This window comes from Streptosporangium sp. NPDC000396 (assembly GCF_042898655.1).
GTDB lineage: Bacteria > Actinomycetota > Actinomycetes > Streptosporangiales > Streptosporangiaceae > Streptosporangium.
In genome coordinates this window covers 180,571-233,612 of the sequence record NZ_JBIAZA010000017.1, presented here as the reverse complement: position 1 = coordinate 233,612, position 53,042 = coordinate 180,571, and the positions used below count along the sequence as shown (strand labels likewise).

The 53,042-nt window shown below is 68.7% G+C and carries 35 protein-coding genes and 1 pseudogene (1 of these 36 running past the window's edge); 15 read left to right on the top strand and 21 right to left on the bottom strand.

What is annotated here, in order from left to right:
* The 3 genes from ACFY2X_RS27225 to leuA all read right to left on the bottom strand — a co-directional run.
* The coding region (locus tag ACFY2X_RS27225) for a biotin carboxylase N-terminal domain-containing protein (RefSeq protein ID WP_389942971.1) at nucleotides 1-113 on the bottom strand (113 nt) is incomplete at its 3' end.
* Nucleotides 114-322: 209 nt separating this feature from the next.
* The gene (locus ACFY2X_RS27220; RefSeq protein WP_389942946.1) at nucleotides 323-3,103 is read right to left on the bottom strand and encodes an AAA family ATPase; all 2,781 of its coding nucleotides are present in this window, start codon (nucleotides 3,101-3,103) and stop codon (nucleotides 323-325) included.
* A gap of 230 nt (nucleotides 3,104-3,333) precedes the next feature.
* Nucleotides 3,334-5,067 (bottom strand): 2-isopropylmalate synthase, encoded by a 1,734-nt coding sequence (leuA, locus tag ACFY2X_RS27215; RefSeq protein ID WP_389942943.1) that lies wholly within the window; start codon nucleotides 5,065-5,067, stop codon nucleotides 3,334-3,336.
* A gap of 383 nt (nucleotides 5,068-5,450) precedes the next feature.
* Here leuA and ACFY2X_RS27210 point away from each other — a divergent pair, with 383 nt between their 5' ends.
* The 6 genes from ACFY2X_RS27210 to ACFY2X_RS27185 all read left to right on the top strand — a co-directional run bounded on the left by ACFY2X_RS27210 (nucleotide 5,451) and on the right by ACFY2X_RS27185 (nucleotide 12,594).
* Nucleotides 5,451-5,651 carry a hypothetical protein gene (locus ACFY2X_RS27210; RefSeq protein ID WP_389942940.1) on the top strand — a complete coding sequence of 67 codons (201 nt, stop codon included), beginning with the start codon at nucleotides 5,451-5,453 and terminating at the stop codon, nucleotides 5,649-5,651.
* A gap of 367 nt (nucleotides 5,652-6,018) precedes the next feature.
* A complete protein-coding gene (locus ACFY2X_RS27205; protein ID WP_389942937.1) occupies nucleotides 6,019-9,087 on the top strand; it encodes a BTAD domain-containing putative transcriptional regulator in 3,069 nt (1,022 codons plus the stop codon).
* 256 nt (nucleotides 9,088-9,343) lie between these two features.
* Entirely contained in the window at nucleotides 9,344-10,786 is a 1,443-nt protein-coding gene (locus ACFY2X_RS27200; protein ID WP_389942934.1) for an NDP-hexose 2,3-dehydratase family protein, read from the top strand.
* 116 nt (nucleotides 10,787-10,902) lie between these two features.
* Nucleotides 10,903-11,589, top strand: coding sequence for a class I SAM-dependent methyltransferase (locus ACFY2X_RS27195; RefSeq protein ID WP_389942931.1), 687 nt, complete (start codon nucleotides 10,903-10,905; stop codon nucleotides 11,587-11,589).
* 271 nt (nucleotides 11,590-11,860) lie between these two features.
* Nucleotides 11,861-12,055 (top strand): DUF5999 family protein, encoded by a 195-nt coding sequence (locus ACFY2X_RS27190; protein ID WP_389942928.1) that lies wholly within the window; start codon nucleotides 11,861-11,863, stop codon nucleotides 12,053-12,055.
* A complete protein-coding gene (locus ACFY2X_RS27185) occupies nucleotides 12,052-12,594 on the top strand; it encodes an ATP-binding protein (RefSeq protein WP_389942925.1) in 543 nt (180 codons plus the stop codon). The genes ACFY2X_RS27190 and ACFY2X_RS27185 overlap by 4 nt, the downstream gene beginning before the upstream one ends.
* Nucleotides 12,595-12,683: 89 nt before the next feature.
* Here the strand turns inward: ACFY2X_RS27185 and ACFY2X_RS27180 are convergent, their stop codons facing one another.
* Nucleotides 12,684-14,999 (bottom strand): ATP-binding protein, encoded by a 2,316-nt coding sequence (locus ACFY2X_RS27180; protein WP_389942922.1) that lies wholly within the window; start codon nucleotides 14,997-14,999, stop codon nucleotides 12,684-12,686.
* 313 nt (nucleotides 15,000-15,312) lie between these two features.
* Between ACFY2X_RS27180 and ACFY2X_RS27175 the strand changes: the two are divergent.
* Nucleotides 15,313-16,275 (top strand): annotated as a pseudogene (locus ACFY2X_RS27175) (RNA polymerase sigma factor); the annotation flags it as partial.
* A gap of 128 nt (nucleotides 16,276-16,403) precedes the next feature.
* On the top strand, nucleotides 16,404-17,363 hold the full coding sequence (locus ACFY2X_RS27170; protein WP_389942919.1) for an endonuclease/exonuclease/phosphatase family protein: 960 nt from the start codon (nucleotides 16,404-16,406) through the stop codon (nucleotides 17,361-17,363).
* A 47-nt stretch (nucleotides 17,364-17,410) separates the two neighbouring features.
* Here ACFY2X_RS27170 and ACFY2X_RS27165 read toward each other — a convergent pair whose 3' ends face one another.
* Nucleotides 17,411-19,285, bottom strand: coding sequence for an ABC transporter ATP-binding protein (locus ACFY2X_RS27165; RefSeq protein WP_389942917.1), 1,875 nt, complete (start codon nucleotides 19,283-19,285; stop codon nucleotides 17,411-17,413).
* Between the two features lie 226 nt (nucleotides 19,286-19,511).
* On the opposite strand from ACFY2X_RS27165, the gene ACFY2X_RS27160 reads away from it, so the two are divergent.
* The gene (locus tag ACFY2X_RS27160; RefSeq protein ID WP_389942915.1) at nucleotides 19,512-20,324 is read left to right on the top strand and encodes a GntR family transcriptional regulator; all 813 of its coding nucleotides are present in this window, start codon (nucleotides 19,512-19,514) and stop codon (nucleotides 20,322-20,324) included.
* 7 nt (nucleotides 20,325-20,331) lie between these two features.
* Here the strand turns inward: ACFY2X_RS27160 and ACFY2X_RS27155 are convergent, their stop codons facing one another.
* The 3 genes from ACFY2X_RS27155 to ACFY2X_RS27145 form a co-directional block, all read right to left on the bottom strand.
* Nucleotides 20,332-21,354: an RNA-guided endonuclease InsQ/TnpB family protein gene (locus ACFY2X_RS27155; RefSeq protein ID WP_389942913.1), complete on the bottom strand. Its 1,023-nt coding sequence runs from the start codon at nucleotides 21,352-21,354 to the stop codon at nucleotides 20,332-20,334.
* A gap of 512 nt (nucleotides 21,355-21,866) precedes the next feature.
* Nucleotides 21,867-22,556: a DUF2306 domain-containing protein gene (locus ACFY2X_RS27150; protein ID WP_389942910.1), complete on the bottom strand. Its 690-nt coding sequence runs from the start codon at nucleotides 22,554-22,556 to the stop codon at nucleotides 21,867-21,869.
* A 96-nt stretch (nucleotides 22,557-22,652) separates the two neighbouring features.
* A complete protein-coding gene (locus ACFY2X_RS27145; RefSeq protein WP_389942907.1) occupies nucleotides 22,653-23,540 on the bottom strand; it encodes an alpha/beta hydrolase in 888 nt (295 codons plus the stop codon).
* Between the two features lie 743 nt (nucleotides 23,541-24,283).
* On the opposite strand from ACFY2X_RS27145, the gene ACFY2X_RS27140 reads away from it, so the two are divergent.
* Nucleotides 24,284-25,834 carry a glycosyl hydrolase family 18 protein gene (locus ACFY2X_RS27140; protein WP_389942904.1) on the top strand — a complete coding sequence of 517 codons (1,551 nt, stop codon included), beginning with the start codon at nucleotides 24,284-24,286 and terminating at the stop codon, nucleotides 25,832-25,834.
* 5 nt (nucleotides 25,835-25,839) lie between these two features.
* Here the strand turns inward: ACFY2X_RS27140 and ACFY2X_RS27135 are convergent, their stop codons facing one another.
* Nucleotides 25,840-26,592 carry an HAD family hydrolase gene (locus ACFY2X_RS27135; protein ID WP_389942968.1) on the bottom strand — a complete coding sequence of 251 codons (753 nt, stop codon included), beginning with the start codon at nucleotides 26,590-26,592 and terminating at the stop codon, nucleotides 25,840-25,842.
* 369 nt (nucleotides 26,593-26,961) lie between these two features.
* Between ACFY2X_RS27135 and ACFY2X_RS27130 the strand changes: the two genes are divergently transcribed.
* Nucleotides 26,962-27,894, top strand: coding sequence for a phosphotransferase (locus ACFY2X_RS27130; protein WP_389942901.1), 933 nt, complete (start codon nucleotides 26,962-26,964; stop codon nucleotides 27,892-27,894).
* A 31-nt stretch (nucleotides 27,895-27,925) separates the two neighbouring features.
* Nucleotides 27,926-30,382, top strand: a complete 2,457-nt coding sequence (locus ACFY2X_RS27125; protein WP_389942898.1) for an FAD-dependent oxidoreductase — start codon at nucleotides 27,926-27,928, stop codon at nucleotides 30,380-30,382.
* A gap of 180 nt (nucleotides 30,383-30,562) precedes the next feature.
* Here ACFY2X_RS27125 and ACFY2X_RS27120 read toward each other — a convergent pair whose 3' ends face one another.
* Nucleotides 30,563-31,114, bottom strand: a complete 552-nt coding sequence (locus tag ACFY2X_RS27120) for a hypothetical protein (protein WP_389942895.1) — start codon at nucleotides 31,112-31,114, stop codon at nucleotides 30,563-30,565.
* Nucleotides 31,115-31,556: 442 nt separating this feature from the next.
* Here ACFY2X_RS27120 and ACFY2X_RS27115 point away from each other — a divergent pair, with 442 nt between their 5' ends.
* Nucleotides 31,557-32,198, top strand: coding sequence for a hypothetical protein (locus tag ACFY2X_RS27115; RefSeq protein ID WP_389942892.1), 642 nt, complete (start codon nucleotides 31,557-31,559; stop codon nucleotides 32,196-32,198).
* A 253-nt stretch (nucleotides 32,199-32,451) separates the two neighbouring features.
* Here ACFY2X_RS27115 and ACFY2X_RS27110 read toward each other — a convergent pair whose 3' ends face one another.
* From ACFY2X_RS27110 to ACFY2X_RS27085, 6 genes are all read right to left on the bottom strand, one after another.
* A complete protein-coding gene (locus ACFY2X_RS27110) occupies nucleotides 32,452-34,563 on the bottom strand; it encodes a phosphocholine-specific phospholipase C (protein WP_389942889.1) in 2,112 nt (703 codons plus the stop codon).
* 12 nt (nucleotides 34,564-34,575) lie between these two features.
* The gene (locus ACFY2X_RS27105; protein WP_389942886.1) at nucleotides 34,576-36,447 is read right to left on the bottom strand and encodes a glycoside hydrolase family 5 protein; all 1,872 of its coding nucleotides are present in this window, start codon (nucleotides 36,445-36,447) and stop codon (nucleotides 34,576-34,578) included.
* A gap of 120 nt (nucleotides 36,448-36,567) precedes the next feature.
* Nucleotides 36,568-37,395 carry a carbohydrate ABC transporter permease gene (locus ACFY2X_RS27100; protein WP_389942883.1) on the bottom strand — a complete coding sequence of 276 codons (828 nt, stop codon included), beginning with the start codon at nucleotides 37,393-37,395 and terminating at the stop codon, nucleotides 36,568-36,570.
* A gap of 2 nt (nucleotides 37,396-37,397) precedes the next feature.
* Nucleotides 37,398-38,369: a carbohydrate ABC transporter permease gene (locus ACFY2X_RS27095; protein WP_389942880.1), complete on the bottom strand. Its 972-nt coding sequence runs from the start codon at nucleotides 38,367-38,369 to the stop codon at nucleotides 37,398-37,400.
* A 1-nt stretch (nucleotide 38,370) separates the two neighbouring features.
* On the bottom strand, nucleotides 38,371-39,639 hold the full coding sequence (locus ACFY2X_RS27090) for an ABC transporter substrate-binding protein (RefSeq protein WP_389942877.1): 1,269 nt from the start codon (nucleotides 39,637-39,639) through the stop codon (nucleotides 38,371-38,373).
* A 73-nt stretch (nucleotides 39,640-39,712) separates the two neighbouring features.
* Nucleotides 39,713-40,918: an ROK family protein gene (locus ACFY2X_RS27085; RefSeq protein WP_389942874.1), complete on the bottom strand. Its 1,206-nt coding sequence runs from the start codon at nucleotides 40,916-40,918 to the stop codon at nucleotides 39,713-39,715.
* Between the two features lie 104 nt (nucleotides 40,919-41,022).
* Between ACFY2X_RS27085 and ACFY2X_RS27080 the strand changes: the two genes are divergently transcribed.
* Both ACFY2X_RS27080 and ACFY2X_RS27075 read left to right on the top strand, forming a co-directional pair.
* Nucleotides 41,023-43,101 carry an alpha-galactosidase gene (locus ACFY2X_RS27080; RefSeq protein ID WP_389942871.1) on the top strand — a complete coding sequence of 693 codons (2,079 nt, stop codon included), beginning with the start codon at nucleotides 41,023-41,025 and terminating at the stop codon, nucleotides 43,099-43,101.
* A 130-nt stretch (nucleotides 43,102-43,231) separates the two neighbouring features.
* On the top strand, nucleotides 43,232-44,455 hold the full coding sequence (locus tag ACFY2X_RS27075) for a cytochrome P450 (RefSeq protein WP_389942868.1): 1,224 nt from the start codon (nucleotides 43,232-43,234) through the stop codon (nucleotides 44,453-44,455).
* An 86-nt stretch (nucleotides 44,456-44,541) separates the two neighbouring features.
* Here ACFY2X_RS27075 and ACFY2X_RS27070 read toward each other — a convergent pair whose 3' ends face one another.
* The 5 genes from ACFY2X_RS27070 to ACFY2X_RS27050 all read right to left on the bottom strand — a co-directional run.
* The gene (locus tag ACFY2X_RS27070; RefSeq protein WP_389942865.1) at nucleotides 44,542-46,554 is read right to left on the bottom strand and encodes a protein kinase; all 2,013 of its coding nucleotides are present in this window, start codon (nucleotides 46,552-46,554) and stop codon (nucleotides 44,542-44,544) included.
* 7 nt (nucleotides 46,555-46,561) lie between these two features.
* A complete protein-coding gene (locus ACFY2X_RS27065) occupies nucleotides 46,562-48,589 on the bottom strand; it encodes a protein kinase (protein WP_389942862.1) in 2,028 nt (675 codons plus the stop codon).
* Between the two features lie 118 nt (nucleotides 48,590-48,707).
* Entirely contained in the window at nucleotides 48,708-49,319 is a 612-nt protein-coding gene (locus ACFY2X_RS27060; protein WP_389942859.1) for a DUF4142 domain-containing protein, read from the bottom strand.
* Between the two features lie 210 nt (nucleotides 49,320-49,529).
* Nucleotides 49,530-51,314 carry a CBM35 domain-containing protein gene (locus tag ACFY2X_RS27055; protein ID WP_389942856.1) on the bottom strand — a complete coding sequence of 595 codons (1,785 nt, stop codon included), beginning with the start codon at nucleotides 51,312-51,314 and terminating at the stop codon, nucleotides 49,530-49,532.
* Nucleotides 51,315-51,577: 263 nt separating this feature from the next.
* Nucleotides 51,578-53,042, bottom strand: partial view of a xanthine dehydrogenase family protein molybdopterin-binding subunit gene (locus tag ACFY2X_RS27050; RefSeq protein WP_389942853.1) — the 3' portion only. The gene runs 623 nt beyond the window's last position; the window shows 1,465 of its 2,088 coding nt (coding positions 624-2,088); its start codon lies beyond the right edge, outside the window; the stop codon is at nucleotides 51,578-51,580.

Sequence of the window (53,042 nt, the reverse complement as noted above, 5' to 3'; positions counted from 1 at the left end):
TGGTCGGCGTAGACGGCGACGCTGGCCAGTCCGGCGTCTCTGCAGGCGCGGGCGATCCGCACGGCGATCTCACCACGATTGGCGATCAGGACCTTGTTGAAATGACGGCTCATCACGGCCTTCACAGCGTGGACGGTGTTGACAGGGAGCACGGGGACCGGTGGCCGTGCGGCCTTCGGCGCCTTTCCGGCGGGCCTCCGCGGCGCGGCGCGAAAGCGGGGTCCTGTCCCGGTCGTGGCAGGTCGTCGATCACCGGGTCGGCTGGATCAGCGAGCATGAGCACTCCTGCGAGTCGATACTTCGGATACGGCCCGGGCATGGTTCAGGCGGTGGCGGAACCGCCGAGTTCGAGGCTTGACGGCAGGTCGGCGCGCCGGGTGATGTTCAGCTTGCGATAGGTCCGCGTCAGGTGCTGTTCCACCGTACTGATCGTGATGTAGAGCTTCCCCGCGATCTCGCGGTTGGTGTAGCCGGCGGCTGCCAGAACGGCGACCCGGCGCTCGGCGTCGCTCAGGACCCTGGTCGGCGCGGTCACCGTGGAGATGCCGGAGCCACCGCTGTCCCCGTCCCGGGAGAGCGCCCTGGCCAGGGGCTCGGCGTGGCATTCCTGAGCCGCGGCGTGCGCCCGCCCCGCGATCGTCCCGGCCCGCCTGTACTCGCCGAGCGCGTAGTAGGCCTCGACGAGGTCGAAGAGCGCCCTGGCCAGCTCATACCGGTCCCCGCTCGCCTGTAGCAGCTCGGCCGCCTGGCGGAGCAGCGCGGGCCGGTGACCCACCTCACCGGTGGCCGCCAGCAGGCGCACGGCGATGCCGTGAACCCTGGGCATCGCAGGGCCGCAGCGCCTGATCTGCTCATCGAGCAGGTGGCGTGCCTGTTCCGGCCGTCCCAGGCGCAGGCAGGCCTCCGCGGCGTCGGTCCGCCAGGCGACGAGTCCGGGCACGTCGAGGTCCCATCTGCCCATCAGCTCGCCGCAGAGCTGGAAGTCGCGCAGCGCCAGCGCCGGGTGGTCGGTCGCCAGGCTGTAGCGGCCTCTGGCGTGCAGGTAGTGCAGGCCGTACCGGGTCTGGAACATGGCGTCGGGCACGGGGTGGTCGAGCTGCCCGTGGACGGCGTCGTACTTGCCCATGGCCGTCGAGGACAGGACCAGGCTGCTCAGCGGCCCGCCGACGGCGACACCCCAGCTGCTCGGGGGGACGATGTCCAGGGCGAGAAGCGCGTGGTGTTCGGCGCCCGGCATGTCCCCCTGGCGAATCGCGATCTCGGCCCGGATGGCGGCGAGCCTGGCCTGCCGGCTCGGGGCGTGCCGCGAGGTGGCCTCCATGGTGAAGAGGTCGCACCACGGGGCGGCCTTGTCAGGCCGTCCGGCGTAGGTGAGTGCCAGGAGCGCGCTCTCCACGGTGTCCATTGACATCTCGTCGAGGCGGCAGCCGCGCAGGATCCGCTCGACCGCGTTCACGACCTCCTCACGCGGGCCTCTGGCGAGCACGTCGGCGAGTGCGAGGGCGGCGTCCAGCCGGCGGTTCGCCGCCACCGACACGATGGCCGCACGGCCCTCACCGGTCGTCTGACGCAGGTGGGTGAGGAAGGGGGGATGGGTGGAACGCAGCCACGGGCGGGCGATGACGAGTTCTGTCATCGTCTCGGGGTCCATGTCGTCGCCCGCGCCGTTCAGGTGCTCAAGCACGTCCCGCGCGTCTTCGAACCGGCCGTGCCACAGCAGCGCCCGCGCCAGGACCACCGCGTCACTCCCCCGGAGATGACCACGCTGCATCGCGTCGGCCAGCTCTGCGAGGTGACCCGCGGGGGCACCCGGATTGATCCGCCACTCGGCGCGCACGAGCATGGTGATGATCTTCATGCGCTGCTGCTCGTCGGCGCATTCGCGCCACGCCAGCCGGAGGTAGGCCACGGCCGACTCCACGCACCCCTCGCGCAGGGCGTTCCTGGCCGCGTCCTCCAGCACGGAGACGACCCAGGGGGCGTCGACCCGGCTCGCCTGGAGGAGGTGGTCGGCGACCGTCGTCGTGGAGGCGCCGGCGTCGTAGGCCAGTTCCGCCGCCCGGTGATGCAGTTCCATCCACTCCTGGGCGTCCACCTCGGCCAGTACGGCGGTGCGGGCCGCCTCGTGCCGGAAGCGCCCCTGAACGAGCAGGCCCGCGACGGTGAGGGAGTGCAGCGCCTGCGTGACGATCATCGGACCGACCCCGAGCAGCCGGGCGAGGAGGTCGGGCTCGCCGAGAACCGCGAGTCCCCGTGCCACCTGAAGCATCTGCGGTTCACCGCGGTGCAGGCACGACAGTACGGCCTGGCCGTACCGGTCGCCGACGACGAACTCCCGCGGCGGCTCTTCGCCGGCGGACCGCAGGGCGTCCTGGTAGTCGTCCACCAGCGCCCCGGCCAGCAGCGGGTTGCCGCCGCTGAGCGCGTACCAGTCTTCGGAGAACCGCTCGGCCTCCTCCCGCCCCACCCGCTCGGCCACCAGCGACATGACCCCCGCCCGGGAGAGCGGGGCGAGCTGGATGCGGCGGCAGTGGGGCTGGCGGAGCAGCTCGGTCTGGAAGAAGGTCTCGGTGGACCGCCCATGGTCGGAGTGGCTGAAAACCGCCACGATCCTGGCGAATCTCACACGCCGCGACAGGTAGGCGAGACAGAGCAGGGACGCGCGGTCGGCGTGGTGCACGTCGTCGACGACGATCATCAGCGGATACCGTTCCGACAGCTCCAGCAGTATGGTGCACAGAGCGTGGACGATCTGGGCGTCGACCTGTTCGAGGGTCTCCGCCCGGGGGTCGGACGACATCACGGTGCGGGTGCCCTCGTCCAGCAGGGCCATGGCCCGCTCGCGCTCCTGTGCCACCAGCGGCGCGTCCTGGATCAGCTGGCCGATCACGCCCAGCGGCAGGTCGCGCTCCGCGTACGACCCCGTCGCCGTGATGGCCAGGGTGCCGAGCTCGATGGCCTGTTCCGCGAAGTCGTGCAGCAGTTCGCTCTTACCCGTCGCGACGGCGCCGCCGACCAGCGCGACCCTCCCCTTGCCCATCACCGCGTTGGCGAGCAGCCCCTCAAGGGAGGCCATCGCCTCGTCTCTTTCAAACAGGCTCATGATCAGCCCTCGTTCCATGAGGAATGCTTGCGTGGTTCAGAACCGCAGCGTTCGGCCGGACGGGGTGCGCAGGTCCAGCGAGTCGCGCGCCGGCCTCTGCCGCTTTCCGGGCTTCCGCTTCCCGAGCTGAGCTCGCCGCATGGTCTTCGTACCTTTCGATCTCCGCCGCCGCCCGGTCGGGCGACACTAGGGACGCTAGGCCTGAGCGGTTTTCATCCGCCATCGGACGGCTATCGCCGGCTCGTGGCGGCCAGTGGCGCGGCGGTCTCCCCGCCCCTGGCGGGCATGCGCTTGAGGCGTGCCCTGATGACGGCGGAACGCACCGCCGCGAGGGAGGCCGTCTCGACGTCCCGATCGATGCCCACACCCCAGGAGGTCCGCCCGTCCGCCCGGCACTCCGCGTAGACGGCCACGTTCGCGCCCGCGCCGCGGCCCTGGCCGGCGGATCCGGTGTGGTGCACGGCCCGCACGTCGAAGCCCCAGCGGGTGAGCGTGGCCCGCACGGACTGGACGGTGTCCGCCCTGCCCGGGCCGACGTCGAAGCTCCCGCCGTCGATGTGGAGGCGGGTCGTCACCAGCTCGGCACCGGAGGCGAGAGGGACGGGCAGATCGGAGGTCGAGAGGTATTCGCGCTCGAAAAGCCGCCCGACCCGGTCCGGCGTGATCTCCCCGCCTTCGGCGTCGGCCTGCGACTGGACCACGTGCGCGAAGTCGATCTGCAGGTCCCGGGGAAGGTTCAGCCCGTGCCAGGCACTCATGACGTAGGCCACCCCGCCCTTGCCGGACTGGCTGTTGATGCGCACGACGGCCTCGTAGGTGCGGCCCACGTCTTCGGGATCGAGTGGCAGGTACGGCATCTCCCATGGGAGATCTCCGATGCCGGAGCCCGTCCGGGCGGCTTCGCGCTCCAGGGCGTCGAAGCCTTTCTTGATCGCGTCTTGGTGCGAGCCCGAGAACGAGGTGTAGACGAGATCGCCGCCGTAGGGGTGGCGGGGGTGGACGGGCAGGCCGTTGCAGTGCTCCACGACGCGGCGGATCTCGTTGATGTCGGAGAAGTCGATGCCGGGGTCGACCCCGTGAGTGAACATGTTGAGCCCCAGGGTGACCAGGCAGACGTTGCCCGCCCTCTCCCCGTTGCCGAACAGGCAGCCCTCGATCCGCTCCGCTCCCGCCAGGAGAGCCATCTCGGCTGACGCGACGCCCGTGCCCCGGTCGTTGTGCGGGTGGACCGAGAGGCAGACGTGTTCCCTTCTGGAGAGGTTCCGGCTCAGCCATTCGATCTGGTCCGCGAAGACGTTGGGCAGTGAGCGCTCGACGGTCGTGGGGAAGTTGAGGATGATCTCGCGGCCCGGCTCGGGCTGCCAGACGTCCATGACGGCCTCGCAGACCTCGAGGGAGAAGTCCGGCTCGGTGTCGTTGAACAGCTCGGGAGAGTACTGGAAGCCGAGGTCGCAGTCGTCCAGCGTCCTTTCGGCGTACTTCATCATCAGCCGGGTTCCCCGTACGGCGAGGTCCTTGCACTCGTCCCGGCTCATGCCGAACACCACACGCCTGAACAGCGGCGACGTCGCGTTGTACAGATGGATCGTGGCGCGCGGCGCCCCCTTGAGGCTCTCCACGGTGCGCCTGATCAGCTCGTCCCGGGCCTGCACGAGCACCGAGATCCGCACGTCGCCGGGGATGCGGTCCTGCTCGATCAGCATGCGCAGGAAGTCGTGGTCGTCCTGGCTGGCGACCGGGAACCCCACTTCGATCTCCTTGTAGCCCATGCCCACCAGGAGCTCGAACATCGCCAGCTTGCGATCGGGGGACATGGGGTTGGCCAGCGACTGGTTTCCGTCGCGCAGGTCGGTCGAGAGCCAGCGCGGCGCGGAGACGATGGTGTTGTTCGGCCAGGTTCGCCCATGAAGAGTGATCGGCCTGAACGCGCTGTAGCGCCCGGCCGGCGACCTCGTGGTCTTCACTGACGGTTTCCCTTCTCTCACGTGCGCGTAGGTCAATCGCCCAAACCGAAATACGTTCGGCCCGCCTCGGCCAGACTTCCGGAGCGCACTATCGGCGCGCCTTCGCCCGGCTATTCGCCCACCGCCGCAACGGACGACCGATATTCCGTGACTATCGGCGCAATATTGCAGTCAGAGACACGGCGTCACGGCGATAGGGGCAAATACTTGACGAAATATCTAACTATTTGTCAGGAAAATCCATCAACACTGACCTGAACTGCGCTAATGGCAGGCCGGAAGCGATCCGATAATGACCGGATGGCGGTGGCTGTGACGTTGAGAACGCAGCAGCGAATCGGCTGGCATCTCAGGCCACCGCGACGAGACAGAGGACCGTAGAAATGAGCGACTCCAACAACAGCCGCATCTTCCGCCTCGCCCTCTCCGCCATTATCGTCATCGCGGGCATGGCGGCCACGAGGGCCGTCGCCACCGGAACTGCAATCGCCGGAGCCGCGGGGGTCCACACCCTCGCCTTCACCTCGATCCCCGTCCCCGCCTCTTTCGCCAAGGTGAACGGCGAGCCGTGGGGCGGCTCGTGAAGTGAGCGTCGCGGGCGGCATCGGCCACCCACACGGCCGGAGACCCAGTTGTCTCCGGCCGTTTTCTCTTCCTCGCAACCATGAGGTTACGGGGACAAAACGGCGAGCGAACTCATTGCGAGTGCACGGGTTCCCCCTGGCACGCAATCACCTGAAGTAGTACCATCCACACGAAAACGACACATCACACACAGGTGACTCAGATATCGGTAGGATCATTGGTCGCGAAGTCGCGAGGACACCGGTGACAATAGCTGTCACGAGACGGATCTTCCTGGAGTTGAACAACTGATGCTTCTCCCGTCTCGGGAAGTATGAAGACTTTCGCACGAGGTTGGGGTTACGGGTTCTCTTCGAGGAGATGCGGGTGGACTTTCGCATTCTGGGACCTCTTGAGATCGCCGTAGGGGGCCAGCGGCTGGATCTCGGGGGCATCAGGCAACAGACCGTGCTGGCCGTCCTCCTCCTCGACACCAACCGGGCGGTCACCATCGGCCGGCTCATGGAGGCCATCTACGGAGACGATCCGCCGACCACCTCGCGAGCCCAGGTGCAGATCTGCATATCCGCGCTCCGGCGGCTGTTCGCCTCCCACGGCAGCCCCGACATCATCTCCACCCAGTCCCAGGGCTACGCGATCCAGGTCGACGGCGATCAGATCGACTCCCACCGCTTCGAGACGCTCATCCTCCAGGCCCGGCGCGCCCGCGAGGCGCGAAGCCTCGACGAGGCGGTGAAGCGCTATCGGGAGGCGCTGTCGCTCTGGCGCGGGCCGGTCCTGGACGGCATCGAGAGCAGGCTGGTGCAGTCGGCGGCGAGCAGGCTCGCCGAGCACCGGATCACGGCGAACGAGGATTGCATCCAGCTCGAACTGGATCTCGGCAAACACCATGAGCTGGTCGGCGAGCTCACCGAGCTCGTGGAGGAGCATCCGTTGCGAGAACGGCTCCGCGGCCAGCTGATGACGGCCCTGTACCGTTCCGGACGCCAGGCGGAGGCCCTGCAGGTTTACCGGCTCGCCCGGCAGACCATGGTCGAAGAGCTGGGGATCGAACCCAACGAGCGGCTCCAGCAACTCGAATACGCGATCCTCACCTCCGACGAGAGCCTCGACCTTCCGGCGCAGCCCGTCCAGACCATCGACGAGCCGCCCATCCACGTTCCGAGCGCTCCCAGCATGTTGCCCGCCGACATCGCCGACTTCACCGGCCGCACCAAGCAGATCGACGACATCCGCGAGCGGCTGACGCTCGCCTCCGACGATCGATCCCGCTTCGCCGTACCGATCATCGCGATCGTCGGGAAACCGGGGATCGGGAAGACCACCATCGCGGTGCACGCCGCGCACAGCGTCGCCGAGCACTTCCCCGACGGCCAGCTCTTCGCCGACCTGCACGGCGGCGTCTCCCGCCCCACCAGCCCGATGCAGGTGCTCGAACGCTTCCTCCGCGTGCTGGGCGTACCGGGCACCGCGCTCCCCGACGGCCTGGAGGAGCGGGCGGAGATGTATCGGGCCCTGCTCGCCGACCGCAGGATGCTCATCGTGCTGGATGACGCAGGCAACGAGAGCCAGGTCCTGCCGCTGTTTCCCGGCAATCCCGCCTCCGCCGTGATCATCACCAGCCGGAGCCGGCTCGCCGGGCTGGCCGGTGCGGCCCACATCGATGTGGAGGTCTTCGACTCGAACCAGTCGATGGATCTCCTCTCCCGCATCGCCGGAGCCGATCGGGTGCAGTCCGAGGCGGAGTCCGCCGCGGCGCTCGCCGAGCTCTGCGGCCAGCTTCCCCTGGCGCTCCGCATCGCCGGCGCGCGGCTCTCCGCGCGTCCTCACTGGAGCATCGAGCAGCTGGTCGGACGGCTCGAAGACGAGACCCGCCGGCTCGACGAGCTCAAGCACGGCGACATGGGGATCAGGGCCAGCATCTCGCTGACCTATGAGAGCGTCAGCGACGACGCCCGGCGGCTTTTCCGCCGGTTGGCGATCCTGGACTCCCAGATCTTCTCCGCCTGGATCAGCTCGGCCCTCCTCGACCAGCCGCTGCCCGACGCGCAGGATCTGCTGGACGATCTGGCCGACGCGCAGCTGGTCGAGACCACCGGGGTCGGGCGCGGAGTGCACACCCAATATCGGTTCCACGACCTCATCCGGGTGTTCGCCCGGGAGCGCCTGGCCGCGGAGGAGTCCGCCACCGAGCGCAGCGCGGCGCTGGGCCGGGTGCTGGGAGGCCTGCTCTTCCTCGCCGAGGCGGCCCGCCGCCGGGAGTACGGCGCGGACATCCTGCTCCACAGCAAGGCTCCCGTCTGGTCGCTGCCCCCGAAACTGGTCGACCGGCTGGTCGCGGAGCCGCTCTCCTGGTTCGAGCGCGAACGCATGATCCTGATCTCCGGGATACGCCAGGCGGCACAGGCGGGTTTCGTCGAGCTCTGCTGGGGTCTGGCGGCCAACGCGGCGACGTTCTTCGAGTCCCGGGTCTACCTCCACGACTGGCGGGAGACCCACGAGATCGCGCTGGCCGCCACCCTGCAGGCGCAGGACAGGCGCGGCCAGGCCGCGGTCCTCTACTCGATGGGCTCGCTCTCCATCACCGAGCAACGGTTCGACGACGCGCAGCGCGACTTCGAAGCGGCGGTCGAGCTGTTCCAGGAAGTCGGCGACGACCGGGGAATGGCCCTGGCCATCCGCAACATCGGGTTCCTCGACCGGATGAACGGCCGGTTCGAGGACGCGACGGCGCACTACGAACGGGCGCTGGAGATATTCCGCGAGACCGGCGACCAGGTCGCCGCGGCCTACGCCCTTCACAACCTGGCCCAGCTCAAGCTGGATTCCGACGACCTCGGCGGTGCCAAACGCCTGCTCTCCGAGGCCTTGCGGCTCAGCGGGAACGGCGGAAGCAGAAGGGTGAGGGCCCAGGTCCTGCACCGGATGGGCGACACCCATCTCCAGGCGGGCGAACCCGCTCTCGCGGCCCAGATGTTCGACGAGGCGCTGACCGTCGTCAGAGACATCAGCGACCCCACAGGAGAGGCGTACGCCCTGCACGGGCTGGGCGTCGCGCGGCTGCGGCAGGGCAAGCTCGCCGACGCGGAGGCGGCGCTGCGCCATGCCCAGATGCTGGCCAGCACGTCCAACCAGCGGCTCGCGGAGGCCCGGGTGCTGGTCGGGCTGGGTGAGCTGGCTCTCGCGAACAGCGATCCGGCACAGGCGGTGGCCCACTTCCAGCAGGCCCTGTCCCTGTTCCACGGGATACGGGTTCCGTTCCACGAGGCCCGCGCCCTCATCATGCTCGGCGACGCCCACATGGCCGCCGGAGACAGCACCGCGGCACGTGACGCGCTGGCTGAGGCGCTGGCTCTGACCGACAGGCTGGATCCGCCGGAGGCGGAGCGGATACGGGAGCAGCTCTCCGAGGGGCTGCTGGGCCTGCAGGAGTGACACGCACGGATCCTCCTGGTGGCGTGGGACGGTGATGGCCGCCGATATCAAGCTATGAGCGGGTCGATGGCGGGAGAACCCCTGTTCACCCCTTCAGGGGAGGGGTAGGGGTTGAACCCGGTGTCCGCCGCTGGGATTTTCGGCTGTGTGGGCATCGGATGTCCCCCGCCGGGCAGTTGCTCGCATGGCGCCCGCACCAACCTGCCGGAATCCATCCAGCACATGTGGAACTCATCGTGCAGCCAAGGAGCCCGTCGTGCCCACGCTCTCCCTCCAGCCCACACAGGTGAAAGTCGCGGAGTCCGCCCTCTCGGCCGGGGCCCAGTTCGTTCACACCGCGGAATTTCATCGATGGTTCGCCGGAGTCGCCGGGCGCATGTCCATGAATGTGGACCGGATCGCGCTCGACCGGTTGACCGGCTGGAACCGCGACGTCCTGACCGGAAACATCGGCCACCGGAGTGGGCGGTTCTTCACCGTCGAGGGCCTTGGCGTCCACTTTCCGGGGGCTCCGGTCGCTGATTGGACCCAGCCGATCGTCAACCAGCCCGAGGCGGGAGTCCTCGGCATCCTCCTCAAGGAGTTCGACGGGGTCCTGCACTGCCTGATGCGGGTGGAGAACGAGCCCGGCAACCGCAACGGCCCGCAGCTGTCACCCACGGTGCGGGTCAGGTGGAGCGACTACACGCGCGTGCGCCAGGGTGAGGCGGTGCCCTATCTTGAGCACTTCAGGCAGGCGTCCCCGCACGACGTGATAGCCGACGTGCGCCATTTCGAACAGGGCTCCTGCTTCTGGAGGCGCAGCCGGAAAATGATCGTGGAGGTCACCGACGACGTCGGGCTCCTGGACGGTTTCTGCTGGCTGACCCTGGGACAGGTGCACGAACTGCTCACCGTTCCGGATCTGGTGAGCATGGACGCTCGCACGGTGCTGTCCTGTGTGCCCTTCTCCGGCGCCGACCTGACCGGGACGTTCGCCTCCGGGGTGGGCGACGGGTTCCGGACCTCGCTCATCAGATCCTGCAACCCGGCCGAGGGCGCCCTGTACGGCACCGGCGACATCCTGAGATGGATCACCAGGGCACGCGGCCAGGCCGGCGTCCGCGCGCAGCGGATCCCCCTCAACGAGGTACGGCGATGGCACCAGGTCGACGGGAGGATCTCCCATGAGACCGGCAGGTTCTTCGACGTCGTCGGCGTGAGCGTCGACGACGGCGACCGCGGGATCAGCGGCTGGACGCAACCCATGATCGAGCCCGTCGGCACGGGGATCGTCGCGTTCCTGGTCAAGCAGATCGACGGGGTGCTCCACGCGCTGGTGCACGCGCGCGTCGAGCCGGGTCACGCGGACGTGGTCGAGCTGGCGCCGACCGTGCAGTGCATCCCGGAGAACTACGATCACCTTCCTGCCCGGGCACGCCCGCTTTTCCTCGACGAGGTGCTGGGGGCCAGGCTCAGCCAGATCAGGTTCGACACGATCCTGCCGGAGGAGGGCGGGTGCTTCTACGGCGCCCGCAACCGCTATCTCATCGTCGAGACGGACGGCGATCCCGGTTTCGGCCACCCCGGCTTCCGCTGGATGACCGCACATCAGCTCGGGGAGCTGCTCCACCACAGCCATTACCTGAACGCGCAGGCACGCAGCCTGAGCACCTGCCTGCACAGCCTGTCCACAACCTGGACGGCACTTCACGTGTAGGTGGACTGGACGGCACTTCACGTGTAGGTGGAAAGGCCATGAAGGTCATACTCCACCCATAAAACGTCACGTCCGCAGGAGCGCAGGCGCCGTTTCCGTCGCACACGATAGAGATCATGACTACGAAACGGCTGTATCAGGGCACAGGCCCCGGGCCGATCACAACGGACGGTTGCGCGGTCGACTACTACGCCATGCTCACCCCCAACGGGGAGCCGGAGCTCATCCACGCCGCGATCCCGGAGGGCGCGGCCATCCTGGAGCTCGGCGCGGGCACGGGGCGGATCACCCACAGCCTCCTGGCACTCGGACACGAGGTGGTCGCGGTCGACGAGTCACCGGAGATGCTTGAGCACATCAAGGGCGCCGAGACGGTCCGTTCCCCCATCGAGACCCTGGCCCTGCCGAGAAAGTTCGACGTCGTGCTGCTCATGTCGTTCGTGATCGAGACGGCCGACGACGGACTCCGCGCCGCGTTCCTGCGCACCTGCCGCGAGCACGTCGCCGACGACGGCTGCGTGATCCTGCAACGCAAAGCTCCCGAGTGGTATGACACGATCCAGCCCTTCGAGCAGGTCACCGATGATGGCCGTATCGTCCGCATGACGAACCTCAGCCACCCGGAACCCGGCCTCCTCTCCGCCACCATGGAGTACACCGTGGGCGAGCGGCGCTGGACCCACTTCTTCGTCAGCAGGCGCCTTGAGGACGACTTCCTCGAGCAGGCGCTCAACGAGGCGGGCCTGACGATGTCCGGATTCCTCGAGGGGGACCGGGGGTGGGTGCGCGCCGTACCCCGCTGACCGCCCCTGCCGGGCCCGGACCGCGAGGATGGAGTTCGCCGGGGAGCGGGATGGCGCCGAGGCCGGCGTACGGATGGCCGGGTGACGCGGGGCCGGGCCGACGAACCGGTTGTCAGGGCCACGTCGAACTACCTACGTAGGTAGTCCCGGGACTACCTACGTAGGTATGAATACGGGTATTTATCCCGTTTCGCCCTCACCTTGCCGAGAGGGATGTTGATCAGACCAGATAAGAGTTCCTCCCCAGCAGCAAAGGATCAAGGTAGGAACCATGTGTCAGCATCAGCCCCAATGTCCTCCTGCGAATGCTCCTGATCATGAGGCCGCGATACTCGTGGCCTTCCACCCAGAGCAAGGCTGGGGATTGCTCTGCAACGGTGTGGTGCTCTTCGACGACACCGGCGAACTGATGCCTGACGGACGCAGCGTCCCCGCCCACCGCAGTTCCTGGGGGCAGGCGGCATGAACCTGCTCCCCGCTCGCGCCGATCAGCGGACGAGCACACCGCACCCGCGAACGAGCCCGTCGATCATCCAGGAGAAGCCGCACACACGCGCCTGGCGCCGGTGCAAGGCCGTCCTTCACCGGCTCGGCGTCGGAAGCACCCCGGGTAACCGGAGAGCCTCCTGGCTGTTGGCGCCCGAACCGTACTCCGTGCGGAGGGCACGCCGCCTGACCTCCGCCCGGCTGACCGAGTGGGGACTCGACGAGCAGAGCCCGATCGCCGAGCTGCTCGTCAGCGAGCTGGTCACCAACGCCATGTACCACGCGCGGGGAAGGATCACGCTCACCCTCTCCCTCCAGGAGGGTTTGCTGCGCTGCGAAGTCGAGGACGCCGACCCCGTGCTGCCCCGCCCCCACCTGGCCCACCACGACGAGGAGGGAGGGCGCGGGCTTCACCTGATCGAGCTGCTGTCCTGCTGCTGGGGCAGCGCCCGCACGCCCACGGGCAAAGCCGTCTGGTTCGAGCTTCCCGCACAGGCCCCCGCGGAGATCGAATCCTGAACCATCCTGTGGCTCCCCCCTCTCCCCCGATGAGACGCCGGGGCCGGCGAGGTCACCACAGAGCGCGGCTCCGGCGTCTCGTCACGACCTCAGGTTCCGGGTGGATGATCGTTATCCGCGTTCCGGTGACTCTCGCTGACCCAGGCGGCGATCTGGGTGCGCGAGTTGAAGCCGAGCTTGTTCAGGATGTGCTCGACATGCCCCTCGGCGGTGCGCTGGGAGATCACCAGCGCGGCCGCGATCTCCTTGTTGCTCATCCCCTGCGCCACGAGCTGGGCGATCTCCGTCTCCCTGCGGGTCAGCGGAGCCGATCTCGCCTTCCCCGCCGTCGGCCCTTCCCCGGGCGCGCCTTCTTCTAGGGCGAGGGAGAGCGCCTCGTCGTAGGACAGCCTGGTACCTTGCCTGACAGCCATGGTGAAGGACGTTTCGCCGAGGGCCTGGCGAGTACAGGCCTCGCACTCGTCGTGGTAGTGCGCCAGATGCCCGAATCCGGACAGGGAAGCCCCGGTCGCCTGCCAGACCGTCTCCAGGGCTCCCAGCAGCCGGGCCGCCCTCTGGTACTGCTTCTCCGTCGCCGCGATCCAGGCCAGCACCTCCAGATTGACCCCCCCGCCCAGGGGGTCGTCGAGCGAGCGGTTGAACCTCAGGCTCTCCTTCTCAAGCTCGGCCGCCCGCCGGGTATCGCCCTGACGCCACACCTCGACACCGAGCGCCATCATCGTGTACGCCCTGTGCCAGCCCTCCCCGTGGGCGTCGCACACCGCGAGGCACTCCTCTCCGGCGGAGATCGCCCTGGCCGAATCGCCCCGGAAAGAGTGGGCCAGGGAGAGCCTGATGAGCGACAGTGCCAGGCCCACCGGGTCTCCGGTGCCGCGGTGGCGCGCCACGGCCTCCTCGTAGAACACGATCGCCGGCTCGACCTCCCCCCGGTGCATCGCGGCCATCCCCGAATACAGCGCGACATAGGCCAGCACCGACTCCTGTCCCAGCCGCTCCCCCAGCACCCGGGCCTCCTCCAGCATCACCTCGGCCGAAGCGATGTCAGCCTGGATGATCGCCAGCCAGCTGTCGGCCCACAACGCCCGCGCCCGGACCTCATCCGGCTCGGCCACCACGCCAAGCCCCTGATCCAGCCAGCGGCGTCCCTCACCGAGGTAGTAACTCGTGATCCAGTGGTAGAGCAGGTCCGTGGCCATACCCAGACCGGCCGCCACCTCCCCCGGATCGGCAAAGCAGTGTTCCAGGGCGGCGCGCAGGTTGGCGTGCTCAAGCTGCAACCTGCCGAACCAGGCCACCTGGGACGAGCCGAACCGTTGCGCGTGCGCCTGCGCCGCCAGTTTCCGGTAGTAGGTGCGATGCCGCTGTAGCAGCGCGGCTTCCTGTCCCAGCTCACGCAACCGCTCCCGGCCGTACTGGCGGATCGTCTCCAGCAGCCGGTACCGCACCGACGACGGGCTGGACGGGCTGTCCTCCCGGATCAGAACGGACTTGTCGATCAAGCCGATCACCAGGTCGACGACCTCTTCGCGGGGGACACCGTCCCCGGAGCAGACCGCCTCGGCCGCGTCCAGGTCCAGGCCGTCGGCGAACACCGAGACGCGCGCCCACATCAACCGCTCCTGCTCGGTGCACAACCCGTAACTCCAGTCGATCAACGCGCGCAACGTCTGCTGGCGCGGCAACGCGGCCGGTGACCCCGCGGTGAGCAGGCGGAACCGGTCGTCCAGCCGGGCCAGCAGCTGCTCGACGGAGAGGGCCCGCAGCCGCACGGCCGCCAGCTCGATCCCGAGCGGGATGCCGTCAAGGCGACGGCAGATCCGCTCCACCGCGTCCCGGTTGGCCTCGGTGAGCGCGAACCCCGGCAGAACGGCTCCCGCCCGCTCGACGAACAGCTGCACGGCGTCGGAGTGCGCGACCGATCCGGAGGAGGGTCTCGAGGCGTCGGAGTTCGGCACCGGCAGCGTCGGCACGGCCAGCGTCTGCTCGCTGGCGACGCCTAACGCCTGCCGGCTGGTGGCGAGGATCCTCAGGTCAGTCGTCGACCGCACCAGCATCTCGCTTACCAGGGCGCAGTCATGTAACAGATGCTCGCAGTTGTCCAGGATCACCAATGCCTGCTTGTGCCGCAGGTGATCGGTGAGCACCTCCATGGGCGGGCGAGAGGAGTGGTCCCGTATCTCCAGGGCCTCACTCATCAGCTGGACGAGCAGCTCCGGATTCTCCAGCGCGGCGAGCTCGACCAGCCACACACCGTCCGGGAAGGCCCGGCGTACCTCGGCGGCGACCCGCAGTGCCAGCCGGGTCTTGCCGACCCCGCCGACCCCGGTGAGGGTCACCAGGCGCGCCCCGGAGAGGAGGTGCTTGATCTCGATGACCTCGCGCCGGCGTCCCACGAAGCTGGTCACCTCGGCTGGCAACCTGCTTGTCTTCTGCCGTCTGGAGGTATTCGTCGCCGCATTCATCAATGCCTCACACCGGCTTCGGCCAGCGGGTCACCATTGCGCTAGGGCCGAATCCGTCAAAAACCAGATTATGTGCATGCCGTATTCCGTGCACGTGTCCCTACCAGGGACAATCCTGGGCTCGGGATGAGGCATGGCGGGGTATGGCCATAGCACACCGTTACAGGACATACGTTGAAGTGCACAGGTATTTGCCCTGCTTGGCTCCATGAAGGGTGTGATCCCCGTGACGACCCCTGTTGAGGACGGCACACTGGTCCTGGTCGACGACGATGACGCCCCAGGTGCCCTGGACGCGGCCGCCGGTGCGACCTCCGACCCGGTCAAGGACTACCTCAGGCAGATCGGCAAGGTCCCCCTGCTCAACGCCGAGCAGGAGGTCGAGCTGGCCAAGCGGATCGAGGCCGGCCTGTTCGCCGAGGAGCAGCTCGGCTCCGACGGCGACAGGCTTCCGGTGGACGTGCGCGCGGAGCTGGAGTGGATCGCCGAGGACGGCCGCCGGGCCAAGGACCACCTGCTGGAGGCCAACCTCCGTCTGGTGGTCTCGCTGGCCAAGCGCTACACCGGCCGCGGCATGCTGTTCCTGGACCTGATCCAGGAGGGCAACCTGGGTCTGATCCGCGCGGTCGAGAAGTTCGACTACACCAAGGGTTTCAAGTTCTCCACCTACGCCACCTGGTGGATCAAGCAGGCGGTCACCCGTGCCATGGCCGACCAGGCGCGGACCATCCGCATCCCGGTCCACATGGTCGAAGTGATCAACAAGCTGGCCCGCGTGCACCGGCAGATGCTCACCGACTTCGGCCGCGAGCCCACTCCGGAGGAGCTGGCCCGCGAGCTCGACATGACCCCCGAGAAGGTCGTCGAGGTCCAGAAGTACGGCCGCGAGCCGATCTCCCTGCACACCCCCCTGGGCGAGGAGGGCGACAGCGAGTTCGGTGACCTCATCGAGGACTCCGAGGCGATCACCCCGGACGAAACGGTGGTCTTCAGCCTTCTGCAGGAACAGCTGCACACGATCCTGGACACGCTGTCCGAGCGCGAGGCGGGCGTGGTCTCGCTGCGGTTCGGCCTCACCGACGGCCAGCCGAAGACCCTGGACGAGATCGGCAAGATCTACGGGGTGACGCGTGAGCGCATCCGGCAGATCGAGGCCAAGACCATGACCAAGCTGCGCCACCCGTCCCGGTCCCAGGCGCTGCGCGACTACCTGAGCTGACAGCGCCCCCTCGGCCTCCGAAAGGACCGATCCTCACGCCGGGGCCTCGGGATTCGCCCTCACATCTCCCCGGATAACGGCATGAATCTCCATGGAATCTGCACAGGAGATCGTTACGCTGCCGTTTCATGATCCGGTCGAAGTGGATAAGCGCACTGGCCTGGCTGATACTGCTGCCCTTCACGGCGTGGGCGGTGCTCAGGGTGATCGGCTGGACGCCCATGTGGCAGTGGATTCCCCTGGTGGCGTTCACCCCCTATGTGTCGGCCGCCTCGGTGATCCCCCTGCTCCTCGCGCTGGGGCTGCGCCGCTGGACGGCGGCGATCGTCGCCGTCGCCACGAGCGCGACGCTGGCCACGGCCGTGCTTCCCCGGTATTTCGCCGACGGCGGCCCGCCCGCCGGAGATCAGCGGCTGCGGGTGCTCGCCGCGAACCTGGCGGTGGGCGCGGGCGACACCGCGTCCCTGATGAACCTGGTACGCACCCTTCACCCCGACGTGCTCACCCTGCAGGAACTCACCCCGGACGCGGCCGCTCGCCTGAAGGAGGCCGGGCTGCGCCGGCTTCTGCCGTACGGCGTCGACCGCTCGGGGAACGGGCCGTGGGGTTCGGGCATCTACTCCAGATACCCCCTCTCCGAAAGGCCCCTGATCGAGCTGGGCAGGTTCCGGCAGGCGCGGGCCGTGCTCAAGCACCCGGGCGGCCAGGAGATCGAGGTCGTCTCCGTGCACCCGTGCGCGCCCCGGTACGACTACAAGGTGCCCTGCTGGGACAGCGGGCTCAGAGCGCTGCCGCGGGCAGGCGGGGAGCTGCGGGTGCTGGCCGGTGACTTCAACGCCACCCTCGATCATCGGCTGGTGCGCGACCTGCTGGACAGCGGCTACCGCGACGCGGCCGACGTCACCGGGCAGGGCCTGACGCCCACCTGGCCGCAGCAGGGCTGGGAGCCCGCCCCTGGAGTGACGATCGACCATGTGCTCGCCGACTCGCGGATGGCGGTGAGCGCCTACAGCGTGCACCCGCTTCCCGGCACCGACCATCGTCCCATCTTCGCCGAGCTCGGCCTGCCCCGGTCCGCGAACCGCTAGGACGCGCCTCGCGGATCCGGCGCAGGCGAGGATCCGCGAGGCGCGTCCTAGACGGAGGCGGGAGACTCGTCGAACTGGGTCCGGTACAGCTCCTCGTAACGGCCCCCGGCGGCGAGCAGGTCGGTGTGCGTGCCGCGCTCCACGACCTTCCCGTTCTCGATCACGAGGATGAGATCCGCCTCACGGACGGTGGAGAGCCGGTGCGCGATCACCACTGCGGTCCGTCCTTCGAGCGCCTCGCCCAGCGCGGCCTGCACCGCCGCCTCCGAGGTGGAGTCCAGGTGCGCGGTGGCCTCGTCGAGGATCACCACCCGGGGGCGGGCCAGCAGCAGCCGGGCGATCGTCAGCCGCTGTCGTTCGCCGCCGGAGAGCCGGTAACCGCGCTCGCCGACGACGGTGTCCAGCCCGTCGGGCAGCGCCTCGACGAGATCGACCAGACGGGCGCGGCGCAGCACCTCCCACAGCTCTTCCTCCGTCGCCTGCGGCCGCGCCAGCAGAAGGTTCGCCCGGATCGACTCGTGGAACAGGTGCCCGTCCTGCGTCACCATCCCGAGCGTTTCGCGCATCGACTCGGCGGACAGGTCCCGGACGTCCACGCCGGACAGCCGCACGGCACCGCCCTCGACGTCATAGAGCCTCGGGATGAGCTGCGCGATCGTCGACTTCCCGGCGCCCGACGATCCGACCAGCGCCACCATCTGTCCCGGCTCCGCGCGGAACGAGACCTCGTGCAGCACTTCGGCGCCGCCTCGCGTGTCGAGGTTCGCGACCGCCTCCAGCGACGCGAGCGACACCTTGTCCGCCGAGGGATAGCCGAAGCTCACCCCGTCGAACTCCACCGACACCGGCCCTTCGGGCACCCGCCGGGCGTCCGGCTTCTCAGTGATCAGGGGCTTCAGGTCCAGCACCTCGAACACCCGCTCGAAGCTCACCAGCGCGCTCATCACCTCCACCCGCGCGTTGGCCAAAGCCGTCAGCGGCGCGTAGAGACGGGCCAGAAGCAGCGCGAGGGCGACGACCGCGCCCGGCTCCAGCTGTCCCCGCAGCGAGTAGAACCCGCCGAGCCCGTAGACGACGGCCAGCGCCAGCGCCGAGACCAGTGTGAGCGCGGTGACGAACACCGACTGCGCCATCGCCGTACGGACTCCGATGTCGCGCACTCGCCGGGCCCTCGCGATGAACTCGGCCGACTCGTCGGCGGGCTGGCTGAAGAGCTTCACCAGTGTCGCGCCGGGAGCGGAGAACCGCTCCGTCATCTGCGTGCTCATCATCGCGTTGTGGTTCGCCGCCTCGCGCTGAAGCCTCGCCAGCCGGGTGCCCATCCGCCGTGCCGGCAGGACGAACACCGGGAGCATCAGCAGCGCCAGCAGGGTGATCTGCCAGGAGACGCCGATCATCACGGCGAGCGTGAGCACGAGCGTCACCAGGTTGCCGACCACGCTTGAGAGGGTGCCCGTGAACGCCCGCTGCGCGCCGATGACGTCGCTGTTCAACCGGCTGACCAGCGCGCCGGTGCGGGTGCGGGTGAAGAAGGCGATCGGCATGCGCTGCACGTGGTCGAACACCGCGGTGCGCAGGTCGAGGATCAGTCCCTCACCGATGTTCGCCGACAACCACCGCGTCACCAGCCCGAGCCCGGCCTCCGCCACCGCGATGACGGCGATGAGCACCGCGAGCCTGACGACGACCTCCAGGGGCGCGCGCCCGACGATCGCGTCGACCACCTGGCCCGCGAACACCGGTGTCGCGACCGCCAGCACCGCCGTCACGACGCTGAGCAGCAAGAACCATGTCATCACCCGGCCGTGAGGCCGGGCGAACCGGCCGATGCGCCGCAACGTGGCCATGGAGAACGGCCGCCGGTCCTCCTGCGCGTGCATCGTGCTGTACATCGAATGCCATGCGACCGTTTCCATGCTCATCACGCGTCACCGGATTCTCGTGAGTAATCGTCAAAGTCTGTTGGTCAAGGTATTCGGTCGGCGCCGGCCGAGTCTGCCGGTATGAGGCGTCAGGCAGACTCTAAAACCTTGACCTAGGTTGAGGTCAAGCTCGCACGCGTCTCGGCCGGGGAGTTCGGCCGGTCGCGGGGAAGGGGTCATTCTCGGCACGAGGGCCGAACGAGTAGGTCGGCTAAACTGAACGGCCGTGAACCCTGCAGCATCGGTGCCCAAGTGGCTGATGGATCCGCCGGATCTGGGCGCTGGATCATCACTGCCCGCGCACACGCGGATCGAGCAGTGGCTCAGGCAGGTGATCGACAGGGGCGACCTGGTTCCCGGCGACCGGCTGCCGGGCGAGGAGAATCTGGCGGGCAGCCTCGGCGTGAGCCGCATGACGCTCCGGCAGGCCCTGGCCAGCCTGGAGAGCCTCGGAATCGTGGTGCGCAAGCCGGGTCGCGTCGGGGGCACCTTCGTGTCCGAGCCGAAGATCGAATGTGACCTCACCGGGCTGGCCGGCTTCACCGAGCAGATGCGCCAGGCGAACGTCCGCCCGGGCGCGCGCCTGATCAGCGCGACAACGCTGCCGGCCACGCGTCAGGTCGCGGACGCGCTCTCCGTGGAACGCGGCAGCCCGATACACGAGATCGTCCGGGTGCGCACGGCGAACCGGCAACCGGTGGCGCTCGAACGCGCCTGCTTCCCAGCCGAGCCGTTCCCCGATCTGCTGTCGTACGGCCTGACCGGTTCGATCTACAGGTTGCTGGCCCGGCACTACGGCAAGAGACCGCACATGGCCACCGAGAACCTCGAGCCGGTGATCCCGAACCCGGACGAAGCCGCGTGGCTCGGCGTCGACATCACCACTCCGCTGCTGCTGATCGAGCGCACGGCCTTCACGTCCGCCGGGCTGGCGGTGGAGTACGCCCGCGACCTGTGGCGCTCCGATCGGGTCCGGATCTCGTTGCGCACCGGGTTGACTTCCTCCCCGCGGCTGAAGCCGGGGGACTCCCGTCGCTGAGGCGCGTTCACGCCGCCTCGTCTTCGGGTGGTTGGCGCTTCGCAGACCGCCCAGCGGCGAGGTCTCCACGCCCTGTCACCGCCAGCCCGGCGGCGAGAATGTTCTTCGCGGCGTTCACATCGGCGTTGTCCCGATGCCCGCAGGCGCAACACCGGAACACCGCTTGACTCTCGCGGTTGTCCGGTGCGCGATGCCCGCAGGCAGCGCAGGTCTGCGACGTGTACGCAGGCGGCACCCGCACGATGCGGGAACCGTTGTAGCGGGCCTTGTGCTCCAGGGTAGTCAGCAGCCCACCCCATCCCTTGGCCAAAATCGCCCGGTTCAGCCCGGCCTTCTGCCGGACCTTCTTCCCGGGATCGGTGAGGGTGCCCTTGGCGGAGGCGGTCATGGCGCCGATCTTCAGGTCCTCCACCACGACCAGCCCATGCGCGCGGGTGAGCCGGTCGGCGGTCCACGCGGCGAAGTCGGTGCGCCGGTCACGGATCCGGGCGTTCAACCGGGTGAGCTTCGCCCGGGTGGCGGCGCGCCGGGCCGAGCCCTTCTGTTGCCGGGCCAGTTGTTGCTGCAGCCGCTTGCCCCTGGCCCTCTCCCCGGGGGTGGCGACCTGCCGGTCGCGCAGCCACCCGCCGGAGGTGGCCACCGCGACCGTGACGCCCCGGTCCACCCCCACGGGCGGCTTGCCGTTGGGGTCGGCCTCCCTGCGGCCGTCGTCGACACAGAAGCTGACGAACCAGCGCCCGCCGTCCTGGCGCACCGTGGCGTTGCGCAGCACACCACCGAGCGGACGCGTCCACCGGAACCGCACCCAGCCCAGCTTGGGCAGCCGCACCCGGCCCCACCGGCGGCCGACCCGCTCCACGGTGATCTGCCGGGGGTCGGGGAAGCGGAACGACGGCGGGCCGGTGCGCCTGGAGCGCCAGCGCACCTTGAACGTGCCGTGCGTGGCACATGCCCGCTCCAGGTCACGCAGGGTCTGCTGCAGGGTGTGCGCGGGGGTGAGCGCCAGCAGGTAGCGGCGACCGGTCAGCATTCAGCGTCCCTTCTGCTGCTCCACGTGGCGCTGGATCGACTCCACCAGCGGATGAACGTGACCGGGCATGACCTCCCTCTCCACCAGCCGTACCCCTCGGTCTCCACACTTCATCGACCAGGTCCTTCAACCGTCTTCGAGCCGGCCACCGAGCACACGTGGCCGGTGCTTCGGGCGCCATATGCCGGGGAACACGTGCGGAAAGACGACCGCGCCGTCCGACCGCGGAGGCACCGCCACCCCGACAGTATGCAGGGTGGAGCCGTGCGATGTCCGAAAGTCCAGCGGGATGGGCTAACCCCACGACTGAAGCCGGGGGTCTGCGCCCAAGATTTCCGATCAACACGGCCTCCCGTACGAGCACCCCCGGCCCGCGCCCGAAGGGCGGCTCCTAAGGTCTCGGCGCAGGTCGTATTCAAGTCACGTGAACCACCTCTCCAGCCTCACAAGAGCGCCGGAGGCGTGAACCGATCCGCGGACCGGATCGCACCGGCCATTGGAGGCACCCGTGGTCACGATCCGGTCGTCGACGACGGACCCGTCACCGCCGTCACCGCGTGATCACCGCGACCGGCCAGGGCCACGACTGATCGCGGGCGAGTGCGGGTGAACCACCAGGCGATCGCCAGGTTGGGTACCCAGCAGAGCCAGGCGACCGCGACATAGACCGAGGTGAAGTCGAGGTCGACCAACCCGGCCGAGGACAGCCCGCCGTACGTGCCGAGCATGAGCCGCAGGGTGACCGCGGCGAAGGTGAGTGCGAAGCTGCGCGTCATCCAGCGTCGATGATCGGCCGCACGCCCGGCGAGGATCATGCGCAGCCCGGCGCCGCCGGTCACCAGCCAGCACACGGCCAGAGCCGCGAACCCGAGCCCGGCGGCCACGCCGCCGTGCGCGGTCAAGGACAGCACCAGGCCCCCGGCGGCACCGATCAGGCACCCCAGCAGGTACAGCACGCCGAGCCCGCGGTGCAGCCGCGGCAGGCGCCGCCGTAATCGCCTGGAGAACTGCCACGGGCCGACGGCCAGGGCCACCATCGCGCCCGCGATGTGCGCTCCGAGAGCCAGCTCGCGTTCGCCGTAGACGGCGCGCTGCTGCGGGAAGTACACCGCCGGATCGAAGCTCAGATACTGGGCGGCGACGATGACGATCGATACGGACAAAACGGTCATGAGGACCCAACCGGCCCGGGTGATGCGCATGGGGAAAGCCTGATCCGCCACCACCGGCGCGGCATCCGGTGCGTCCCTGAGCTCAGCCCCGGGCCGACCCCCAGAGTTCCCCTTAGGTGAAGAGGATCATCGCAGGGTCCTGCCGAAGTGGGCCGCCACCGTGTCGACCGCCACCGTCACCTGGGGCTCCCGGTCGTAGAAGTCGAACTGGGTGCCCTCGGTCCAGAGAAAGTCCTTGGGACAGGTCAGACCCTGGTAGAAGCGGCGTGCGCCCTCGGGGATCGCCGCCTCCTCGCTGTGAATGATCAGCGTGGGCTGGGTGATGAGCGGAGCGAGGGCGATGGAGTCGTAGGTCAGCCAGCCGGGCCAGGCCATGACGGCGAACCTGTTGGGCCACGCGGGGACGCCGCCGCGATCCGGGTTGAGGTAGAAGTCGATGTCGTACGGCATGGCCGCACGCGGATCGGTCGGGCTGACGACGGGCACGTAGGCGACCTCGCCGGTCGCCTCGAACCCGGCGCGCGCCTCCTCTCCCCTTTTGATCCTCAGCGCGACTGCTTCCGCGCCGCCGTACACGTCCCGGCAGATCTCGGCGTCGTGCAGCCATGGGGCCACGAGCGCGAGCGACTTCACGCGCGGATCGCTCGCGGCGTTGCCGGACATGTACATCGCGGCCGCGCAGATGCCCAGCGTGCCGAGCCGGTCGGGATCGACGGCGGGGTGGCCGCCGAGGAACGTCACGGCGTGGTGGATGTCGCGGACCTTCTGGTCCGGCGACTCGACGTCGCGGGGCTCGCCCTCCGACTCGCCGTGGCCGGCGAAGTCGAACGAGAGCGCGGCGTACCCGTGCTCCGCCAACCTCTCGGCGTAGCGGTCGGCCATCAGTTCCTTGACGCTGGTCCACGTTCCCGCCACGACGACGCCCGGTGCCCTCAACCCCTCGCCGGGCAGGAACAGGTTACCGGTCAGCGTAACGCCATCACTGGAGAAAGTGACTTTTTCGCAATTTGTCATTTCATTCCTTTTGACGGTCGGTGCCGTCTCCGCTGATTCGCCGGCGGAGATGTTCAGGTCTTCGATTATCAGATTCAGCACGCCCGCGGAGAGGAATTCGACGGCGTCGACGGCGAACGCTTCCGATCCCGGAACGGGCAGCGCGGATCCGTGTTCGACGACGGTTCTCGCCAAGGTGTGTTGAGGCTGGAATTTCCGGATCGCCCCCATTGGAGGTCGCGTGGTCCAGCGCCGCCTTCTCGACGAACCAGCACCGCCTTCTCGACGAAGAGACAGGCAGGATTGTGTCGTTCGCCCGGCTCAGCGCACAGGAGACCACGCGCGTGCACGTACTCGACGGCCTCGAGGCGACCGTCGAGAGTCTCCATGGACAGTTTCTTCAGATGATGTCGACCAACGAGACCACCAGGACATTCGACACAATTAGCAAAAATTTTCTTGTCGCATCTGTCGGTCACGAAGAATGGTTCTGAAAAATTCCCCATAAAAGGCAATAAGATGCGGATCAGAGCTGAGTCCGGCCGACCCAGGGCCTGCTTTGCGGACCACTGACCGCTGAGCGTGGCCCGCGTTCGTCGGGCCTTGCGCCCTTCCGGCTTTTGGGCCTTGCCCGAGGGCGAAGCCGGGGCTACGATCGCGCCAACTCTTAGGAAACTTTCCTATAAGAAGCCGTGATCGCGGACCCCGATCGCGCCACCGATGCCCGGTGACCCCCACACCCGGCGACAGAAGGGTCGTCCCCCATGAAACGAACCCCCCGCCTGCCGGCGCTGGCAGTATCACTACTGCTGGCCGTCATAGGTGTCCTCGTCACGCAGACGTCCGCTCAGGCCGTCAACCTTCTCGCGAACCCGAGCTTCGAGACCGGAGCACTCCCGCCCTGGTCCTGCACCGGTGGGTTGGGGTCGGTGGTCGGTTCCCCGATCCGTTCCGGTACGAAGGCGCTCGCCGGCGCGGCCAGCGCCTCCGACAAGGCCGAGTGCACCCAGTCGGTGGCCGTCAGGCCGAGCACCGCCTACACCCTGACCGCATGGGTTCGCGGCAACTACGTCTACCTCGGCGTGAACGGCGGCGGGTCCACCTGGACCGCGTCCGCGACGACGTACACACAGCTCTCGGTCTCCTTCACCACCGCGGTCGGCCAGACGACCGCCGTGGTCTACCTGCACGGCTGGTACGGGCAGGGCACCTACTACGCCGACGACGTCAGCTTCGACGGCCCCGGCACCCCGCCGTCCAGCACCCCCACCCCCACCCCCACCCCGACTCCTACGCCCACCCCGACTCCTACTCCTACGCCCACCTCGACTCCTACGCCCACCCCCACCCCACCGGGCACGACGTGCGCGGTGAAGTCGAGGCCGACGGGCAAGGTCCTCCAGGGATACTGGGAGAACTGGGACGGCGCCTCGAACGGCGTGCACCCGCCGCTCGGCTGGATTCCCATCACCGACTCCCGCATCAGGGCCCACGGCTACAACGTGATCAACGCCGCGTTCCCGGTCATCCGCTCCGACGGAACCGTCCTGTGGGAAGACGGCATGGACTCCACCGTCAAGGTCGCCACTCCGGCCGAGATGTGCCAGGCCAAGGCCGCCGGCCTGACGATCCTGATGTCCATCGGCGGAGCCACCGCCGGCATCGACCTGAGCTCCAGCACCGTCGCCGACCGCTTCGTCGCCACCATCGTGCCGATCCTCAAGCAGTACAACTTCGACGGCATCGACATCGACATCGAGACCGGCCTCACCGGCAGCGGCAACATCAACCAGCTCTCCGCATCGCAGGCCAACCTCATCCGCATCATCGACGGCGTGCTCGCCCGGATGCCGGCCGACTTCGGCCTGACCATGGCGCCCGAGACGGCGTACGTCACCGGGGGCAGCGTCACCTACGGCTCGATCTGGGGCGCCTACCTGCCGATCATCAAGAAGTACGCCGACAACGGGCGCCTCTGGTGGCTGAACATGCAGTACTACAACGGAAGCATGTACGGCTGCTCCGGTGACTCCTACTCCGCGGGCACGGTTCAGGGATTCACCGTCCAGACCACCTGCCTGAACAACGGCCTGGTCATCCAGGGCACGACGATCAGGGTTCCGTACGACAAGCAGGTCCCCGGCCTGCCCGCCCAGAGCGGAGCCGGAGGCGGCTACATGTCCCCCTCCCTGGTGTCCCAGAGCTGGAGCAACTTCAGCGGCAGCCTCAAGGGACTGATGACCTGGTCCATCAACTGGGACGGGTCGAAGGGCTGGACATTCGGCGACAACGTCAAGGCATTGCAGGGCCGCTGAAGGATCTAGACGCGCGGGCCGCGGACGTCCAGCGGGTCGTGATCGGCACGGTCGCCGGCGTCGAGCAGTTCCGGCCCGAGCTCGGCGACCACGGCGTCCGCCTCGTGCGCCAGAGTGGCACCGTCTCTCGTGCCCTCGATCCCGACGCAGCGCATTCCGGCGGCCCTGGCCGCGCGCAGGCCGTACGTCGAGTCCTCGAAGACGAGGATGTCGGCCGCGTCCAGCCCGAGACCTCTGGCGCCGGCGAGGAATCCTTCGGGATCGGGTTTCCCCCGCGTCACGTCCTCCTCGCAGACGATCACCTCGATCAGCCCGGCGATCGCGCTGTGCCGCAGCACGAACTCGACATCGGCGCGCTGCGCGCCGGTGACGATTCCGACGGGAATCCCGTCGTCGGCCAGCCGCCGCACAAGCCGTGCGGTCGCGGGCTCGATCGGGGAACGCGTCTCGACCAGCTCGCGGTAGCGCCGGCGGCGCTCCTCCAGCATGAGGGCGGCGAGTTCCCCGTCCCCGCCGCCGATCTCGGCGACGACCGTGTCGATGATCTCGCGATCGCTCCGGCCGGCCAGGTGGAGGTAGTAGTGCTCCGGCGTCATCGTCCAGCCGAGGCGTTCGAGGAACATCTCGGTGAAGATCCGGAGCAGCAGGGGCTCGTCGTTGGACAGGGTGCCGTTGAAGTCGAAGATGACACCGCGTCCGGGCCTGGCGGCCCAGGAGGCGATCACGGCGCCGAGTGCCGTCACCGGGGTTTCCTTCATGCTCACGTGACCCTCGCCGCCGTCAGGGGATAGCCCACCGGCGGCCGCCCGAGCCGGGAGGCGCCGCACGTTGTGAACGCCCTGCGAGAGTAAACGCACGACCGCTAAAACGTCTAGACAGTAGGGCTCTTACGACGCCCGGCCCACCCGCTCCCCTGCCGGTCGGCAGGGTTCGCCCCATGTCTGCTGAAATTTTTCTGTCTAGACCTTTTGAGGGCACGGATTCGCTGGTAGCGTCCCCGGACATCCAGGCCGAGCAGGTCGCCCGCGACCCGCACGGGGACGAACCGGACTCCGACCACGAAGAAGCCGGGCCCTGATCACGACCGGGTCCCGCCTCAGGACAGACGAGTGAGGATCGCACCGCGTATGGACAAGCCGACGGCAGAGACGCCCGACTCCTCCCTGCGACAGGCACTCGACGGCCTCGCGGTGCTGAGCGGCAGGCCCTACCAGGTCACCGAACTGTCCGGTGGTCTCACCAACCGCAACTACAAGGTCGTCACGTCCGACGGCGCCTACGTCGTGCGGATGTCGCCCGGCCAGGCGGACCTGCTGGCGATCGACCGGTTCAACGAGTTCCGCAACTCCGTCTCCGCCGCCGGGAGCGGCGTCGGGGCACCCGTGATCGACTACCTGCCCGCGCACGGCGCCCTCGTCATCGGCTTCATCGACGGAGTCACCTTCACCGACGAGAGCTTCCGGGTCCCCGGCAACATCCGGCGCGCGGCGCAGTCGGTCCGCCGCCTTCACCAGGGCGAACGTTTCGTCAACGACTTCGACATGTTCCGGATCCAGAGCGACTACCTCGCCGTCGTCCGGGAGCGCGGCTTCCGGCTGCCCGGCGGTTACCTCGACCTCATGCCGAAAAGCGCCGACATCCGCGCGGCCCTCGCCGTACGGCAGGAGCCCACGGTCCCGTGCAACAACGACCTGCTCGCCGGCAACTTCGTCGACGACGGCTCCCAGGTGTGGCTCATCGACTACGAGTACTCCGGCAACAACGACGCCTGTTTCGAACTCGGCAACATCTGGAGCGAATGCCATCTCTCGCTCGACCAGCTCGAAGAGCTGGTCACCGCCTACTACGGGCGCCCGCTGCGCAACAAGATCGCGCGGGCGTTGCTGCAGGGACTGATGTCGAAGTACGGCTGGACCCTGTGGGCATCGATCCAGGACGCGACCAGCGAGCTGGACTTCGACTTCTGGTCGTGGGGGATGGAGAAATACGAGGCCGCCGTGGAGATGTTCCGCGGCGGTGATTTCGCCCGATTGCTCGACGACGTCCAGCGCACCGACTGAGCAGCACCGATCGATCAAAGGAGAACACGCAATGAGCCCGGTACTGCCCACCCGCGCCCGTGTGGTCATCATCGGTGGCGGTGTCATCGGCACAAGCGTCGCCTACCACCTCACCCAACTGGGATGGACCGATCTCGTCCTGCTGGAGCAGGGGCAGCTTTCCTGCGGCACCACCTGGCATGCCGCCGGGCTGGTCGGGCAGCTTCGCGCCACCGAGAGCGGGACCCGCCTCGCCCAGTACTCCGCCGACCTCTACAGCCGCCTGGAGGCCGAGACGGAGCTGGCCACCGGATACAAACGCTGCGGCGGTGTCACGGTGGCCAGGACCGAGGACCGCATGACCCAGCTGAGGAGAACCGCCGCGACCGCCGAGGCGTTCGACCTCGAATGCGAGCTGATCAGCCCCGCCCGCGCGAAGGAGCTCTACCCCATCCTGGAGACCGAGGATCTCCTCGGCGCGATCTGGCTGCCCGGTGACGGCACGGTCAACCCCACGGACGTGACCTCCTCCCTGGCCAAGGGCGCCAGGAACAGGGGTGCCGTGATCGTGGAACGGACCAGGGTGATCGGCGTCACCACCGAGAACGGCGTGGTCACCGGAGTCTCCACCGACCGGGGCGACATCGAGGCTGAGATCGTCGTCAACTGCGCCGGCCAGTGGGCCAAGGCCGTCGGCGCGATGTGCGGCGTCACCGTGCCGCTGCACTCCTCCGAGCACTTCTACGTGGTCACCGAGCAGATAGACGGGGTGCGAAGAGACTTCCCCGTCCTGCGCGACCCCGACGGATACACCTACTTCAAGGAAGAGGTCGGCGGCCTGGTCGTCGGCGGTTTCGAACCGGAGGCCAAGCCGTGGGTCTCCCCGGACGAGCTCCCCTACCCGTTCGAGTTCCAGCTGCTGGAGGAGGACTGGGACCACTTCTCGATCCTGATGGAGAACGCCCTGCAGCGCATCCCCGCCCTGCACCACACCGGCATCAAGAAGTTCTACAACGGACCTGAGAGCTTCACCCCGGACAACCAGTTCGTCCTCGGCGAGGCACCGGAGGTCAGAAACTTCTTCGTCGCGGCGGGCTTCAACTCCGTCGGCATCGCCTCCGCCGGCGGCGCCGGGCGCGCCCTCGCCGAATGGATCGTCAACGGCGAGCCGACCAGCGACCTCGGAGGGGTCGACATCCGGCGCTTCGGGCGCTTCAACGGCAACAACCAGTGGCTGCGCGACCGCGTCGGCGAGGTTCTCGGGCTGCACTACCAGGTGCCCTGGCCCAATCGCGAGCTCGACACGGCCCGGCCTTTCCGCCGTTCCCCGGCCTACCACCTGCTGCGGGACGCCGGCGCCTCGTTCGGCTCGAAGATGGGGTGGGAGCGGGCCAACTTCTTCGCGCCTCCCGGGTCGGAACCCGTCATCGAATACTCCTGGGGCAAGCAGAACTGGCTGCCCTGGTCCAGCGCGGAACACCTCGCGACGCGCGAGAAGGTGGCCTTGTTCGACCAGACCTCCTTCGGGAAGCTGCTGGTCAAGGGCCGCGACGCCGAGGACCTGCTGCAGTGGCTGTGCACCGCCGACATCGCCGTCGAACCCGGCCGGGCGGTCTACACCGGCGTGCTGAACGCGCGCGGCGGCTACGAGGCCGACGTCACCGTCACCCGGCTGGCCCATGACGAGTTCCTGTGGGTGACCAGTTCGGGCTCGGTCCTGCGAGACCTCGACTACATCACCAGGCAGATCAAGCCCGGCTCTCACGTCACGGTCGTCGACGTCACCTCGGCCTACGCGGTGTACGGCGTCATGGGCCCGCAGGCACGGGCGCTGCTCGGGAAGCTGTCCCGCACCGACCTGTCCCACGAGGCGTTCCCGTTCGGCGCCAGCCGGGAGATCGACCTCGGCTACTACACCGTCAGGGCCACCCGCATCACCTACGTCGGCGAGCTCGGCTGGGAGCTCTACGTGCCCACGGAGTTCGCCGTCGGCGTCTATGAGCTGCTGACCGAGGCCGGGCGCGAGTTCGGCCTGGTCGACGCGGGCTACTACGCCATCAACTCGCTCCGGCTGGAGAAGGGGTACCGGGCCTTCGGACCCGACCTGACCCCCGACTACAACCCCGTGGAGGCCGGGCTGCTGTTCGCCTGCAAGCTCAAAACCGACATTCCCTTCCAGGGCAGGGAAGCGGTGGAGAAGGCCAGGGCGGAAGGGCCGCGACGCAGGCTGGTGTCCTTCGTGCTCGAAGACCCCGACACCATGATGTGGGGCGGCGAGCTGGTCCTGCGCGACGGCGTGGCGGTCGGCCAGGTCAGCTCGGCGGCCTGGGCCGCCACCACGGGATCCTGCGTCGGGCTCGCCTACATCCGGCGGGACGGCAGGAACGTGGTGACCGACGACTACTTGACCTCGGGCACCTACGAGATCAATGTCGGCGGCGATGTCCGGCCCGCGACGCTGCACCTGCGGCCCCCGTTCGACCCCGGTTCCGACAAGATCAGGCGCTGACCCCCGCCGGGATCCTCGCAATAGGGTGATCATTTATTGACGGTGAGACGCCCGGCCGGATTTCCCGGCCGGGCGTCTCTTGCGTTTCACCGAGACCCTCCGGGAGCGGGTAACGGGCCCAGATCGGTTCAGGACGGCCGGGCGGCCCGGGAGCGGATCACCCCACTCCTGGGGCAGGCCCTAGTCGAACGTCACCTCGAAGAAGTTGCCCGACGCCGGGTCGCCGGAGGAGCGTTGCCCGTAGGCGGGCCTGGCGGGCACCTCTCCGGTCCTGTGGATCTCCTTGAGCTCGTCGAGCTGCTGGTCCGGAGTGCCGGGGAGCTGGGTGCCGAAGGAGATCCGGAGGAAGGGATGACGCCAGCCGACCTGCGACTTGCCGTCGAGCGGCCCCGCGTTGCCGTTGTTGACCTTGTAGGCCTGGAGAGTCTCCTTGCAGAACTTGCAGTTGGGTGCGGTGCATCGGATGTAAGTGATGTTCTCGGCGCCGACGGCGGCCAGAATGCACATCTCTGCGTGGTTGCTGACCGACCCGTCGGTGGTGAAGCTCTGTGCGAGGAAGATCCTGCGGCCCGTGTGCATGGACTGGGACTTGATCTCGGCGAAGATCTGCTGGGCGGCGTCGGCCTTGTCGGTGATCCCACCGACCTTGGTGATGATGAGGTCGTTCGCGCCGTAGACGGCGACCGTGAAGTTGCTGTTCTTGCTGAAGGGCTGATCCGCGATCCAGGTCACGAGCTGATCCACCGTAGTTTTTGGATCGTTCCAGGCAGATGTGTGTGACATGCGGAAAACACCTTTCTTCGGTGATTGAGCCGGACTGCGTTCAGCCGCCCGCTCAGCAAACCTCCAGACATGGAGAAATTCGACTTACCTAACAGTGAGGAATCCGGCCCCGCACTGCGAGGGGCACTGTTGGCGAATCCGTTCTGCCGCTCGATGCGGCAGGACGGAGAGCTGCAAAGTGAGAAACGCGAGTCAGCCGCGCCCAGCCGGTCGTCTTCAGCGATCCGGCGGCGGTGGCTCATTCCGGCTCCGCGTCCAGGATCCACTGTTCCGCCCCGCCCTTGACCGGCCGGTCGCGGAACTCGCTGATCTGCCTGTCTGCGTAGACGATCACTGTGTGACTCGCGCACGTTATCCGGCACCTAAGGGAAGGATTTGCGATCATGAAGGAATGTTCAGGCGGAAGATCTTGGCGGGTGCGGCGCTGGCCCTGCTGGCGAGCGCGCAAGGCTGCAGCACGGGGCTCACCGCGACGGGAGCCGCGACGAGCGAGACCAGGGTGGCGAGCGAAATCCCTCAGGGTTTCCTCCTGGGTGAGCCATATGCCAGGAAGACACCTACCATCTCACCGGACGAGCCCGAGGAGAGCTGGGTGAGACTCAACGACAAACTGTCCGGCCCGCTCGAGGTCGGCGCCTGCGGCACCGAGAGGGACGCCGAAGGGCGTACCGCCATGCGAACGATCGTCTACACCACTTCGGCCCCCGAGTACGGCAGCGAACAGCTCGCCCTCTATCGGAGCAAGGAGGCTGCGAGCGAGGTCATGGCGAGGCTGCGGGAGTGTGTCAAGAGCGTGAACCCCGCCGGGAGGGCACTTGAGGGCATCGGCGACGAAGCCATCTGGGTGGCGGGAGAGCGCGATCTGGCAGTCTCGTACGACATGAAGGTCGGCGCGGTGGCCGCCCGCCGCGGGAGCGCCCTGTTCGTCTACACCTCCTCTGATGAATCGGTGCTGGACGGCCCGGATGACTTGCCTGTCCCCGCGCGCAAGATGGCAGAGAAGGTCTGCACCCTCCAGGGAGTTTGCGACTAAGGAGGCCCTCCACTCGGATCGGCGTCACCCGGAGCAAAATGGCTAGGAGTGATCGGGCTTCCATCGTCTGACAGAGAGCCCTGGACGACAGAGACCCGAAATCAGAGACATGGTTCTGCGCCGAGGTTGAGGGGTGGGCGGGCAGCCATTGCCGCTGACCCACCCCCACCCCGAATTCGCCAACGGTGTCCCGCGAGGCGCGGGGCTGGACTCGTCGGCGGATCCAGAGTCCGCCACAGAATCGAACCAGACCCTAGCCGGAGATGCCGGCGGAGCCGTTCTCGAGGTGGCCCATCACACGGCGGTGGAAGGACGGGTCCTCCTCGGCCGTCAGGCGCAGGTCATACCAGCCTGAGGCGGTGTCCCACTCCAGAACCGCCCGGCCTCCCGCGGCGACGGGCACGTCGCGCCGGCCGGTACCGTAGGCCAGCGCTTCGAGTGCGAACGTCAATGCGGCCGGTCCCGGGTTGGCGATCGTGATCGTGAGCCTGTGTCCCTCGCCGCGAGAAGTGATCTCCACCCGGGCGGCGGCGCCGGTCCCGGTTCCGGCGAATTCGCGCCGGAACCCGTTCGGGCCGGTGAGGACCAGCCGGTAGGTGTCCGCTTCGAACGGGACGGTGACGGCCTGCGCGCCGAGCACGTCGAAATGCCGGGGAAACGCGAATTCCCCCGCGTACGGGTAGAGCGCGAAATGGCTGCCCCGCTCCCCGGTGTCGGTCATGGTGACGACCAGCCCGTCGTCTTCCAGGACGGCGGACGCCTCGGACCGGTAGGGCAGCGGCCGGGTGGGCCGGGTGCCAGGCTCCTGCGCGGCCAGCCGCGGTACGGCGGGCGGCGTCGCCGGCCAGCGCACGCGGAACGGGGGAACGGTCACGGCCGCACCGGCCTCCGGTGCGAGCGCCGTACCCGTATCCGTACCCCTGTCCGTGCCCCCGGCCGTGTCCGTCGCCGTCGCCATGGCCGCGTCCGTGCCCCTGACCGTGTCCGGTGCCGTGTCCGTGTTGGTGTCCGGTGCCGTGTCCGTGGTGAAGGCGAACGCCGAGGTGAGGTCACCGGCGACGCGCCGGCGCCACGGGCTGATGTTCGGCTCCGCGACGCCGAGCCAGCGTTCCACGAACCGGATCGTGGAGGTGTGGTCGAACACCTCCGAGCAGACGTATCCGCCGACGGTCCACGGTGACACGACCGTTGTCGGCACCCGGTAACCGAGCCCGATCGGGAGCCCGTCGACGAACTCCCCCTCGGTGCCCTCCGGCGGCAGCGGCGGCGGCACATGGTCGTAGAAGCCGTCGTTCTCGTCGAAGGTGAGGAAGAGGGCCGTCCGCTCCCACACCTCGGGGTGCGAGGCGAGCGCGTCCAGGATCTCGTAGACGAGGCTGGCGCTGTGCGCCGGGCTGGACGGGTCCGGGTGCTCGGAGTACGCCTCGGGCGCGACGATGTAGGAGACCTGCGGAAGCCGTCCCCCGGCCACGTCCGCGCGGAAGGACGCGGCGAGCCGCCCTGGCGCGACCCTGCGCAGTCCTCGCTCGTAGGCCTCCAGGTCGGCCGGGGCGAGCTCCGCGACCCCTTTCTCCAGCGCCGCGAGCATCTCCTCCCGTTCCGCCGCGGGCAGCCGCGCGACCGACGTGTGGAAGGAGTGCAGGCTCCGGTACGGCGTGTGCCTCAGGGCCTTGCGCGCGATCTCCTTGAAGGAGGTGAAGTACTCCAGCGAGTTGCACTGGTAGTTGTCCCACTCCTGGTAGACCCGCCACGTCTTGCCCGCCGCCGTCAGCCGCTCGGGGTAGGAGGTGTGCGCGTAGCCGGGATGGGTGTCCTCCTCGCAGGCGTCGTTGGCGGTGGTGCGCCGCCCGGACGGCTCGTGCCCGACGGTCCCCGACCAGTGATACAGGCGGTTGGGATTCGTCGGCCCGAACATCGAGCAGTGATAGGCGTCGCACAGCGTGAAGGTGTCGGCGAGCTCGAACTGGAACGGCAGGTCACGGCGGTCGAAGTGGACCATGGCACCGGGCCCCTTGCCCGCGATCCAGCCGTCGTGCCAGCCGCCGCCCCGGGTCCGCTGCCCCGTGTCCCATTCGTGGTCGACACCCTCGACATACTGGAGGTCGCCGTCGCCCAGGTCCCGCTCGCCCGTCCCGGCGCGCACCGGGTAGGGAAGCACCCCGGACTGGTCGAACACCGGCCGCCCGTCCGGCAGCGTGATGGCGTTGCGGTCGCCGAACCCGCGCACGCCGCGCAGCGTCCCGAAGTAGTGGTCGAAGGATCGGTTCTCCTGCATGAAGAACACGACGTGCTTGAGGGAGTCGAGCCCTCCGGGCGGCACGGGCCGGGCCAGGGCCGCCTGGAGGGACGGGGGAAGAGCGGACAAGGGGACCTTCTTTTAGAGTTTGCGGCAGTACAGGGCGTCGGGGGTACCGTAGCGGCCGACGCTGTAGGAGAACGCGATCCCGGCGGCGTACTCGTCGGAGGCGCACTGCGCCTTGTGGTAGCCGGCCGCGTAGTCGCCGCCCTCGCCTGAGGTGGGACGGCTGTCGCCCCGGTCATCCCACAGCGTCCGTCCGGCCCCGGCGAGCGGGGTCCGTCCGGGGGCGCAGAGGACCGCCGACACCTTGTCCCCGCGCAGGCTGTAGCCGATCATGAACTGGCCGGTGGGGCACTGGTACTTGGTGAACCCGGTCGCCCAGTCGGTCGTGACGTTCTCGCTGGTCACCACGGTGGCCGTGCCGGAGGACCACAGGTCCGCCACTCCGGCGTCGGTGCACAGGCCGCCCTGGCCCTTCTGACTGATGCCGATCATGCGCTGGTCGTCCGGGCAGGACAGCTTGTGCGCGCCCTGGTCCCAGTCGCCCCGGGCCCGCATCCGCGCGGACTGGTTCGCGTCGGTGTGGATGCCCTGGAGCATGGACCAGGCGCGGACGGGGTTGACCTGTCCGGTGTATCCGGTGGCCGCGATCAGGCGCCGCCAGTGCGTTCCCCGCCAGTCGTCGGTGTCGAGCACGCTGCGGAGCCCGCCGTTGGTGGCGTAGCGGACGAGACCCCAGGTGTTGCCCTGGTCGTTGTTCTGGAAGCCGACCATCGGCCAGTACGCGAAATCGGTGTCGTTCTCGATGAGGAAGTCGACCATGTTGCCGAACCACGCCTTGTCCTGGTCCGTGGCGACCTTGCCGACGCCGAACTCGCTGATCCACACCGGGGCGGTGAAGTGCCGGTCCGGGGTGGTCGCCACGTAGGTTCCGGTGTCGCGCATGACCGCGAAGAGGTCGGAGCGGCTCAGTTCCCGGTAGCGGTAGTCATGAGTCTCGCCGAGCCCGTCCGCCCCGGTGTGCTGCGGGCCGGTGTAGCCGTAGAAGTGGGTGGCGTAGACGAGCTTGTGCGAGCGGACGAGAGTCTGGGAGAGCGTCCTGACCGGCTTGAGGAGCGGCCTGTCATGCCAGACCCCGTCGACGGGGATGCCCGACCAGTTGATCCCCTCGATCATGATCAGCATGTCCGGGTTGGCCTCGGTGAGGATCCGGTCCCCCGCCCGCTGGGCGGCGGCCGCCCAGTCGTGGTCGTCGCCCATCCCCCAGTTGGGGTTGTCCCACGTGTCCCGGCGTACTTCGTTGCGCAGGTCGGCCCCGACGACCCGCTTGTTGGCCCGGTACCGCTTGGCCATGAACACCCAGTCGTCCAGCCATTTCTGGGTGGTCTGGCTGCTGTTCCACCGTTCGTTGCCGTCGACGCCGCAGCACCAGCGGGTGGTGGTCGTGTGGTTGTTGAGGATGACGGCGAGCCCGTCCGCGGTGAGCGCCTCGACGACCTTGTCGTAGACCTGGAGGGGAGTCAGACCGCGCAGCTGCGGGTTGGCCGCCACGCCCGCGTCGGTGACGGGCCGCGCGTCGGTGATCATCGCGTTGGAGAACGGCAGCCGGATGCTGTTGACGCCGAGCGTGTGGAAATCCGCGATCAGCTTGCTGATCGGAACCCGGTCCAGGCCCAGCGGCACCCGATGGGAGGTCTCCGAGGCGTAGTTGTTGGCCGGGTCCTCGTCGTCGCCGCTGCCGGTCCAGGTGCCGCTGGCACCGTGCCAGTTGCCGGACTGCAGTTTGAACCGCTTGCCGGTGGCGTCCACGATGTAGCGGCCCCGGGTGCTGAGCGGTCCTTCCCAGGACGCGGCGAGGGGGGACGGCTCGGCGGCGGCCGCGGGATGGGGAACCGCGACCAGGCCGCTGAAGGTGGCGGCGAGAACCGCCAGCAGTGCTCTTGCTCTCATGAGAACACCTTTAGGGGGATTGACGCGCGAGGATCGCGACGTCGCGGGGGGTGAAGGGCGATCCGTTCGGATCGCCGCCGAAGCCCGGGCCGTCATAGCGATCGATGACGGCCACGGGATTCAGTCCTTCATTCCGCTGGCGGCGATTCCCTGGACGATGTAACGCTGAGCGACCAGGAAGATCAGAACCAGCGGAAGAATCGTGACGACGGCGCCGGCGAACAGCGCCGGAAGGTTGATCATCTGAGAGGTGAGGAAGGTGGACAGCGCGATCTGCACGGTCCACGAGCTCGGGTCCTGGCCGATGACGAGGGGCCAGAGGAAGGCGTTCCAGCTCTCGATGAACGACAGCGCGCCCAGCGAGGCGAGCATGGCGCCCGAGTTGGGCAACGCGAGCCGCCAGTACACGCCGAGGTAGCCGAGGCCGTCCAGACGGCCCGCCTCCTCGATCTCCTGCGGGAACTTCAGGTAGAAGTTGCGGAACAGGAGCACCGAGAACGCGTTGAACAGGCCGGGCGCGATGACACCCCACTGGGTGTTGACCCCGTCCAGCGCGCTGACCAGCACGAAGCTCGGCACGAACGTGGCCGAGGTGGGGATCATCAGGGTGACGATGACGAAGCTCATGACCGCCCCGCGGCCGGGCACCGGGATGCGGGCCAGGGCGTAGCCGGCCATCGAGCCGAGCATGACGGAGACCGGCGCGGTGATGATCGCGATGAGGAACGAGTTCCAGAGCGCCTGGCCCATCGGCAGCGACGGGTCGTCGAACAGGTCCGTGAAGCCCTGGAGGCTGAACGGGTCGGGCAGCCAGTGCCAGTCCGGGTCGGTGACCTGCGTCCCGGTCATCATGGCGGCACGCAGCATGAGGTAGAACGGCACCAGGAACAGCACGGCGGCGACGCCGACGACCAGATAGGTCAGGACCGTCCCGAGGTTCTTGCGCATGGTCAGTCCTTCCGGCCGAACCCGACGAGGCGCCCCTGCAGCAGGGTCACCAGGACGATCAGCAGGGTCAGCAGGAACGCTCCGGCCGAGCCCACCCCGTAGTTCTGGTCCTTGAGCGCGGAGTCGTACAGGAAGACCAGCGGCGGCCGTACCGGGGCGGCGGAGCTGCCGGCGGCGGTGCCGAACACGTTGTAGAACTCGTCGAAGGCCTGGAACGCGGCGATGAGGATCAGCATGAGGATCGCCACCGAGGTGTTGCGCAGCATCGGCAGGGTGATGTGCCGGAACTGGCGCCACCGGGACGCGCCGTCCAGCGCGGCCGCCTCGTACAGGTGAACCGGGATGGCCTGCAGGCCCGCCAGGAACAGGATCATGTAGAGGCCGACCTGGAGCCACAGGCGCAGGGTGACGATCACGATCCAGTACAGGGGCGGATCGGTGCTGGAGATCCACGGTTGGACGTCCCAGTCGAAGAACCCGCCGATGGTGTTGGCGACGCCGGACGGCAGGCCGTTGAACAGGCTCATCTTCCAGATCAGGGCGGCGGCGACGTAGGAGACGGCGGCCGGGATGAGGAAGGTGGTGCGGAAGAAGGCCCGGCCGCGGCGGAGCCCGTTCAGCAGCACGGCGAGCCCGAGCGAGATGCCGAACGTCACCGGGACGATGAAGATCGTGAACACGACGATCCCGGTCATCGACGACCGGAACGCCTCATCCTCGAGCAGGAACGTGTAGTTCTCCAGGCCGACCCAGTCACCCAGGTCGACGGTGCCACGCGCATCGCTGAAGCTGAGCAGGAAGCTCCAGCCGATGGCGATGTATTTGAACAGGCCGAGGCCGATGATCATGGGCGCGGTCAGCAGGGTGAAGGCCCCCACCGCCCGCCAGTCGGTCCGCCGTTTGCGGCGGACGGGATGGACTCCGGCCGGGCGGGCGGCGGTCGCCGCCCGCCCGGTCGTGACGGTGTCGGACATCTCAGGCCAGCTGCTTGTCGAGTTCGGCCTGGCACTTGGTCGCGGCCTCGTCGAGCAGCGCCTTGGCGTCGCCTCCGCTCTTGGCGATCTTCAGGACGGCCTGCGCGAACAGGGTGTCCATCGCGGTGTTCCACAAGTTCGGATAGACCTTGCCGCTGTTCGCCAGGATGTCGGCGGCGTCCTTGGCCGGGCCGGAGGTGAACTCGGTGGTCTTCGCGGTGAGGCTCTTACGCGCCGGGATGTGGAACCCGTAGCTGACGCACCAGTCCTTCTGCAGCTCCTCCTGCTTGATCCAGAGCCACTCGATGTACTTCTTGGCCTCTTCGACGTGCTTGCCCTTGGCACCCGCGACCGCGAACCAGCCGCCGGTGCGGGAGACGGGCTTGCCCGCGTCGCCGAACTTCGGCCACGCGACGACGCCGAAGTCGTCGCCGAGCGCCTTCTTGATGGCGGGCATGGCCCACAGGCCGCACCACTGCATGGCCGTGGCGCCCTGGATGAACGCGCCGGGGTCGTACCAGTCGGTGGTGAAGTCCTGCAGCAGCGACTTGTCGTCGTGCAACTGCTTGAGGGCGGAGATCGCGGCGATGCCCTCGGGCGAGTTGAAGACCACCTTCTTGCCCTCGGCGTCGAGCAGGTCGGCGCCGTTGGACCACAGCATCAGGTAGGGGGCGTTGCCAAGGCCGTCGGAGCCGATGAACAGGCCCTTCTGCGCGCGGGTGGTGAGCTTCTTGGCGGCGGCCGCCAGCTCGGCGTAGGTCTGCGGCGGGGTGATCCCGGCCTTCTCCAGGACGCTCTTGCGGTAGTACAGCACCATCGCGTCGTCCATCATCTTCAGGCCGTACAGCTTGCCGTCGACCGTGGCGGAGTCCAGCGACGCCTTGGCGTACTCGTTCTCCTGGCCCTTGACGATGTCGCCGAGCGGCGCGAACAGGCCGTTCTTGACGTCGATGTACTGGAAGTCGCCGATCTCGAACAGGTCGGGCGCCTGCGGGGTGAGCAGCGTCGAGTGGAGCTTGGCGGAGTAGTCGCCCGCGATCCAGGTGACCTTGATCGCGACGTCCGGGTTGGCCTTGGTGTATTCCTTGGCGTACCGGATCGCGGCCTGCTGGGTGCCGGCCTCGCCGTAGGCGTGGTACCACTGCTCCAGCGTGATCTTCGCCCCGGCCTTGACGGCGTCGTCCTTGCCGCAGGCCGCCAGGGCCATGCCGCCGACGAAGAGAAGCGACCCGCTCAGGAAGGCTCGGCGGGACGTCATGATGCTGCTCATATTGGGGGGTTCCTTTCGGGAGAGGCACCGTAACCCGAGGGTCCGCAGGACGGACCTTTGCGCTGAGATGCTGCTAACTGGATGGTGTGACAAGAGACTGGATGGCGACCGCCGCCGCGCCACGCGCCCACTCCTCGAACGGCAGCGGGCGGATGACCAGACCGCACCGCCCCGCGCTGCCGTAGGTCTGGACGGCGAACGCCTCACGGATCGACTCCTCGAACAAGTCGTAGGCGTCGAGGCCTTCGCCGGAGACCACGAGCCGTTCGGGGCCGAGGAGGTTCGCCACCACGGCCAGGCCGAGTCCGACGGCCCGGCCGACGGTGGCGAAGACCTTGCGGAGCACCTGGTCGCCGGAGCGGGCCAGGCCGACCGCCTGCTCGATGGTAAGGCCCTCCACACCGGTGGCGCGGCGGGCCTCGGTGAGCAGGGCCTGGGTGGAGGCCAGCGCCTCCAGGCAACCCGTCGCGCCGCAGTGGCAGCGCGGCCCCTCGATGCCGATCGGCACATGGCCGATCTCTCCCGACACGCCGAACGCGCCGGAGACGAGACCGCCGTTGACGACGAACGCACTGCCTATGCCGGTGCCCACGGTGACCAGGGCGAAGGAGGACGCGCCGACGCCTTCGCCGAACCACTGCTCGGCCACCGCGAGGGCCTTGACGTCGTTCTCCAGGGTCGTGGTGAGCCCGGTGGCCTCGTCCAGCAGGGCGGCGAGAGGGACGTCCCGCCAGCCGAGGAAAGGCGAGTAGCGGACGGTGCCGGTGTCGCGGTCGGCGTCGCCGGAGATGGCGACGCCGAGCCGGTGCGCCCGTTCCCGGAAGTCGGGGTGCTCGTCCAGCAGATCCGTGACGAGCGCGGCGATGGCCGCGACCACGTCGGCGGGTTCCAGAGGGGCCGCGGGGGCGTCGGTCCGCACATCGAAGCCGGGCACAGCGTGGTGACGGGCGGCGACGATCCGGGAGCCGAGGTCGGTGACCACACCGATGAGATCATCACCTGTGATCTTGATGCCGACGAAGTACTCACGCTCCGGCACGACCGCCAGGGGGCTGGCGGGCCTGCCCGCGCCGGGCGCGGTCCGCTCGGCGGAGGCCAGTTCCCGCAGGTAGCCCGCCTCGATGAAGGGGCGGGCAGCCTTGGTCACGGCCGCCGACGACAGGCCGGTGAGCCGGCAGACGTCGACCCGGCTCACCGGGCCCCGGGTGAGGACCATGGTGAAGACCGCGGCGGCGGCGGGGCTGGTGATGGGCACCCCTGAGTTCTGGCTCCCTGACATACCGTTACCGTAGGGTTAATTAATTAACTTCGTCAAGAATTTAATTTCGACGGCTCAGGCTCTACGCTTCCGTACCGTCACTGCCTCCCGCCAGGAGCCTCACCATGATCGAGTTCGACCCCCAGCACCGGATCTGGCTGCTCAGCACGCCCGCGACCGCGTACGCGCTGCGGCTGGACGAAGACGGCACGCCCCGGCACGTGCACTGGGGGCGGCCCCTGACCCTTGCGCAGGCGGCGGCCGTACCGCGGTTCCGGAATCCCGCGGACAGCAGCTTCGAGCACCCGCGGGCGGACGAGACGGAGCTTCCGGTCACCGGGTTCGGGCCGTCCGCCCTGCAGGTCCGCTTCCCCGGCGGCGCACGGGAGATCGAGTGGCGCTCCGACGGACACGTGGTGGACGGCGGGCATCTGACGATCCTGCTGCACGACCGGCACTACCCGCTCGCGGCCGAGCTGCACTACAGGGTGCACGAGGACAGTGACGTGCTGGAGCGGTGGACCGTGCTCCGGCACACCGGGACGGGCGCCCCCCTGGAGCTGTCGCGCGCCGACTCGGCCTCCTGGAGCGTTCCCCGCCTGCGGGACTACCGGCTGAGCCAGGTCACCGGGGCGTGGAGCAGCGAGTTCCGGCTGCGCCGCGAGCCCGTCCCCGGCGGGGAGATCGTGCTGACGAGCAGGCGCGGCATCTCAGGACATCACGTCAACCCGTGGGTCATGATCGACGACGGTGGTGCGGGCGAGGAGCACGGCGAGGTGTGGAGCACCGCGCTGGCCTGGAGCGGCAGCTGGCGGGTCACGCTGCACCGCTCACCCGCCGAGCGGCTGTGCTGGACCGGCGGGTTCGGCCACGAGGGCGTCGCCTGGCGGCTGGAGCCGGGCGAGTCGCTGGAGACGCCGGTGTTCGCGGGCCTGTACTGCGCCGGAGGGTTCGGCGGGACGAGCCGGGCCTGGCACGCCCACATCGCACGGCATGTGCTGCCCGCCGGGTCCGAGCTGCGGCCGGTGGTCTACAACTCGTGGGAGGCGACCGGCTGGGCGGTGACCGAGCAGGGGCAGAAGCGGCTCGCGGCGCTGGCGGCCGAGGCCGGCGCGGAGCTGTTCGTCATGGACGACGGCTGGTTCGGCGCACGCGACAGCGACGGCGCCGGGCTCGGCGACTGGGTGCCCAACCCCGGCAAGTTCCCCGCGGGGCTGAACCCGCTGATCGCCGAGGTGCACCGGCTCGGCATGCGGTTCGGGATCTGGGTGGAGCCGGAGATGGTCAACCCCGACAGCGACCTCTACCGCGCCCATCCCGACTGGGTGCTGCATCAGCCGGACCGGCGCCGCACGCTGCTCCGCAACCAGCTGGTGCTCGACTTCGGACGGCCCGAGGTGACCGCGTGGGCGCACGACTGGCTGGACCGGCTGGTGAGCGAGCACGAGATCGACTTCCTCAAATGGGACATGAACCGGGCCTTCACCGAGGCGGGGCGCCCCGGATCCGGCGATCCTGACCGGGTGTGGACCGATCACGTGCGCGGCGTCTACGAGGTCATGGACCGGCTGCGCGCCGATCACCCCCGGCTGCGGATCGAGGCGTGCGCGGGCGGCGGCGGCCGGGTCGACCTGGGCGTGCTGCGCCGTACCGACGAAGCGTGGACCTCCGACAACACCGACGCCGTCGACCGGATCGCGATCCAGCACGGGTACGGGCAGATCTATCCCGCGCGGACGATGGCGGCCTGGGTCACCGACAGCCCGAACTTCCTGACCGGCCGGGACCTGCCGTTGCGGTTCCGGTTCCATGTGGCCATGGCCGGAGTGCTGGGCCTCGGCGGCGACCTGCTGAGCTGGAGCGCCGACGAACGCAAGGAGGCCGCGGAGCTCGTCGCGCTCTACAAGGAGATCCGCCCGGTCGTGCAGCACGGCGTGCAGTACCGGCTGGGTGAGCCGCCGCTGTCCGGTGTGCAGTACGTCGCGGACGACCGGGTCGTCGTGCTCGCCTGGCGGCTTCCGGCCCCCTTCGGCGTCTCGCCCCTCCCCCTGCGGCTGCGCGCTCTGGAGCCGGACGCCCGCTACCGCGACGACGACACCGGGACCGTCCACCACGGGGCCGTCCTCCTGGCCCACGGTCTCCCTCTCGAACTGCCGGGCACCGGGTACGCCAGCGCGCTGGTCCGCCTGACCCGCCTTCCCTGAAACAGGATCTCGGCGCGCCAAACGTGATCAAGCTCAGAGCTGAACGATGCCGTGTCGTCTTGCCGGATTCGCCGGTAAATGACACGTTCGAAGAAAGCTCTGCCGTCGAGCCCAAGGGGTGCCTCCGGCCATGGACGATCGGATCAGCGACCACACCGGCCAGGCCGGTCCCACCGGACCGGCCGACCTGCCCGAACTGCCCTTCGAGCGGAGCAGCCCGCTCAACGTGCCGGAGAAGTATCGCACGCTGCGGGCCACCGAGCCGGTGACCCGGGTCCGCACCCAGGCGGGCGACCTCGCCTGGCTGGTCTCCGGCTACGAGGAGGCCAGGCAGGCCTTCGCCGACCAGCGTCTCGGCCGCTCGTCCCCCGACCCGGACCAGGCCGCCCGGATCTCCGGCTCCGTGCTGCTCGGCGGCCCGCGTGGCGAGATCGAGACCGAGAAGGCCGAGCACGAGCGGATGCGCCGCATGCTCGCCCCGGCCTTCTCCGCGCGTCGGATGAGCGCCCTGGGGCCGCACGTCCAGCAGCTCGTCGACGGCCTGCTCGACCACATGGCCGAGCTGCCGCCCCCGGTGGACCTGCACGAGATGCTCTCCCTGCCGCTGCCCGTGCTGGTGATCTGCGAGCTGCTCGGCGTGCCGTACGGTGACCAGGAACACTTCAGGAAGCTGGCGGACGCCATGACGGACCTGAGCGATCCGGAACGGGCCGAGGCGGCGATGACCGAGCTGGGCGACTACACCCGGGAGATCATCGTCAGCAAGCGGGCGAACCCGGCCGAGGACGTGTTCTCCGACATGGCCACCATGGACGCCTCCGACGAGGAGATCGCCACGCTCGCCGCCGGGCTGCTGTTCGCCGGCCACGAGACGACGGTCAACCGGATCGACTACGGCGTGCTGTTGCTGCTGTCCGACCGGGCACAGCGCGACGCCCTGATCGCCGACCCGTCGCTGGCGGCCTCGGCTGTGGAGGAGATCCTGCGGATGGCGGCGCCGGGCAACCACGGCATCCCCCGGTACGCCCACGAGGACGTGACCATCGGCGGCGTGACGATCCGACGCGGCGAGGCGGTGCTCATCGCCCCGACGTCGGCCAACCGCGACGAGCGGGTCTTCTCCGAACCCGACCGGTTCGACATCGGCCGCACCCCCGACGACCCGCATCTCGCGTTCGGTTACGCGGGCCGTTACTGCATCGGGGCGAGTCTGGCCCGCGTGGAGCTGCGGTCGGTGTTCGGCACCCTGTTCAGCCGATTCCCCACGCTGGCCCTCGCCGTGCCCGTCGAAGAGCTGACGGAACGCAGGGCCTCCCTCACCGGAGGTTTCACCCACCTGCCGGTCACCTGGTAGCGGGCGGGGGCCCTCGGCATCCGCGGGGCCGGCGCCGCCGGCCTCTCCGGTGACGGGACCGTCAGCCTCACGGGTGACGGCGCCGTTCAGCCTCTCGTGTAACGCGGGATGAAGTGCTCCCCCGCCCCTTCGAGCTCGCCCGCCGGGATGTCCGCGAGAACCCGGACGACCTTCCCCTTCGTGTTCACGACGACGACCCGGCGAGGGTCCCTCGTCCGGTCGATCAGGATGAGGTGGGCGTCGTTGTACCAGCCGACGAGCCTGTTCAGCGCGGGTGCCGGGAGCGTCGCCTGCCGCCGGCCGGTCGCGGTGTCCCACAGGCACACGGACGCGACCCGGTCGGGGCAGGTCGTGGCGAACTGCTTCCCGGCCGGCGAGAACGTGTTCTCACCGTTGCTGGGCTCACCCACCGCCGGGATGGTGCGGACCGTCTTCCCGCTGAGATCGAAGAAACGCAGGCCGGCACCCGAGCCGCCCGGAAAGCGCACGGCGACGGTGGACTCGCCCGGGGCCCACATGAAGGGAAACGCTCCGATCCCTCCGGTGTCGACCGAAACGATCGTCGCCTTGGCCGTCGCCACGTCGACGATGACGAACCCGACGGCCTGCCTCGTGCCGGAGGACTCGTCGTAGGTCGTCAGCAGCACCCGCCTGCTGTCCGCGGACCAGAACGGGTAGTAGTTCGTCAGCGGCTTGCTCACGGTGCGCACCATGAACTCCTGGCCGGTGGCCCGTTTGATCAGCCGTACGGAGTCGTAGGGACCGGGCGTGTTCGCCTTGACCCAGGGCAGAATCCCCGTCCAGGCTCCGTCGGGTGAGACGAACGGCTCCTGGAAAGGGCCGACCGACTGGAAGTCCCCGCTCTTCGCGTCGCGCGCGTAGGAGCTCGAAACATCCGTCCTCAGGTGCATGAAAGACGTCACGCGCACCGGGTCGCCGGGGCTCTCGTGCAGCCTCGCCTTCACCTCGGGGAGCCGGATCTCTTTCGCCGGGGCGGCGGGCGCGTCCGTGACCTCCCGGACCGCGACCGGAGTGGGGGTCCCGGAAGCCTCCGGCCTGCGGGAGGTCGAGCCGCCGCCGACCATGGCGTACACCGCCCCGCCGGACAGCAGTGCCACCGCCGCGGCCACCCCCGCGAGACGCGCTCTCCTGCGACGCCGCCGGGCGTGCGGGTCAGCGGGCACGGTGGCGCCCTCGACGACCCCGGCCGCCCCGGCCGTTCCGGAGACTCCGGAGGCGACAGCCGTCCCCGCGGTGAGCAGATCGCCGTCCAGCCGCCGCTCGCGCGCGCCGAGCAGGCGCAAAAGCGCCTCTTTCGCGGAGGGACGCCGCCCGGGGTCCTTGGACAGGCACTCCTCCACGAGATCACGCAGGTCGCCGTCGAGGTCACCGAGGTCGGGGTCCCTGTGCAGGATCCGGTTGACGATCGCCGGAAGCGAGTCGGTGCCGAACGGCGGCTTTCCGGTCGCCGCGAAGACCATGGTCGAGCCCCAGGCGAACAGGTCCGCCGGCGGTCCCACCAGGGCGGATTCGAGCTGCTCCGGCGCCATGTACGGCGGTGTGCCCACCACGCCGGAACCGGTGACCGAGGTGTCCATCGCCCGGGCGATACCGAAGTCGATCACCCGGGGCCCGTCCCGGCCGAGCAGGACGTTGCTCGGTTTGAAGTCCCGGTGCACCACACCCGCGCGGTGAATGGCGCTCAGCGCGGTCATCGTGCCCACGGCGAGCCGCCGAAGCCGGGCCTCACGCAGCGGGCCCTCGATGTCGACGACCTGCTGGAGCGTGGGTCCTTCGATGTACTCGCTGACGATGTACGGCTGGGCGCCCAGCGTGCCCGTCTCGATGACCTGGGCGGTGCAGAAGGGGGCCACCCGGCGCAGGATCTCGATCTCCCGCAGGAGAGATCCCGGCGCCGTGCCCGCCTGCTCCTCCCCTCCGCCCGGACCCTGGCGCAGCAGCTTGACGGCGACCCGGCCGCCGGTGGATGAGGCGCCCAGGAAAACCGAGCCCTGACCGCCCTCACCGATTCGCCCGAGGAGTTCGTAGGCGCCCACGTGCGAGGGGTCGTCGGCGCGCAGAGGAAGGAGGTTCGTCATGGGCGGCTTACTTCGGGGCGAATCTGAACTGGACGAGCTTGGTGTTCTTCTTCGGGATCTCCGCCAGGTCGCGGACCACCTTGCCGTGAAGATCCATGACGACGTACTTGAGCGGGTCTTTCCGCGGATCGACGACGATCAGGTGGTGTTCGTCCCACCAGCCCGCTATCGCGGTGTCGCCGTTCCAGATCGGGACCGTGACCGCCCTGTCGCCGGTCTTGGCGTCCCACACGCACGCGGCGTTCTGCTTGCCCGTGCTCTCGGGGCAGTAGGTGTAGAAACGGGTGCCCGAGGGGGAGAAGATCCCGGGGCCGGGGATCAGTCCCACCCAGGGCATCGTTCGCACGATCCTCCCGTTCTGGTCCCGGAACCGGAGGCCGAACCTCGGCTTCTTGTGCTCGTAGGCCCCGACGACGAGGGTCCCGTCGGGGCTCCAGTCGAAGTTGCCGTAGCCGTCCCGCTGGTCGTCGGTCATGACGATGGTCGCCTTCCGGGTGCCGACGTCCACGACGACGAACCCCGCGGGATATTGCACCTTCTGTTTGACGTCGAAGTTGTAGAAGGTGAGGAGCAGGCGCCGGCTGTCCGGGCTCCACGTTCCCGAGAGTCCTCTCAGCGGCTGTTTGAGCGTGTCCACCGAGAACTTCTCGCCGGTGGCCCGGTTGATGAAGGTGACGTAGTCATAGCTCGACGCGGCGAACTTGAACCAGGTGTTCACCGCGATCCACTTGCCGTCCGGGGAGATCGTGGGATCGCCGTAGTCGGCGTTCTGCGCGACCGTGCGGAACGTGTCACCTCCCGGGTCGCGCGCGTATGTGCGGTATACCGGGGCCTTCTTGTTGTGGTCGGTGATGAAGTAGGACACCAGCCGTACCGGATCCGCCGGGTTCTCGTGCAGCGTGAGCTGCGTCTCGGGGACCTTCACCGTCTTCGTGGCCGCCGGGGGAGGCGACGGCGACGCCTGGATGACGACGGAGGACGGGGAGGGAACCGGCGTGGGGGGCGGCGCGGTCACGGGGGCGGGAACCGTGCGGGAGGTCAGCGCGTAGACGGTGCCGCCGGAGACGAGTGCGATGGCCACGGCGGCGGCGCCGAGGAGCAGGGAGCGGCGGCGCCGATCCGGCTGGGCCGGGGGCGGCAGCTGTACGCGCGTGGCCGGATCGGGCGGCGGGGCGGAACTGAGGTCCGGCCCGGCGGAGGCGGGCGCGGGAAGGACCGGCCCGGCTGTCGCGAAGATCTGGGAGTGACCGACCAGCCTGAGCAGGGCGTCGCTCGCGGTCGGCCGGTGGAGGGGGTCCTTGGCCAGGCAGTCGGCCACCAGACCGCGGAGATCGTCGTCGAGAAAGGTGAGGTCCGGTTCGCTCCGGAGGATCCGGTTGATCGTCGCCGACATGGAGCCGCCCTCGAAGGGCGGCCGCCCGGATGCCGCGAAGAGCATCGTGGAACCCCACGCGAACAGGTCGGCGGCCGGTCCCACGGCCTCGCCTTCCAGCTGTTCCGGTGTCAGGTAGGCGGGTGTGCCGACCGACCGCGTGGTGCTGGCGGCACCGGATTCGAGCGCCTCGGCGATGCCGAAGTCGATCACTCTCGGCCCGTCCGGACCGAGCAGCACGCTGCCCGGGTTGAAGTCGCGATGGACGACCCCGGCCTGGTGGATGGCGACCAGGGCCGTCATGGTACCGATCGCGAGCCGGTGCAGCGCCGTGCCACGCAGCGGGCCGTCGTCCTCGACGGCCTCGCGTAGAGTCGGGCCGTCGATGTATTCGCTGACGACGTACGGCCGGTCGCCTGACAGGCCGGTCTCGATGACCTGTGCCGTGCAGAAGGCGGATACTTGCCGCAGCTCCTCGACCTTGTGCAGGAACCGCTCGGTTCCGGTCAGACCGGCATGGACGAGCTTGACGGCGACGCGCTCCTCTCCCGGTCCCGTTGCCAGGTAGACGGTGATCTTCCCACCTTCGCCGAGTTTCCCGACAATCCGATATTCGCCTAAATAAGGCGGATCATCATGGCTTAGGGGGATGACCTCCGGCATACCGGGCTTCTCCTTAAAGAGCTCGTCCGTAGATCATCAATCTATCCGCATGGAGCGCCGAGACGGCAAGTCCATCGCATCCCGCGGGCGGGAATGCCTCCTCTCCTCGTTCCGTCACTCACCCGGTACCACCGGGGCTGGGAGCGGGGCTTCCGCTCTCCTCGTGACCCGGGGTCATGCTCTCGGTGGGACTGGGGCTGGGACTGGGGCTCATGACGCCGCCGCGTGCCTTCCTGAGCATGCTCAGATGCTCCCGCACCACGGGCCTGGCGTCCTCGGCGAGCTTCTTCACCTCAGGAGAGGAACCCATGTTCGCCTCCTGCTCCAGGCGGACCAGGGCCAGGCGGTGGCCGGCGATCATCGCGTCCAGCCATGCGTTGTCGAAAACCTGCCCGGTCAGCCTCGACAGCTCCGCGAGATCCTCACGCTGTCTGGCGTTCGGATTATTGGGCAACGGCACCTTGGCCTTCTCGGCCACCTGCTGCACGCTCTCGTCCAGCTTCGTATGGTCATCGACCAGTGTCTTCCCGACGTCGCTTATGCTTCGATCCGTCGATCGCTGCTCGGCGAGCTTCCCCGCCTGGATCTCGGTCAGGTTGATCCGATGTATCTGGACCAGGAATATCTTGTCCTGCTCGTTGAGCTCCGGCTGAGCTGCGACAGCTCCGGCTGCGGCGCCGCCCAGCACGACCATCGCGACGGTCAGTAAGACGATGATTCTTCGAATCATGGATCCTCCGTCGTCCAGTGCAGTGAATTTACGACCTTCTCCCCATATGCACTGATATTTACGGATATAGCAGCACTGCGGTTTAAATGCTGTTAAAAACCCCGTCGAGAAGCGCTGACCGGCGGACGACACCGGCCGTTCCCGAGCTCGTACGGCCCCGCCGCCGACATCGCGGGGCCGTACGAGGTCCGGGGCGCCCGTTCCGCGGCGTCAGTTGTCGCTGACGAACCGCTGGGCGAGCTGCCGGCCGAGGGTCACGGCCTGGGAGTGGTTCTCTATGGCCGCGACCTTGGTGCCCGAGCCGGTGAAGACGATGTAGGTGACGCCCGTGTCGGTGCCGCCGTTGCTGGGGTCGGGGTTGATGCCCAGGTCGGCCGCCGCCCGGTAGGACGCCTCGCCGATGATCCCGCTGGGTCCGGTGTCACCCACCACGGCATATTCGACCTGACCGTTGTAGACCACCGCCACGACCGTCCCGCAGCCGATCCCCTTGGTGGTGTAGTTCCAGATGCGGCTCGTGCTCGGCACCACCACGTATGGCAGCTGCGCGGCGTTGAGCGGGGCGTCGCCGCTCGTGTGGCAGAAGGTCTCGGGCAGGAAGCAGCAGTCGGTGTCCTCGTTGCACTGGCTGGTGCGGACGCCGTCACAGTCGATGTCCATGTCGGCCTTCCAGAACACCGCCCCTGTCTTGTCGCACACGGCGACCGTCGCGGTGCTGACGTCGGAGTCGGTCTTGTACTTGCCGTTGGAGATCTGGCTGCACGCGGTGACCTTGGCCAGCAGCTGATCGGCGGTGACTCCGTCTCCTCCATCGGTCGTGGTGCCGGTCACGGTGACGCTGCGCCCGGACTCGTTTCCCGCGGCGTCGACCGCTGTGATCGCGTAGGAGTGCGTCGAGGAGGCGGCCAGGCCGATGATGGTGGCACTGGCCGTGACCGAGCCGGCCCTGAGAGTGGACCCCTCGTAGACGCGGTAGCCGGCGACGGCGACGTTGTCGGTGGAATCGTCCCAGGCGAGCGAGATGCTGCTGGCCGAGGTTCCCGTCACCCGGGGGTTGGCCGGGATGGTCGGCGCCTGGTTGTCGCTTCCGCTGGAGCCGCTGACGGCGAGCCGGTCGACGTTGGGTCCTCCGGCGGAGCCTGTGCCCGTCGCCCGGATCGTGTTGACACCGGCGTTGAGGGTGGCGACGACGACGGTGTCAGCCCAGGTGTCCCAGTTGACCGTGGGAGGAAACGCCTTGCCGGTCGCCACCACCGTTCCGTTGACGGAGACGTCCATCGGGCGGGCCGCCGTGGTGCCGTTGGCGTACCGGAACGTGAGGGTGTGGGCTCCCGCCGAGGCGACGTTCACCGTCCATTCGATGGAGCCGCCGGGCGCGTTGACGTAGTCGACGAAGCCGGTGCCGGTGAAACCGGTGTGGTTGGTGGCGACCGAGGCCTGTGAGAGGGCCGCCGCCTCGGCCTGGTACTCCGCGGCGGGGGCGCCGTCGGCGGTGACCTCCAGATAGTCGAGGTTGGGATTGCCGCCGGAGGTCGTGGCGGAGACCCGGATCACGTTGCTCCCCGCGCTCAGCGAGGCGGTGAGGGTTGAGACGGCCCAGGTGTCCCAGTTGCCGGTGCCGCTGAAAGCCCGGCCGGCGGAGACGACCGTGCCGTTGACCGAGATGTCGGCCGGCCGGTTGGCGGTGGTGCCGTTCGCGTAGCGGAAGGTCAGGGTCGCGCTGCCGGCCGCGGGGGCGCTCACCGCCCATTCGGTGTAACTGCCGGCGACGTTGTCGCCGTTGACGAAGCCGGATCCGGAGAATCCGGCGTGGTTGGACTCCACGGCCCCCTGGAAGATGGTGGCGGCCTCCGCCTCGTAGCGGATCGTGGTAGCACTCGCCGACGCGGACGCGAACACGGACGGGACGAGCGCCAGGAGGATGGAGGGAACGAGGACGGAGGAGATGAGGGCAGCCCGGAGCAGGCGCCGAAGCGCCGGTCTGGCAGGACGCACGACTCGCCTTTCTGCTGAGCCGTACGCTCCGTTGCCCCCCAGCCGGGCGAAGCGGCCAAGCATCTCGTTGGTGAACGAGGATGGATAGCTCGAGCAGATAGTTAGGAAAGGTTCCTAATGATCAGAGATCTGACCACTCCGATGTCGTGGAGTCAAGAGACGGCAGGATAACTAAATACGGATATGTCTGGACATATTTCGCTGACCTGCTAAGGAAGATCCGCGACGGAAAAGCCTTCCGTCGCGGAGGCCGGCGTCGCCGGTCAGCGCACCAGCCGGTCGAGGCGGATCGGCAGGTCCCGGACCCGGATGCCGGTGGCGTGGTGCACCGCGTTGGCGATCGCGGCGGCGGTGCCCACGATGCCGATCTCTCCTATGCCCTTGGACCCCATCGGGTTGAGGTGCGGGTCGTCCTCGTCGATCCAGAACGCCTCGATGTCCCGCACGTCCGCGCAGGCCGCGACGTGATATTGGGCGAAGTCGTGGTTGAGGTAGTCGCCGAACTCACGGTCCATGACGCTCTCCTCCAGCAGGGCCATCGACAGGCCCATGGTCATGCCGCCGATGAACTGCGAGCGCGCGGTCTTCGGATTGATGATCCGGCCCGCGGCGAACACGCCGAGCAGCCGCAGCACCCGCGTCTCCCCGGTGTCCGCGTCCACGCCCACCTCGGCGAACTGGGCGCCGAAGGCGTGCCGCGCGAACCGTTGCTCCCCGATCTCCCCGGTGGTGTCGGCGCTCGCCTCCAGGCCGCCCACGGGCACCTCGCCACCTCGCCGGTCGAGCTCGCCCGTCAGGGCCTCGCAGGCCCGGATCACGGCCGTGCCCCACGAGGCGGTGCCCATCGACCCGCCCGCCACCGGGGCGCTGGGCAGCGAGCTGTCGCCGATCTCCATCCGGACCCGCTCCGGTGAGGTGCGCAACGCGTCGGCGGCCATCTGGGTGAGCACTGTCCGGGCGCCGGTGCCGATGTCCACGGCGGCGATCCGTACGGTGAACCCGCCATCCGGCTCCTGACGGACGACCGCCTGGGACGGGCTCTGGTAGACCGGATAGGTGGACGACGCCACCCCGGTCCCGATCAGCCACCTGCCCCGGCGCCGGATGCCCGGCGCCGGGTCGCGACCGGCCCAGCCGAAGCGCCGCGCTCCCTCGCGCAGGCAGGCCACCAGGTTCCGGGAGCTGAACGGCAGGCCGCTCTCCGGATCGATGTCCGGATCGTTGCGGATCCGCAGTTCCACCGGGTCGATCCGGCATGCGACAGCCAGCTCGTCCATCGCCGACTCCAGCGCGAACATGCCCGGTGTCTCGCCCGGGGCGCGCATCCACGACGGGGTCGGGACATCGAGCCGGACCAGGCGGTGGGTGGTGCGCCGGTTGGGCGCGGCGTACATCATCCGGGTGGCCGTGGCGGTCTGCTCGGCGAACTCCCGGATCCTGGAGCTCTGTTCGAAGGCATCGTGCATGATCACGGTCAGCCGCCCGTCGGTGTCCGCGCCGAGTCGTACTCGCTGGATCGTCGGGGTGCGATAGCCGGTCACCGCGAACATCTGCTGCCGGGTCACCGCGAGCTTGACCGGACGGCCGACGTGCTTGGCGGCGAGCGCCGCGAGCACTGCGGACGGCCAGGGCATGCCCTTGGACCCGAAACCGCCGCCCACGTGCGGGGAGATCACCCGGACGTTCTCGCGCGGCATGCCGAACAGCGGCGCGATCGTGTCGCGGACC

Coding starts and splice junctions, on each gene's coding strand:
- ACFY2X_RS27130 (WP_389942901.1), top strand. CDS start 26,962: ATGGACAAGCCGACGGCAGAGACGCCCGACTCCTCCCTGCGACAGGCA.
- ACFY2X_RS27070 (WP_389942865.1), bottom strand. CDS start 46,554: ATGACGAACCTCCTTCCTCTGCGCGCCGACGACCCCTCGCACGTGGGC.
- ACFY2X_RS27125 (WP_389942898.1), top strand. CDS start 27,926: ATGAGCCCGGTACTGCCCACCCGCGCCCGTGTGGTCATCATCGGTGGC.
- ACFY2X_RS27220 (WP_389942946.1), bottom strand. CDS start 3,103: ATGAGCCTGTTTGAAAGAGACGAGGCGATGGCCTCCCTTGAGGGGCTG.
- ACFY2X_RS27195 (WP_389942931.1), top strand. CDS start 10,903: ATGACTACGAAACGGCTGTATCAGGGCACAGGCCCCGGGCCGATCACA.
- ACFY2X_RS27085 (WP_389942874.1), bottom strand. CDS start 40,918: ATGTCAGGGAGCCAGAACTCAGGGGTGCCCATCACCAGCCCCGCCGCC.
- ACFY2X_RS27075 (WP_389942868.1), top strand. CDS start 43,232: ATGGACGATCGGATCAGCGACCACACCGGCCAGGCCGGTCCCACCGGA.
- ACFY2X_RS27210 (WP_389942940.1), top strand. CDS start 5,451: ATGAGCGACTCCAACAACAGCCGCATCTTCCGCCTCGCCCTCTCCGCC.
- ACFY2X_RS27080 (WP_389942871.1), top strand. CDS start 41,023: ATGATCGAGTTCGACCCCCAGCACCGGATCTGGCTGCTCAGCACGCCC.
- ACFY2X_RS27100 (WP_389942883.1), bottom strand. CDS start 37,395: ATGCGCAAGAACCTCGGGACGGTCCTGACCTATCTGGTCGTCGGCGTC.
- ACFY2X_RS27065 (WP_389942862.1), bottom strand. CDS start 48,589: ATGCCGGAGGTCATCCCCCTAAGCCATGATGATCCGCCTTATTTAGGC.
- ACFY2X_RS27155 (WP_389942913.1), bottom strand. CDS start 21,354: ATGCTGACCGGTCGCCGCTACCTGCTGGCGCTCACCCCCGCGCACACC.
- ACFY2X_RS27105 (WP_389942886.1), bottom strand. CDS start 36,447: ATGAGAGCAAGAGCACTGCTGGCGGTTCTCGCCGCCACCTTCAGCGGC.
- ACFY2X_RS27170 (WP_389942919.1), top strand. CDS start 16,404: ATGATCCGGTCGAAGTGGATAAGCGCACTGGCCTGGCTGATACTGCTG.
- ACFY2X_RS27090 (WP_389942877.1), bottom strand. CDS start 39,639: ATGAGCAGCATCATGACGTCCCGCCGAGCCTTCCTGAGCGGGTCGCTT.
- ACFY2X_RS27060 (WP_389942859.1), bottom strand. CDS start 49,319: ATGATTCGAAGAATCATCGTCTTACTGACCGTCGCGATGGTCGTGCTG.
- ACFY2X_RS27115 (WP_389942892.1), top strand. CDS start 31,557: ATGTTCAGGCGGAAGATCTTGGCGGGTGCGGCGCTGGCCCTGCTGGCG.
- ACFY2X_RS27150 (WP_389942910.1), bottom strand. CDS start 22,556: ATGCGCATCACCCGGGCCGGTTGGGTCCTCATGACCGTTTTGTCCGTA.
- ACFY2X_RS27190 (WP_389942928.1), top strand. CDS start 11,861: ATGTGTCAGCATCAGCCCCAATGTCCTCCTGCGAATGCTCCTGATCAT.
- ACFY2X_RS27145 (WP_389942907.1), bottom strand. CDS start 23,540: ATGACAAATTGCGAAAAAGTCACTTTCTCCAGTGATGGCGTTACGCTG.
- ACFY2X_RS27185 (WP_389942925.1), top strand. CDS start 12,052: ATGAACCTGCTCCCCGCTCGCGCCGATCAGCGGACGAGCACACCGCAC.
- ACFY2X_RS27095 (WP_389942880.1), bottom strand. CDS start 38,369: ATGTCCGACACCGTCACGACCGGGCGGGCGGCGACCGCCGCCCGCCCG.
- ACFY2X_RS27140 (WP_389942904.1), top strand. CDS start 24,284: ATGAAACGAACCCCCCGCCTGCCGGCGCTGGCAGTATCACTACTGCTG.
- ACFY2X_RS27135 (WP_389942968.1), bottom strand. CDS start 26,592: ATGAAGGAAACCCCGGTGACGGCACTCGGCGCCGTGATCGCCTCCTGG.
- ACFY2X_RS27165 (WP_389942917.1), bottom strand. CDS start 19,285: ATGAGCATGGAAACGGTCGCATGGCATTCGATGTACAGCACGATGCAC.